Source organism: Streptomyces sp. NPDC107522, from assembly GCF_055657525.1.
Map to the genome: position 1 here is coordinate 115,344 of NZ_JBVKAU010000017.1, position 57,671 is coordinate 173,014.

The following is a 57,671-nucleotide window of genomic DNA, read 5'->3' on the forward strand; positions in this document are numbered from 1 at the left end:
TTCCGGGTTCTCGGACGAGGCCATAACTGCTCCCAGGTGCAGAGAAAGTGCGGGTAGGGCATCAGCGGCACGTTGTCCTGGCGCGGACAGCGCCCACGGCGCACGCCTCCTCACAACTCCCGGTGAATGCAAGGGCTTTCTCGTACTCCGTAGTAGCCAGCCGGGAAGTTACCGGGGGTTACAGTCGAGGGTCAAGGCGCTTGTGGAAAAAGAGTGTTGATTGTGTGTCGCCTGTGCTTCATGAGCTCCCCCGCAGCCGCCCGGAGCCGTCGACTCGACTTCAACTCCCTTACGAACGCTTGACGTTGACTGCCCCTCAGGTCTACAACTCTCCCTGGCTCCCCCCTGGATCCGTGGCGCCGGATCCGCCGCCGCGCGGCCTCCGCCCGCGTTCCCGGACCTGATGTCCTTCACATTTCCCTTTCGCGAGATCACTCCCTGGCGCCGTCACGGTCGCTTCCCCCCTCGGTCCGTGCCGGCCACCCCCCGCCCGGTCCGGCCGGAGCCCTCCCCAGGTCTCCGGCCGGCCACCGGCCGGGCTGCCGTTGCCGGTCCGTGCCGTACGGAGAAGGCGTCACGGACCGGCAACGGCACACGCCGACTCGCGCACCCCCACCGACTCGCGCACCCGCGCAGACTCCCCGCCCCCCACCGACTCCCCGAACCCCCTGGGCCCTCAGGCCGTCAGGGCACACCCCCGCAACGAAAGACGAGGTACACCCGCATGCGCGCACGCACCCTCCTCACCCTCGCCGGCACCGTCGCCGCCCTCACCCTCCCCCTGGCCGCCCCCGCGTCCGCGGCCGACGGCGCCGTCCTCACCACCGGCTCCGTCGGCGGTACGGCGGTCGCGGCCGGCGAGGTCCTCACCGCGCCGCTGGCGAGCGGCACCGCCGCCACGTTCTACTCCAGCGCGACCGGAACGAGCGGCATCTCCTGCACGTCGTCGCAGTTCACCGCCACCGTGACCGACAACCCCGGCGCGCCCGGGACCGCGACGGAGTCCGTCACCGCGCACACCTTCGACGCCGCGAGCTGCACCACCAATGTGGTCGGCGTGCTCGGCGTCACCAGCATCACGGTCAACAACCTGCCGTACAGCGCCGCCGTGTCCTCCGACGGCACCGTCACCGTCACCCCGGCCGAGGGCTCCACCATCCAGACGACGGTCGTGCTGCGGACCCTGCTGGGCAGCATCAACTGCGTCTACCAGGCCCCCAGCCTGTCCGGCACCGCGAGCAACGCCGACAACAGCATCAACTTCGCCGCCGCGCAGTTCACCAAGGTCTCCGGCTCGTCCCTCTGCTTCGCCAACGGCTACTTCACCGCCAAGTACGCCCCGGTGACCGGCGCCGGCCAGGCGGTGTACGTCAACTGACCCGCGCCACCCCGGAGTTCACCTCCGGCGCAACCGCAGCGCCAGGGCGGCGCCCCCGGTGAGCACCAGCACCGCGGCGGCGCCGCCCGCCAGCAGCGGCGTCGAGGGTCCCGCGCCGGCGGCCCCGCTGGACGCCACCGGCGTGCTGTCGTCCCCGGCGCGCGGGGTCTCGGCGCCGCTCGGCGAGGAGGCGGTGGGCGGGGCGGTCGTACGCGGCCCCGTTGCGCGCGACCCCTTCGTCGGCGAAGCACTGGCGGCCGTACGGCCGTTGTCGCGCTCCCCGTCCGCGGTGGCCGAAGTCGCGCTCCCGCCACCGCTCCCCTTGGCGCTCCCGTTCCCGTCCGCCGGGAACACCACGTCCGAGCACGAGTAGTACGTGTCCGGTGTGCTGCTGTTCTGCCAGACGGTGTACAGCACATGCCGCCCGGACCGGTCGGACGGCAGCTTCGCCCTGATCCGGTACGCCCCGTCCGTCAGCGCCGGGTCCGTCACTTCCGCGAACGGCTTGTCCGGCAGGTCGGACCAGGTGAGCGGCTTCGTCGGGTCGTAGCCGGGCTTGGTGAGGTAGAGCCGGAAGGTGCCGGTGTGCGGGATCGTCGAGACGTACCGCATGGTCAGGGTGGCGCCCGGCGTCAGCCGGGTCGACGGCCAGTCGGCGCGGGCGAGATCGAGGCCCCGGTAGGCGGGCAGCCCGCCGCTGCACAGCTGTCCGTCGGGGACGACCTGGCGGTCCCGGCCGTTCACGTTCGCGATGCGCAGGTTGTCCCAGGCGGTGAAGGGAGCGCCGTTCGAGGCGACCGCCGCCCGGCACGCCGCCGACCGCGACGCGCTGCCGCCGTCGGGGGAGCAGGCGTACACCCGGCTGACCGGATCGGTCGGCGCACCGTGCGCCAGCGCGGGCCCGGCCGCAAGGACACTCAGCAGCAGGGGACTCATGACGGCGGTCGCCAACGGCAGCGCGCCAAAGGGGCGCTGGGCTGTATTGAAGATGCGGCTTCCGCCGCCCGGGCGTGACCGGCCACGATGGCGCCGGAGCCGAACGACAGCCCATCGTGGCACTCCCATCGAAGCACTCAGGGCAGTGCGGTGTGCGGTCGTCCGGGACATCCGAAACCTCTCCTCGGCCGGCGCGGGAACGGTCTGCTCCTGTGGAATACGGGACAGCGGCTCGGCGCGTTCAGTGCGCGGCATTCACCGCAAATCGCGCCGTACCTGTTCAGCCGGCGGACGCCAAGGGTGGGTTTCCGGCCGGATCGAGGGTTTCCCCTGTATCCCTATGACCTGCTCTTTGCCTATCGTTCGACCACAGCCGACCCACAGGTAACCCCGAACGGGTCGTTGCTCGCGCCAGGCCGGCCGCCGCATCCCCGCAATGCACTTTCGACGTACCCCCCGCCGCTTCGACGACGAAGCGAATTCGACCGCCGCTCCGCGCTGCCCGGAGTACGGCCGGCCCCACGAAAGGCAAGCCCTTGCGTACCTCTGCACCCCTCAGACGGAAGCTGATATCCGTCGCCGCGGTCTCCGCCGCGCTGTTCACGGCCGCCACCACCACGGTCGCCGTGGCCCAGGAACCCGCTCCCCAGGAAGCCGCCGCACCGGCGGCGCAGACGGAGGCCGCCCCCGGCACCCCGGCCGAGCGCCTCATCGTCGGCTACAAGTCCGGCGCCGCCGAGGCCAAGTCGAACAAGGCCGCCGAGGCCGACGCCGCCGCCAAGGGCAAGGAGGCCGGCGAGGACCTCGACTTCCAGCGCCGCCTCGGCTCCGGCGCCGCCCTCGTCGACCTGGGCGAGCACCTCACCAAGGCGGACGTCGCCGACGTCGTCGCCGAGTACCAGGCCGACCCGCAGGTCGCCTACGTCGTACCGGACCGGCTGAACAAGCCGACGGCCACGCCCAACGACACCGAGTACAGCAAGCAGTGGGACCTGTTCGAGACCACCGCCGGCATGCGCGTCCCGGGCGCCTGGGACATCGCCACCGGCAGCGGGGTCACCGTCGCCGTCATCGACACCGGTTACGTCACCCACTCCGACCTCGGTGCCAACATCGTCGCGGGCTACGACTTCATCGGCGACACCGCGGTCTCCAACGACGGCAACGGCCGCGACAGCAACCCTGCCGACCCGGGCGACTGGACCACCGACGGCCAGTGCGCCAGTGACTGGACGGCCACCACGTCCTCCTGGCACGGCACCCACGTCGCCGGCACCATCGCCGCGGTCACCAACAACAGCAAGGGCGTCGCGGGCATCGCCTACGGCGCGAAGGTCTCCCCGCTGCGAGTCCTCGGCCAGTGCGGCGGCTACGACTCCGACATCATCGACGCCATCACCTGGGCGTCCGGCGGTACCGTCTCCGGTGTACCCGCCAACGCCAACGTCGCCAAGGTCATCAACATGAGCCTGGGCGGTGGCGGCGCCTGCACGGCCGCCACCCAGAGCGCCATCAACGCGGCCGTCAACCGCGGCACCACGGTGGTCGTCGCGGCGGGCAACGAGAACGACAACGCGGCCAACTACTCGCCGGCCAGCTGCAACAACGTCATCTCGGTGGCCGCGCTGGGCCGCTCCGGTTCCAAGGCCTACTACTCCAACTACGGCTCGACCGTGGACATCGCGGCCCCCGGCGGCGAGACCCGCACCACCACCGCCAACGGCATCCTGTCCACGCTGAACACCGGCACCCAGGGCCCGTCGAGCGAGACGTACAAGTACTACCAGGGCACCAGCATGGCCGCCCCGCACATCGCGGGCCTCGCCGCGCTGATGAAGTCGGCGAACTCCGCGCTGACCCCGGCCCAGATCGAGTCCGCGATCAAGACCAACTCGCGTGCTCTTCCCGGCACCTGCTCGGGCGGCTGCGGTGCGGGACTCGCGGACGCGGCCAAGACGGTGCAGGCGGTGAGCGGCTCCGGCGGCTCGACGGGGGGCACCACCTTCACCAGCACCTCCGCGGTCTCCATCCCGGACAACAGCTCCGCGATCGAGTCCCCGATCACCGTCAGCGGCCGCAGCGGCAGCGCGCCCTCGGCCCTTCAGGTCGGTGTGGACATCACGCACACCTACCGCGGTGACCTGGTGATCGACCTGGTCGCCCCGGACGGTACGAGCTACCGCCTGAAGTCCTCGAGCTCCTCGGACTCCGCGGACAACGTCAACACCACCTACACGGTGAACGCCTCGAGCGAGGTCGCCAACGGCACCTGGAAGCTGCGCGTCCAGGACGTGGCGGCCCAGGACACGGGCAGGCTCAACAGCTGGAAGCTGACCTTCTGAGCGGAGGCGGACGACGGCCGCGGGTGACAGCCCCGGCCGGCAACTGAACAGGCGCGCCGGACAGGCGCGTATCACAGGCGGGCGGGCCGGCCGGTGCGGATGGGGCATCGGCCGGCCCGTCGTTCATGACGTTCCGGGGCACCCACCGCCCGCCCGCGGCGCGCAACGACCGTCCGTGGCACCCCCGACCGGCCCGACGGAAACCGTCGCTCCGGTCGGTGTCGTTCACTCAATGTGCGGACAAGTCCATGGCGACGTCGTCGGCGTCCGCCGTGTCGAGGGTGGCCAGAACACGGGCTCCGCGGTCGGATTCCCAGTCGATGCCGGTCAGCAGAGCCGGCAGGGCGATGCTGGGCAGGAGGTGGCCCCACAGGACCGAGATCCGCTCCGCCAGATCGGCCCGGTCGGTCAGCGCCCGGGACATCAGCTGGATGCCGGCGAACGCCCCGACCAGCAGCTCCGCCGTCTGCGCGGGCTGCACGGTGGGCAGCAACTCACCCTGGTCACGGGCCTGTTCCAGGAGCACCACCAGGTGATCCGCCCACTGCCGGAACGGCCCTGAGTGGTCCACGCCGGGTGGTGCGCTCTGGTCCACCGCCAGCCGCACACTGCCCTTGAGCAGGGAGTTGCTGAGCAGCCGCTGCCCGAACACGTAGGTCATGTCGACCAGTTCCTGCAGCTTGCACGGCTGCGGCGGCACCGCTCCGAGCGACAACTGCTCGTCCAGCACTGCCTGGGCGAGGGATTCCTTGGAGGGGAAGTGGAAATACAGGGCGCCCTTGGTCACCTCTGCCCGCTCCAGGACCATCGAGATGGTGGTCGCGGCGTACCCGTGCTCGTCGAAGACCGCGCCCGCGGCCTCCACGATCACCCGCCGCGTTCTGATGGCGCGCTCCTGCCTCGCCATAACCGCCCCTCCATATATTCCGTCGCCTCCGGGCACTCCAGGCCGTGTGCCGAGGGCCCCTCGACACCGGCGCACCCTTGTGGCTGCGCCGAGTTGACCTGTGCGCCCGGGCGTGCGCCGGAGCGGATTCGGGCACGGCCGGGCGACCCGAGGCCGCATTGAAAACAAACCGGTCGCCTCGTACTCTAACGCTCGCGGCACGGGCACCTCGCCGTATGTCAACGCACACACGGGGGACCCACAGGAGGGGACATGCCTCATCCGCGGCAGCACGCCACGAACCCGCTCGCCGAGATCTCGGCGGTGCCGGAAGGCCTGACCGCCACCGTACCCCGCCAGCTCGTCCACCGTGCCTCGGTGGCCGAAACGCTGATCACCGGTGGGACCGGCACCGACACCGACCGGTTCACCGTCTTCGCCGAATGGCCTCGCGCTCATCAGTTACACGTGTCGCCGGACCGAAGGACGTACGATCCGCTGCTCGTCGCGGAGACCGTCCGCCAGGCCGGCACCCTCATAGCGCACACCGCCTACGAAGTCCCCCTGGGACACAAGTTCGTGCTGAAGGAAATGCGGCTAGCCTTCCGCCCCGAACATCTGGCCGTCGGTCCCGCACCCGCCGAACCGGCCCTGCACATCGCTGTCTCCGACGTCGACCACCGCGGCGGCCGCCCGGCCGGCTTCAGCTATGACGCGGACATGCGGCTCGGCGGTGAACGTGTGGCGACCGCGCACACCGCCGCCACCTGGACCAGCGAGGCCGTCTACCGAAGGCTGCGCGGCGGCCGTACCGAGGCCACCGTCTCCGCGCTGCCCGTCCCGCCCGGTCTGCCGCCTGCCGCCGTGGGCCGCGCCCTGCCCGCAGACGTCGTCCTCGCCCCGTCCGACCGCCCCGACCGCTGGCAGTTGCGAGTCGATACCGGTCATGCTGTTTTTTTCGACCATCCACTTGATCATGTGCCCGGCATGCTGTTGCTCGAGGCCGCCCGCCAGGCCGTCCGGGCCCGCGACGGCCGCCGAACACCCGTGTCGTTCCACATCGTCTTCCACCAGTACGCCGAACTCGACCGGCCCACCTGGATAGAGGCGCTCGACAAGCAGGGGGCGTACGGCGCCGACGTCCATGTCCTGGGGCGGCAGGGGGAGTCGACGGTCTTCGAATGCGCCGTCGGGACCGAGGAGGAGTGAGCTATCTTGTACGGTGAGTAAGAAACAAACGACATGTCCCGTTCTTTTCAGGCCAGGAGGATCCAGTCGATGGTGAGGCAGTTACGCGCCGAGCAGACCCGCACCACGATCCTCACAGCCGCCGCCGAGCTGTTCGACCGTCACGGCTACGAGTCGACCAGCCTGAGCGACATCGTCGAACACGCCCAAGTCACCAAGGGCGCCCTGTACTTCCACTTCGCGGCGAAGGAGGACCTCGCCCAGGCCATCATGGAGCTCCAGTCCAGGGCCTCCCGTCAGGTGGCGTGCGAAATGGACGCCCGGGGCCACTCCTCGCTGGAGGCCCTGATGCGCACGACATTCGGCATCACACGGCTGAGCGTCGAGGGCCCGATACCCCGCGCCGGCCTGCGCCTGGCCACCGGGGGAGTGGTGATCCGGCCGCCGCTGCGGCATCCCTTCACCGAACTGCTGGACATAGCCACCCGCAAACTCCACGCTGCCGCCAAGGAGTCCGACATCCACCCGGACGTCGACGTCGAGGCCGCGGCGCACTCCCTGGTCTGCTTCTTCGTCGGCACCCGAGTCGTCGGCCGCTCCCTCGAACCCGTCGCACGCCAGCCCCGCAGAGTGGCCGAGATGTGGCGCCTCGTGATCCGGGGCCTGGTCCCCGTACCCCGCCGGGCCCCCTACCTCGCGCTCACGACACAGCTGGAGCGGGAGATCAGAGCCGTATGACGCCCGCGATACGGTGAGGCGCATGCCCGACAGGTCCGACACCCCGCTCGCGCCGGTGCTCCTCGGCAACGAACCCGGCGCGTTCCCGCACAGCGTGCTCGCGGAACGGCATCCCGCGATCATCGAGCAGGTGCGGGACTCCTTCCCGTACGGCCCCGAGCAGCACCGCACGCTGGACGCGCTCCACGCGAGCTGCACCAAGGGCGTGATCGAACCGCTCCCCACCGACGCGCACGACCGCGACCGCTGGACGGCCTGGGGCGTCGACACATACACCGGCCGGTCCTGGTTCGACGTACCGTGGCTGTGGTCGGAGAGTTACTTCTACCGCCAACTCCTCGAAGCCGTCGGCTACTTCGCCCCGGGCCCCTGGCAGGGCATCGACCCGTTCCGCCCCTCCAAGCTGGCCGAACTCGACGCTCCGGAGACGGACGAGGAGCTGGCCGCCCTCGACGCCCTCGCGGACCGGCCCGCCGACGAGCAGGACCGGGCGTTGCTGCACGGCTCACTGTGGGGCAATCGCGCGGACCTCGGCTTCCGGCTGTCGGGCGGGCACGACGAGACCTCCTCGGACACTCCGCCCCTGGTGGCCGACGACAGCGCGGCGCTCTGGTCCCTGCTCCCGCCCACCGGCTCGGCCACCCTCTGCCTGATCGCCGACAACGCGGGCCGCGAACTCGTCCCCGACCTGCTCCTCATCGCCCACCTCCTCACCCAGGGGCGTGTCGAACGGGCCGTCCTCCACGTCAAGCCGTACCCCTACTACGTCTCCGACGCCACGCACGCCGACGTACTCGACGCCCTGCGCCGGCTGACGGCGGCACCGGGCGCGGCCGCGACGTACGGACGCACGCTCTGGTCGGCGATGGGGGACGGCCGCCTCACCGTCCGCGCCCACCCGTTCTCCAGCGCCCCACTCCCCTTCGCGGCGCTGCCCGGCGACCTCCGCGAGGAGCTGGCCTCGGCCACCCTCACCCTCGTCAAGGGCGACCTCAACTACCGCCGCCTCGTCGGCGACCGGCTCTGGCCGCCGACCACGCCGTTCACCGACGTCACCGCCCACTTCCCCGGACCGGTCGCCGCCCTGCGCACCCTGAAGTCCGACGTGATCACCGGCCTGGACGCCCGCACGGAGGCGACGCTGGACGAGGCGGAGGGGCAGAAGTGGCGGACCGGCGGGACGCATGCGCTGATCCAGGTACGGACGTGACCGTCACGCTCGACGGCCACGGTCGACCGCAACGGTTCATGTGATCTGTACGGGCAGCGATTTGAGACCGTTGATGAAGTTCGACACCAGCCGTCTCGGCGGCCCCGCCGTCCGCAGGACCGGCAGCAGGCGCAGGGTCTCCTGGTAGAGCACGCGCAACTGGAGCCGCGCGAAGTGCGCGCCCAGGCAGACGTGCGGACCGTCGCCGAAGGAGACGTGCGGGTTCGGGCTGCGGGACAGATCCAGCCGGTCAGGGTCGGTGAAGACCCGCTCGTCGCGGTTGGCGGAGGCGTGGAAGACGACCACCTTGTCGCCTGCGCGGATGCGACGGCCGGCCAGTTCGGTGTCCTGGGCGGCGGTGCGGCGGAAGGTGAGGACGGGCGGGTGCCAGCGGAGCAACTCGTCGACGGCCGAGGCGGGTTCGACGCGTCCGTGGCGCAGATGGTCGTACCCCTCGGGGTGTTCGGCGAGGGCGAGCAGACCGCCGGGTGCGGCGCTGCGGACGGTGTCGTTGCCCGCGACGGTGAGCAGGAAGAAGAACATCTCCAGCTCGGGCGCGGCGAGTTCGGCGTCGTGGGCGAGGGTGGTCATCACGTCGTCGTCGGGGAACCGTCGTTTGTGCGCGGCCAGTTGCTGGGCGTACCCGAACATGTCCCGCAGCAGCGCGGGCGAGCGCGGGTTGACCGGCCTGCCCGCCGCGTCCCGCACCGGCGGCCCTGACTCGTCCGGGTCCTGGTACCCGATCACCCGCTGCGTCCAGTGCAGCAACAGCCTGCGGTCGGCCTCGGGCACGCCGAGCAGGTCGGAGAGGTTGAGCAGGGCGTAGTCGTCGGTGACCGCGGTGACCAGGTCGACGGTGCCGTCCGCAGCGCGGGCCTCCTCCAGCGCGCGCGTGAGGAGCGTGCGGGCCCGGTCCTGTGCGACCTTGGCGAAGCGGTCGCTGCGTCCGGGTGTGAAGGCCCGGCTGACCAGCCGTCTCAGGCGGCCGTGCCCCGGCGGGTCCTGATTGAGCATCATGCGCCGGATGAACGGCAGGTCGGCCGGGTCCGGGTCGCGGATCTGGGTCGCGCCGATGTAGGAGGAGTACGTCGCCGAGTCCTTGAGTACGCGCACCACGTCCGCATGCCGGGTCACCGCCCAGAACCCGGGCCCGGCAGGCCAGCCCAGCACCTCGGGCTCCTCCTGCCGGGCAACCGGGTGGTGGTCGCGCAGGATGCGATAGGCGTCGTACGGGACGCCGGTGGCGTACCGCCGGGGGTCGAAGACGTCGGGGACGGGCGGAGCGTGGTGGACCGTCACGCCTGCCCGCTCTCGTCGGCGCGCAGGAAGTCCTCCACCACTCGGATCAGCTCCAGCGGGGTCTCGTCCATCGCGTAGTGGCCGGCTGCGGCCAGTTCGTGCAGCTCGGCGCGGGGATACCAGGTCATCCATGTCCCGCGGAGGAGGTCGGCGGACAGGGCCGGGTCGAGGGCGCCGGCCACGGCGAGCGCGGGCACCGGAGCGCCCTCGACCTGGGTGTGGAAGTCCTCCCCGGCCCAGGAGTCCAGCCAGGCACGGAACGCCTTCTGGTCGCTGACCGCGAGCGAACGGGTCACCATACGGTCGAGCCAGGCGGCCGGGCGGCGGCCACCCGTGGTGATGTCGATGATGGCGCGCCGGTTCTCCGGCTTGTGCGCCGCGTCCGCGAACAGCTCCCACTGCTCCGGCGGCAGCGCCAGCCCCGACGCGGGCACCGGCGAGACCCCGACCAGCCTGCGCAGCCGGTGCGGGGCCACGGCGAGGAGACGCTGGCCGACCGCGCCGCCCATCGAGTGCCCGACCACCGAGAAGCGCTCCCAGCCGAGCCGGTCGGCCAGTTCCACCAGGTCGAGGGCCGCTTCGGCCGTCGTGTACGCGCCTACGGCGTGCTTCGCGCCGCCGTAGCCGCGCAGATCGACGAGGGCGTAGGTGAACTCCGTGCGGTCGAGGTCGGGAAGGACGCCCGCGTAGGCGGAGCGATCGGCGAACCAGCCGTGCACGGCGAACACCTTGTGGGAGCCGTCGCCGTGCAGCTCGTGCGGGAGCGTGTAGGAGTTCATGTTGGAGGTCATGCGACCAAGGTGGCGCATTTCGGTGAAGGCCGACAGATTGCCACAGCGGCGTTCATCTGCTCCCGGCGACTCCATGGCGTGATCGGTGCGCTGACCAAGGCACTGATCGCTGTGGTGATCATGACAATTTCTTGGTAGTCATGTCGACATGCCGTTACGCCAATTGCGCACGGGAACGGGGAGAGTCGCGGCCGCCACGGTCACCTTCATGCTGGTGGCACTCACGGCCTGCGGCGACGACGGGGACTCCACGTCTTCGGCGGACGGGCGCGACACGGTCACCGTGGCTGCCCTGCCCCTGATCGACTGCGCCGCCCTCTACATCGCGCGGGACCGCGGCCTGTTCGAGAAGGAGGGCCTCGACGTCCGCATCCAGCAGGTCCAGCAGAGCCTCCAGGCGCTGCCGGCCCTCGCCAAGGGGCAGATCGACATGGTCGCGAGCGCGAACTACGTCACCTATCTGCAGGCCCATGAGCAGGGCACGCTCGACATCCGGATCGTCGCCGAGGCGATCAGGGCCGCGCCGCGCATGATGGAGGTCCTGGTGCCCGAGGACTCGGACATCAAGACCGTCGCCGACCTCGAGGGCAAGAAGCTCGCGGTCAACACCCTGAACAACGTCCAGTCGCTCACCTTCGACGAGATCCTGGCGAAACAGGGCATCGGCCGCCCCGTCTACCGGGCGATCCCCTTCCCGCAGATGGGTGCGGCTCTGGACAAGGGGCAGGTCGACGCCGTGCACGCGGTCGAGCCCTACGACACGTCCATCCAGGACGAGTTGAAGGCGAGGGTCCTCGTCGACGGCTCGTCCGCACCGGTGGAGGCCATCCCCCTCAGCGGATACATCAGCACGAGCGAGTACGCCGACAGGAACGCCAAGACGCTGACGGCCTTCCAGCGGGCCATCAGGGCGGCCGTGCGGATCGCCGAGAAGGACCCGTCCGTCGTGCGCGACACCCTGCCGACGTACACCAAGGTCACCGAGAAGCAGGCCGAGTCCATCGACCTGCCGGTCTTTCCGCCCACGATGGACGCCGCGCAGCTCACCCGGCTCACCGACCTCATGGAGAAGCAGGGGATGCTGAAGAAGCCGATCGACCCGGCGCCGCTGATGGTCAAGTGACGTGACGGGCCGTCGGGAGCAGCTGCTGCTGGGCGCCTTGGGCGTGGTGCTGGCGTTCGGGGCCTGCGAGGCCGTCTCCCGGGCCGGTCTCGTGCGGCGCAGCTATCTGCCGCCCGCCTCCGAAGTCCTGGCCCGAGCAGTCGAGTTGGCGGGCGATGCGGCCTTCCTGGACGGCATCGGGGCCACCCTGCGGGCGTGGGCGCTCGGGCTCGGGCTCGCCTGTGCCATCGCGGTGCCGGTCGGGCTGGTGCTGGGCAGTGTGCCGGTCGTCGACGCCGCCGTACGCGCGATCATCGAGTTCCTGCGTCCGCTGCCGTCCGTCGCGCTGATCCCGCTGGTCTCCCTCCTCCTCGGTTCGGGCACCGAGACCAAGGTCGCGCTGGTGACGTACGCGTCGGTCTGGCCGATCCTCTTCAACACCGTCTACGGCCTCGGCGAGACCGACCCCCTGGCCAAGGACACCCTCCGCGCCTTCGGCTTCGGCCGCCTCGCCGTCCTCCTCCGCGTCGAACTACCGGGCACGGCCCCCTTCATCGCCGCCGGCATCCGCATCTCGGCCGCGGTCGCCCTCATCCTGGCCGTCGCCACGGAGATCCTCTCCGGCTTCGGCGAAGGCCTCGGCATGTTCATCGCCCAGGCGGGACTGGCGACGGACGGGACGCGGGATGTGCTGGCGGGGGTTGTGTGGGCGGGTGTTCTGGGGCTGGTCATCAATGGCGTGCTGGTGTGGGGGGAGCGGCGGTTGTTTCCCTGGACGCCGGGGTGGCGGGATGAGGGGTGACGAGCTGGTGAGGGCGTGGAGCGTGGCCGTGGGTGGGCCGTCCCGCACGGCACGCCGCGGACTCACGTCATGGGCCCCACTCAGCCCCGCACGACCCACCCCCAGCCCCACTCCCACTCCCACTCCCACCCCGACGCCCGCACCCACCTCCGCAGCCGTGCCGTCGGCCCGATCACGCCGCGGTGAGCGCTGATGGACCGCCCCCGCAGCACCGCATCGGAGCCCGCCGGGACTCGTGGCCGGTCGCCGGCCGATGTACGTCGTGTCCGGCGCCGTGCGCCCGTACGACACGCCCCCGCCTCCGCCGCCGTACGTCACGCCCTGCTCCGTTGGCTCGTCCTGGTGCTCACCGTGGCCGTCTGGCAGGTGGTCGCCCGGGCGCACGGCAGTGTCTACTTCCCGCCGCCCGCGGAGATCGTGCGGCACGCTCGCGACCTGTGGTTCTCGGGGCCCGTCCGGCACGTCTTCCTCACCGAGGACGCCGTCGCCGACGTACTGCCCAGCCTCGGCCGGATGGCCGCCGGGTTCGCGCTCGCCGCCGTCGCCGGGATCGCAATCGGCGTCGCGGTCGGCCGCTCGCGACGCGCTTACGCCCTCTGCAACCCCGTCCTGCAGTTCGCCCGCGCCGTGCCGCCGCCTGCCCTGGTCCCCGTCTTCGTCGTGGTCTTCGACTTCGGTACGCCGATGCAGATCGCCTCGATCGTCTTCAGCGCCGTGTGGCCGGTGCTGATCAACACGGCGGAAGGCGCACGCAACACCGACCCGCTGCGCCTCGAGGTCGCCGCAGTGCTGCGTCTGACCCCTGCCGAACGGCTCCGCTTTCTGATCCTGCCCTCCGCCCTGCCCCGCATCTTCGCCGGCCTGCGCCTGAGCCTTTCGCTGTCCCTCATCCTCATGGTGTTCTCGGAACTCCTCCCGGGCACCGCCAACGGCATCGGCTTCACGCTCACCGACGCCCAGTCCCGCTCCGACCTGCTCACCGTCTGGGCGGCGCTGGTCCTCCTCGGCGCCCTCGGCTACCTCCTCAACACCGGCCTGCTGGCGGTCGAGAAGCGGATCGTCGGCATAGGGAGGACGGCGACCGTATGACCCTCACCCCCCACCACCTCTGCGCAGGGACAGCCATGCTCCGATTGGACGCGGTCGGCCAGCACTACGGCGACCACCAGGTCCTGCACGACATCACCCTCACCGTGCCCGACGGCCAACTCCTCTGCGTCGTGGGCCCGTCCGGCTGCGGCAAGTCCACCCTTCTGCGCACCGTCGCGGGCCTGCTGCCGGCGTACGACGGCACGATCACACTCGACGGCACGCCCGTGCGGGGCGTCCCCGACAACCTGGCCGTGGTCTTCCAGGACTATGCCCGCTCCCTCTACCCCTGGCTCACGGTCCGCGAGAACGTGGCGCTCCCGCTGCGCCGCCGGGGCCTGTCGAGAGCGGAACGCCGGGCCGAGGCCGACCGCATCCTGGCCCGGGTCGGCCTCACCGACACGGCCCGGCGCCACCCCTGGCAGCTCTCCGGCGGCATGCAGCAACGCGTGGCGATCGCCCGCGCCCTGGTCTGCCGGCCCTCCCTGCTCCTCATGGACGAACCCTTCGGCTCCCTGGACGCCCAGACCCGCGAGGACCTGGAGGACCTCCTCCTGGAGGTCCACCGCACGGACGGCACGACGATCGTCTTCGTCACCCACGACATCGACGAGAGCGTGTACCTGGGCGACCGCGTCGTCGTCCTCTCCCCGGGACCCGGCGCCAAGATCGTCCTGGACCTACCGGTCGAACTCCCCGACCCCCGCGACCAGATCACGACCCGGGGCCTCGCAGAGTTCGTCGCCCTGAGGTCGGAGGTGGGGCGGGCGGTGCGCAACAGATAGCGCCGGTCACTTACTCGTGCCGGTCGCCTCACTTTCTGCGTCCGGCGTCTGAGGACCTCTTGACGCCGGTCCAGGCATTCCAGCCGGTCTGGCGTTTGAGGACGAGGCGCTGCCGTCCCGATCCTCCGCCCACCCGCAGGGGGCTCCGCTTCTTGACGCCGGTCCAGGCATTCCAGCCGGTCTGGCGTTTGAGGACGAGGCGCTGCCGTCCCGATCCCCCGCCCGCCCGCAGGTGGCCGCACTTCTCGACGCCGGCCTGCATCTTTCAGCCCGTCCGGCGTTTGAGGACGAGGCCCTTTCGGGGCCGACGGGGGTCCAGGGGGCGGAGCCCCCTGGCGGGGTGGAAGGGGCGGAGCCCCTTCAAGGATGGGACGGGTAGGGGCGGCGGGGGCGAGAATCCCCCCCGCCCAATCGCCGTCGCCCCGCCGCTCACCCCAGCCGCACGTCCTGCCACACCAGCCGGTGGTCCGACGTCGGCACCGTCTTCCCGTCCCCCACCAGCCGGTACAACGGATCGTCGGACGTCGGCCAGAAGACACCGTTCGCGCCAGGTATCAGCCCCTTGGACGGCAGGACGTAGTCGACCCGCAGGTTCCCGGGAGCGGCGTCACCGAAGTCGGCGGTGTCGCACGCCGGGTCGCCGATGTGCGAGGCATTGGCGCCGCCCTGCACCTTCGCGGCCTCCACACCCCCCGCGCTGGCCGGCGGCGTGGCCGGAAGATTCACCGCCGGATGGTCGAGCAACTGCCGTATCGCGTGGTCGTAACTGTCACCGTCGTACGGATCGGCGTTGTTGTCGCCGGCGATCACGAATCGCGCGCCGGACCGCAGCCCGCCGCGCACACCCTTGTCGTCGTAGAGATAGGAGCCGCGCCCGCGCCCACCGACGTAGTCCGCCCACAGGCGGATCTCGTCGTGGTTGCGCCGCCCGTTGCGGTCCTCGGCCCCGTCGAAGGTGGGCGGCGTCGGGTGCGAGACCAGGAAATGCACCGTGGAACGCCCGATGCACACCGGCACGTCCCAGTGGCTCTTCGACGACAGCCGGAGGATCGCGCGGGCCTCGTCGCTGTAGTAGCCCGGGGGCATGAGGTGACCGGGCATGTCCTTCCACAGGAAGTGCTGGAAGGTCCGCACCGCGCGCGTGTCGATCGGGTACTTCGACAGCACGACCATGCCGTACTGCCCCGGGAACCAGCCGTAGCCGTACGCGTCCTGCCCGTACGCGTCCGAACCGGGTGTCGTGACCGCGCCGTTCTTCCCGTCGAGGTCCACCCCGGTGGCGACGCCGGTGTTGACCGGGCCGGTGAAGCGGTACGGGAAGCGGATCGGCTTCGCCCCGCTCTGGCCGACGGAGAGGTAGTTGCGCAGGAACAGGCGGACCGCCGTGCCCTGCTCGTCGTAGTCGAACTCGTTGATCAGCAGGACGTCGGGGTCGACCCGCTGGATGGTCTCGGCGGCATTGCGCGCCTGGGCGTTGTCCGGCGTGGACAGGTCGCTGATCAGCGCGCCCTGGGCCGAACGGTTCAGGGAGGCGTTGAAGGTGGCGAACCGTACCGACCGGCGGCCGTGCCGCTCGGCCGCCGAGGCCGGGAACGCCGCGGTCGTGGCCAACGCCGCCCCGGCCAGGGAGGCGAGCGCGGTGCGGCGGGAGAGAGATCCGGTGTGGTTCATCGCGACTCCGGTGAGGGAGGAGGACACAGGGAGACAGAGGGACACATGAAGCTCGAAAAGTCTGCGCGCGTAGAGATGAACGCCACAAGGCCCGGTGAGAACTCCCGGGTTCACCGGTGATTCACGCGATGGTGTGATCATGTCCCCTGGCTCGGATGCCTGTTGGGCCCGGGGGGTAGGGCCGGGCCATGACGCAGCAGCCCTTCGAACTCCCGCACTTCTACATGCCGTATCCCGCGCGGCTGAACCCGCACGTCGACGAGGCCCGTGCCCATTCGACCCAGTGGGCGCGCGAGATGGGGATGCTGGAGGGGTCCGGGATCTGGGAGCAGGCCGACCTGGACGCGCACGACTACGGCCTGCTCTGCGCCTACACCCACCCCGACTGCGACGGCCCGGCCCTCTCCCTCATCACGGACTGGTACGTGTGGGTCTTCTTCTTCGACGACCACTTCCTGGAGATCTTCAAGCGCACCCAGGACCGCGCCGGCGGCAAGGCATATCTGGACCGGCTGCCGCTGTTCATGCCGATGGACCTGTCGACCCCGATGCCCGAGCCGCAGAACCCGGTCGAGGCCGGGCTCGCCGACCTGTGGACCCGCACGGTGCCCTCGATGTCGGTCGACTGGCGCCGCCGGTTCGCTCTCGCCACCGAGCACCTCCTCAACGAGTCCTTGTGGGAGCTGTCCAACATCAACGAGGGGCGCATCGCCAACCCGGTCGAGTACATCGAGATGCGCCGCAAGGTGGGCGGCGCCCCCTGGTCGTCGGGCCTCGTGGAGTACGCGACGGCCGAAGTACCGGCGTCCGTCGCGGAGTCGAGGCCGCTCAGGGTCCTGATGGAGACGTTCTCGGACGCCGTGCACCTGCGCAACGACCTGTTCTCCTACCAGCGCGAGGTCGAGGACGAGGGCGAGCTCAGCAACGGCGTCCTGGTGCTGGAGAAGTTCTTCGGCTGCACCACCCAGGAGGCCGCCGACACGGTCAACGACGTCCTCACCTCACGGCTCCACCAGTTCGAGCACACCGCCCTCACCGAAGTCCCCGCCGTGGCGCTGGAGAACGGGCTCACGCCGCAGGAGACCGCCGCGGTCGCCGCGTACACCAAGGGCCTGCAGGACTGGCAGTCGGGCGGCCACGAATGGCACATGCGCTCCAGCCGCTACATGAACGAGCGCGCGCAGTCCACGGCGCCGTGGCAGACGCTCACCGGACCGGGCACCTCCGCGGCCGACGTCGGCGCGCTGCTCGCCGCGGCCGGCGCCGAACGCCTGCGCGCGTACACCCATGTGCCCTTCCAGAAGGTGGGTCCGTCCCGGCTGCCCGACTTCTACATGCCGTTCGCGGTGGAGCTCAGCCCGCACCTGCCCGGCGCCCGCACCCGTCTCACCGAGTGGATGCACCGCATGGGCATGCTCCGGGAGGGTGTCTGGGACGAGGACAAGCTCGCCGCCTACGACCTCGCCCTGTGCTCCGCCGGCCTCGACCCGGACGCCACGCCCGCAGCCCTCGATTTCAGCGCGCAATGGCTCGCCTGGGGAACGTACGGCGACGACTACTACCCGCTTGTCTTCGGCCACCGCCGCGACCTGGCCGCCGCGCGCCTGACCACCCGGCGTCTGTCGGACTGCATGCCCCTCGAGGGCGAGGCGGCCGTCACCCCGCTGGGCGGCATGGAGTGCGGCCTCGTCGACCTCTGGACGCGGACGACGGCCGGGATGACCGCGGCCCAGCGGCGCTCCCTGAAGGACGCGATCAACAAGATGACCGAGAGCTGGGTGTGGGAGCTGGCCAACCAGCTCCAGAACCGCATCCCCGACCCGGTCGACTACCTGGAGATGCGGCGCGCCACCTTCGGCGCCGACCTCACGCTCAACCTGTGCCGCACCGGCTGCGGTCCCGCCGTCCCGCCGGAGGTCTACCGCAGCGGGCCCGTGCGCTCTCTGGAGAACGCCGCCGTCGACTACTCCATGCTCATCAACGACGTGTTCTCCTACCAGAAGGAGATCGAGTACGAGGGCGAGGTCCACAACGCGATCCTCGTCGTGCAGAACTTCTTCGGGATCGACTACCCGACCGCGCTCGGAGTCGTCCACGACCTGATGACCCAGCGGATGCGCCAGTTCGAGCACGTGGCCGCGCACGAACTGCCGGTCGTGTACGAGGACTTCGGCCTCTCGGACGAGGCGCGCAAGGCCATGGGGGACTATGTGGACGACCTGCGGAACTACATGGCTGCCATCCTGAACTGGCATCGGTCGGTCGACCGTTACAAGCCCGACTTCCTGGCCCGCCGCGCCCACGGCTTCCTGCCGGGCCGTCCGCCGGCCGTGCCCGTCCTCAGCTGACCTCCCGCACGCGCGCGGCGGCCTCCTCGGCTAGCTCTCGTACGCCCTTCGCGGCGTTCTCCGAGAGCTCGCCGAGTATCGCGTCTGCGGCCGTGAGGAGCGCGCGGGCCTCCTCCGGTTGGCCCGCGTCGGCCAGGGCGTGGGTCAGCCTGTAGTGCTCTTTGGCCATGAAGCGGCCGAGGCTCGCGCATCGCCAGTGACGCAGCGAGTCGTCCTCGGGGGCAGCGAGGGTTTCGCGCAGGAACGCCAAGGTCCTGGCAGCCTGCGGCAGTTGGCCGACGGCACGCTCCAGGCGGGCCTGGTCGAGGCGGGCCAGCACCCGGTCCCACGGCCCCTCACGCAACGCGGCGAGCAAGCGCTGGGCGCGCAGCGCCTGGAGGCGGTCGCCGAGCTGTTCGAAGTCGTGCGCCAGCGCCCGCAGCGGGGCCGTGGTCAACTCCCGCGGGGCGTCGGGCCGACGGAGTCTGCTCTGATCCATGACGATCTCGTCGAGACGGCGGATCAGCGCGATCCGGGCGAGCTCGGTCATGCCCTGGTCGCGGGCCAGGTCGGTCCAGGTGCCCACCGGCTCGTCCGCGGGATCCGTACCGAACAGTGACTCGTCCAGCTCCTGCGCCCACGCGCGCAACTCCTGAGCGCTCGCCCCGGGTTCCGGCATGCCGCCGAGCCCGCACCTGGTGTCGTAGGTCGTCTCACGCACCTCGTGCAGCAGCGGCAGGTCCCCGGTGTCTCCGTGCAGGCCCACCAGCACGGCGGCGAGCCGCAGTTCGTCCGTCATCGAGGACCTCGCCTCGTGCCGCAGCAGATGGCGCAGGAACCCGAGATCGCCCACGGCGCGGTCGAACTGCGCGGCCCGCAGGGCGAGTCGGCGGCGTACGGGATCGTCGGCCACGGCGTCCCACACCGCGCGGTCGCCCGCACGCAGGAGGGCCAGATCGGCGCGGCCGCTCGCGAGCACCGGCTCCCACAAGGGCGGGCGCGGATGCGCGTCGAGCAGCTGGTAGGCGTTGTCCTCGGTCGCGTTCAGCAGCACGAAGTCGGGCTCGGTGCGCAGGAGCGCGGCCTGCAGCATGGCTTCGAGCTCCGCGGGGGAGCGCTCCGCAAAGCCCAGCGCGCCGCGCAGTTCGGCCCGCGCCTCTTCCAGGCCATGGCCCTGCTGAGCCTCGTCCGCGTCGTCCTCGTCGTCCCTGTCGTCCTCTTCGGCTTCCGCCAGACCGATCATGATCTCGAGCGCCTCGTCGACGCTGGAGCCGATGATCCCGGCCGAGCCCTCCGAGTCGGCGTACAGCACCGAGCCGTCCGCGCACACGAAGTACGTACCGCCGGTGTCGTCCCCCGCGACCATGTCGAGCGGTCCGCCCGAGGCGAGGCGGACCTCCTCGACGTGACCATGGGCCGCACGGTCGATGTCGAAGCCGAAGGGGAAGGCCGCCAGTCCGGCCAGCCGGGGGTTCTCTCGGAGCAGCCGCAGGGCGCGATCGGTCACGTCACAGAACGTAACAGCCGCCACCGACAACGGACTTCCGGCCTCCGGACGCGGTCTTCGAAACTTTTCGGCCGGAACGGGATATTCCTGGAACTTCGCCGATGCGCCGGGAGTCTTCCGGGATGAAGGGGAACAGACGACAAGAACACACGGGGGTGTTCGACCTTGACCGACATCATCGAGAGGTTCACGGACAGCGACACGGAGACCGAAAGGGCGGAGCAGCCGCTCGACACCGGCGAGCTCACGCCGTACGCGGCGCCCCTGCCCGTCCCTCCCGTCCTGCGGCCCGCGTCCGAAGACGTCCTGCGCGAGACCGAGATCGCCCTGCGCCCGACCTGGGTGCGCCTGCACCCGCAGCTGCCGCCGACCCTGATGTGGGGGTACGACGGCCAGGTGCCGGGCCCCACCATCGAGGTGCGGCGCGGACAGCGCGTGCGTATCGCCTGGACCAACCGCATCCCCAAGGACAGCGAGTACCCGGTCACTTCGGTGGAGGTACCGCTGCGCACGGACGGCCGCCCACAGGCCACCACCGAGCCCGGCCGTGAGGGCGTCGAGCCCAACAAGGACGTCGCCGCCCTGCCCGCCTGGTCGGTGACCCATCTGCACGGCGCCCAGACGGGCGGCGGCAACGACGGCTGGGCGGACAACGCGGTCGGCCACGGCGACGCCCAGCTGTCGGAGTATCCGAACGACCACCAGGCGGTGCAGTGGTGGTACCACGACCACGCCATGAACATCACGCGGTGGAACGTGATGACCGGCCTGTACGGCACCTACCTCGTCCGTGACGACGAGGAGGACGCCCTCCATCTCCCCTGCGGGGAGCGGGAGATCCCGCTACTGCTCGCCGACCGCAACCTCGACACCGACGAGGACGGCCGGCTCAACGGCCGGCTGCTGCACAAGACGGTGATCGTCCAGCAGAAGAACCCGGAGACGGGCAAGCCGGTCTCCATCCCGTTCACCGGCCCGTACACCACGGTCAACGGCCGCATCTGGCCGTACACCGAGGTGGACGACGCCTGGTACCGCTTCCGGCTGGTCAACGCGTCCAACGCGCGCATCTACAACCTCGTCCTGGTCGACGAGGACGACAACCCGGTCCCGGGCGTCGTGCACCAGATCGGCAGCGACGGCGGACTGCTGCCGCGCCCGGTGCCGATCGACTTCGACGGTGCGCTGCCCACGCTGACCGCGGCGCCGGCCGAGCGCTTCGACCTGCTCGTCGACTTCCGCGGCCTCGCGGGCAGGACGCTCCGCCTGGTCAACAAGGGCCGCAACCAGCCGCCCGGCGTACCCGACCCGGCCGGTGACGTGCGCTATCCGGCGGTCATGGAGTTCCGGGTCCGGGAGACCTGCGAGACGGACGGCTTCGAACTGCCCGAGGTGCTCTCCGGCTCCTTCCGCCGGCTCACGCACGACATCGAGCACGGCCACCGCCTGATCGTGCTCACCCCGCCCGCCACCAAGGGCGCCGGCGGTCACCCCGAGATCTGGGAGATGGCGGAGGTGAAGGACCCGGGCGACATCCGGGTACCCACCGAGGGCGTCATCCAGGTCACCGGCCCGGACGGGAAGACGCGGACGTACCGGCGTACGGCCCGGACGTTCAACGACGGCCTGGGCTTCACCATCGCCGAGGGCAGCCACGAGCAGTGGAGCTTCCTCAACCTCGCGCCGATCGTCCACCCCATGCACATCCACCTGGCCGACTTCCAGCTGTTGGGCCGGGACGCCTACGACGTCTCCGGATTCGACCCCGTGGTGGGCGGCACCCGCAGCCCGATCCGGTACGACGCCGGCACCCGGATCCCGCTGGCGCCCAACGAACTCGGCTACAAGGACGTGTTCCAGGTGCCGGGGAACCAGATGCTGCGCGTCATGGGCAGGTTCGACGGCGCCTACGGCCGGTTCATGTACCACTGCCACCTCCTCGAACACGAGGACATGGGCATGATGCGGCCCTTCGTCGTCATGCCCGCGGAGGCGCTGAAGTTCGACCACGGCGGAGCGCACGGCGGTCACGGGGAGGGACACACGGGCTGACGCACGCGCGCGTGCCGCGTCGGGCGCGCGCGGCACGTCACGCGTGCGTGGGAACCTTCCGCGCGGCGTGCTCGACCGCGGCTCGCGCCAGCGCCCGGACCATCGGGTGCGGGCGCGAGCCGTCGCCGGACAGCTCCGGCTGGAACAGGGACGCGAGGAAGAAGGGGTGGCCCGGCAGTTCGGCCATCCGGACCTGCCCCTGAGCGTCCTGTCCGCTGAAGCGCAGCCCGTGTTCCCGCAGCGTGTCCAGATGGCGGGAGGGGCCGTAGTGGCAGGAGTAGCGCTCCACGGTCCGCTCGGCACCGATCACCGACTGGGCGAGCGACCCCTCTTCCAGTACGACGGTGTCCTCGTGGCCGGCCAGTGAGCAGGCCAGCGGTTCGATGAGGAAGTCCTCCGCATCGGGGTCGTTCTCTGCGTGCGCCACCTTCGGCAGCCCACAGGCGCCCCGGGCGAACTCCAGCAGCGCGTGCTGGAAGCCGCCGCAGGTGCCGAGGAACGGGATGCCCTCCGTGCGCGCGGTGCGGATCGCGGCGAGCACACCCGCCTCGCTGCGGTACGGGCTGCCCGGCACCACCCACACCGCGTCGAAGCCGCGCACCGCGCCCTCGGCCTCGGCGTCCTCGGACTGGATCCAGTAGGCGTCCAGGACGAGCCGGTCATGTGCGGCGAGCGCGTCCAGCAGCTGGGGGATACGGGTGTGCGAGACGACGTTGGGGGACCGGTCGCCGACGAGGGCGACCTTCGCGACGGGCATCGTGGTGTGGGTCATGGCCTCATCCTGGGCGCGCGGCGTGGTTCAGGTCCAACGATGATTACTGCACCTCCGATAAGCAGAGCTGATGCTGTAGGGGATGCTGTCCGGCATGGACCCGCACCTGCTGCGCACCTACGTCACCGTCGCCCGCCTCGCCTCGTTCTCCGAGGCCGCCCGCGAACTGGGCTACACCCAGTCGGCGGTGTCCCAGCACATCGCCGCGCTCGAACAGGACCTCGGCGCCCCGCTGCTCACCCGCCGCCCCGTCGCGCCCACCGCGGCCGGCGAGCGGCTCCTCGAACACACGGGACCGCTGCTGCTGCGCCTGGAGGCGGCCCGCGCCGACGTCGTACGCATGGTGGCCGCGCCCGACCACGGGCTGACGCTCGCGACCGCGCCGACCGCACTCGGGCCGCGCGTCCTCGCCGCGCTTCCGGCCTCCGGAGTGACCCTGCGCGTGCTGCCGCGCGACGAGGTCCCCGCGGCCGTCGCCACGGGTACGGCGGATCTCGGCCTCGTGGACGGCCTGGCCGCCCCCAGCGACCCGTTGCGACTGCCCGACGTGGCCCCGCTGACCACGTACGGCGTGGGGGAGGAGCCGGTCTGTGTCCTCCTGCCCGACACCCACCCGCTCGCCCGGCGCGCGGCGTTGCGCCTCGGCGACCTGGCCGACGCCCGCTGGCTGGACGCCCCCGACGCCAGCCTGCCGCTCGCCCAGCTGCGCGCGGCGAACGGCGGCCACGGCTTCCGCCGCGCCCTGCGCTACGAGGGCACCGACGTCCGCACCCTGACCGCCCTGGCCGCGGCGGGTCACGGCCTGACCCTGCTGCCACGCCCGGCAGTCACCGGTGTCCCCGGCACGGTCGCCGTACCGGTCACGGAACCGCGGGTCGTGCACCGGACGGAACTGGTGCACGCCGGAGCGCTGCGGGGGGCCGCGGCAGCGGTCGCGGCGGTGCTGTCCGAACGGACGTGAGGCGGCAGCCCGCCCTTGCGCCACCGTCCCTGACGTCCCGTTTCTTGCCGTGACGCCTATGACTTCCCGTTCTTGACCACCGGTCAGTCTCACTCGATCGTGGCTCGTTGTGCGCCGGTGCGCAGGGTAGTCACCAGGCGGAGGCGATCGATGGACCAGACTGCGTTGCGACCCAAGCCCATGCCAGGTCAGGGATCCGGCGGTGGCGCCGAACCCGGCCCCGGCGCACGGCGCCCGCACGCCGCGCCCCGCCGATGCGGCCGACGGCTCACGACGCTCCTGGCCGCCCTGCTCGTCGGGATGGTGCTGGTCCTGTCCGGGGTCGGACTCGGCGCGATGGGCGCCACGGTGATCGGCATGGGCAAGCTCGCCGAACTGCAACGGCGCGCAGGACAGGGCGCCCCCGCAAGCCCGGCCCCCTCCGCACACCCCCGTTCCCCGTCGCCGACCTCCTCTCCGGCTCCCGCCGCAGTGGCCACCCTCGGCGTGGAAGCGGTGGACGCCGAGACGCCGGGCGCCCTGGTCGTCGGCGTTCACGTGCCCGGCCCGGGATACGCGGCCGGCCTGATCCGCGGCGATGTGATCCTCGCGTTCGACAAGACCCGCATCGACTCGGCCGCCGACCTCGCGCGGGCCGTCGCCGCGTCCCGCCCGGGGAGCGGGGCCGTCCTGACGGTGCGCCACCGCAGCGGCGGCTTCCAGCAGCTGACGGTCGTCCCGGGCGTCGTCACCTGACGGCCGCCTCCGTCGCAGAAGCAGTCGAAAACCACTGGTCACCCTTCGCCGACAGGGCCACGATGACTCCATGCCGACCACCCTCATCGCGTTCCTGGGGGCCTGTACCCTCGTCGCCGCCTCGCCCGGGCCCAGCACCGTCCTGATCATCAAGCAGTCCCTGCACAGCAGACGCTCCGGCTTCCTGACCGTGCTCGGCAACGAGACCGGCGTCTTCATCTGGGGCGTCGTCGCCGCGTTCGGTCTGACCGCGCTGCTGACGGCCTCCGAGGTGGCGTACGACGTGATGCGGATCGTCGGCGCGGTCGTCCTCGTCGGCTTCGGCGTCCAGGCGCTGCGGCAGGCGCGCCGCGGCAAGGGCGCGGAGGAAGGCACCTGGGAGGCCACCCACAAGAGCGGCTGGGCCTCCTACCGCGGCGGGCTGCTGCTCAACCTCGCCAACCCCAAGGCGGCCGTCTTCGCCCTGTCCTTCCTCCCGCAGTTCGTGCCGGAGGGCACCCCGCACCTGCCGGCCATGGTCGGCCTGGCCGCGCTCTGGGCGGTGTACGAGGTCGGCTACTACGGCCTGTACGTGTGGTTCGTCGGCCGGATGAAGAGCGTGCTGTCCCGCGCGGGCGTGCGCCGGCGCCTGGAACAGGTCTCCGGGGGCGTCCTGCTGCTCCTCGGCGTCCGCATGGCACTGGACGGCTGACGCCATGCCCGACCGGCCGTACGGAAGACCTGCCGAAAGACCCGCCGACCGGCTCGCGCCGCCCCTTCCCTGCGGGCAGGATGCTGCCCGTAGTCCTTATCAGCGCCCAGGGAGGCCCGGATGACCGGCACCGCACCCGCGCCCTTCACCGCCGACGACTACCGGGCCCGGATGGAGCGTGCCGCGCGGACGGCCGCGGACGCCGGACTGGCCGGGCTGCTGGTCGCTCCCGGCCCGGACCTGGTGTGGCTCACCGGCTACGCGCCCCCCGCGGAGACCGAGCGGCTCACCCTGCTGGTCCTCGTCCCCGGCCGGGATCCCGTCCTCGTCGTCCCCGCACTGGAGGCCCCGGACGCCGCGAAGGCCTCCGGCGCGCCCGGTCTGACCCTGCGCGACTGGACCGACGGCCAGGACCCCTACGCCGCCACCGCCGCCCTCCTCGACGCGAGCGGCCGGTTCGGCATCAGCGACAATGCGTGGGCGATGCATCTGCTGGCCCTGCAGCGGGTGCTTCCCGGCACCTCCTACGCCCCCCTCACCGACGCCCTGCCGATGCTGCGGGCCGTCAAGGACGCCGCCGAGGTGAAGCTGTTGGCGGCCGCGGGTGCGGCCGCAGACGCAACGTTCGAGGAGATCCGGAAGGTTCCCTTCGGCGGCCGCCGCGAGTCCGACGTCGCCGCCGACCTCGCCGACCTGCTGCGAGGGGCCGGCCACTCCCAGGTCGACTTCACGATCGTCGCCTCGGGCCCCAACGGCGCCAACCCGCACCACGAGGCGGGCGACCGCGTGATCGAGAGCGGCGACATGGTCGTCCTCGACTTCGGCGGCCTGAAGGACGGCTACGGCTCCGACACCTCCCGCACCGTCCACGTCGGGGAACCCACCGACGAGGAACGCCGCGTCCACGACCTGGTGCGCGCGGCCCAGGAAGCGGGCTTCCGTGCCGTGCGGCCCGGCGTCGCCTGCCAGGAGGTCGACCGGGCCGCCCGCGCGGTCATCGCGGACGCCGGATACGGCGCGTACTTCATCCACCGCACCGGGCACGGTATCGGCGTCACCACGCACGAGCCGCCGTACATGATCGAGGGCGAGGAACAGCCCCTGGTGCCCGGCATGTGCTTCTCCGTGGAGCCCGGCGTCTACCTGCCCGGCCGCTTCGGGGTGCGCATCGAGGACATCGTGACGGTCACCGAGGACGGCGGCCGACGCCTCAACGACACGACCCGCGAGATGGTCATAGTGGACTGACCCGGCGACTCGATCCCGGAGCAAGGAGCCCCCGTAGACCCCCGAGCGACAACGGCGCGACCATGACCCAGGCACCGACACCCACCGCGGACACCGTCCGCCGACTGGTCCGTTCCCTGCTCAAGGAGGGCGTGGACGACTCGGCCGGGCCGGAGGTCCGCCCCGCCGCCCCGGGCGCCGAACCCGCGACCTGGCTGGTCGGCACCCGCCATGTGCTGCGCCTCGCCCCCGACCGTGACGCAGCCGCCCGCCAGCGCCGCGAACTGCGCCTGCGCGACCTCGTCCGCCCGCACGTTCCGGTCGCGGTGCCGACGAGCGTCGCGTACGGGGAGTGGGCGCCCGGGCTGACCTACACGCTGGACACCAAGGTGCCCGGCGGGTCGGGCGCGCAGCACGACGTGTCCGCCGTCGGCGAGGCCGACCTGGCCGGGCTGCTCACGGGGCTCCGGGAAGTTCCCGTACGGCAGGCCGAGACGCTCGGAGTGCCGCGCGCCGCCCCGCGCTCCCTGGAGGCCCTGCGCCGGTCCGCCGAACGCGGCGCCGCCCGCCTCGCCGACGCCGACGAGTTCGACGCCACCCGCCTGCGCCAGCTCACCCAGCCGGCCGCCGTGCAGCTCGCGGCCCAGCCCGGCACGGCCGTCCTCGTCCACCACGCCCTCACCGGCGACCACCTCGTCGTCAGCGCCGACGGCCGGGTGCGCGGCGTCCTCGGCTGGGCCGACACCGTCCTCGGCGACCCCGCCGAGGACATCGCCGGCCTCGCCCTCGCCGTCGGCTCCCCGGCCGCCGTGCGCGCAGCCACCCTCGCCGGCTACGGCGCCCGCCCCTGCCTGCGCGGCCTCTGGCTCGCCCGCTGCGACGCGGTCCTCCACCTCGCGGCCCGCCTCGACGGCAACGGCGAGACACCCCTCCCGCTGCTGAGGACACAGCTCCGTCACGCGTGGGAGGCGATCCTGCTGGAGCGCGTGACGGAACTGCGGGAGGACGACGGCGACGAGGAGCCCTAGTAGGCGTTGCCCTGTGAGCCCCGCGACGGGCCGCAGACGGCGAGCAGACCGGCAGGACTGCCCCCGTCACCGCCGCCGCGAGGAACGCGACCGCCGGGCGACCGCCGACGCGGCCACCGCCGGAGCCCGCCGCCGTGCGCAGCCCCGTCTCGGCACATCAGCGCCGATCGCGAAACGGCCCGCCCGACGCCCCGCTCACCCCTGCAACAGCACCACACCCGACTCCCCGGGCACATGCAGCACCCCGTCCGCGCCGGGCGCCTCCACGGGCTCCCAGGCCGCCAATACGACCGCCTGACGGGGTCCCAGGGGAATCGCCGCCGGATCCTTGGCGAAGTTGACGGCCACCCGTACGTCACCCCGACGGAAGGCGAGCCAGCGCCCCTGCTCGTCGTAGGCCACCTTGGTGTCGGCGAGGTCGGGATCCGTGAGGTCGGGCTGCTCGTGGCGCAGGGCGATCAGGCGGCGGTACCAGGCCAGCACGCGCGCGTGGGGCTCGCGGTCCGGTTCGGACCAGTCGAGGCAGGAGCGGTCCCGGGTCGCCGGGTCCTGCGGGTCGGGCACGTCCTCCTCGGCCCAGCCGTGCGCCGCGAACTCGCGCCGTCTGCCCCGCCGTACGGCCTCGGCGAGCTCCGGGTCGGTGTGGTCGGTGAAGAACTGCCAGGGGGTGCCCGCGGCCCACTCCTCGCCCATGAACAGCATCGGCGTGAACGGCGCGGTCAGCGTCAGCGTGGCCGCGCAGGCCAGCAGGCCGGGGGAGAGCAGGGCAGCGAGCCGGTCGCCCTGGGCCCTGTTGCCGACCTGGTCGTGGGTCTGGCTGTAGCCGAGCAGGCGGTGCGCCGCCACGCGCGTGCGGTCCAGGGGGCGCCCGTGGCGCCGGCCCCGGAAGCTCGAGTAGGTGCCGTCGTGGAAGTAGCCGCCGGTGAGGGTCTTGGCGAGGCCCGCCATGGGAGCTCGGGCGAAGTCGGCGTAGTAGCCCTGGGACTCGCCGGTCAGCGCGGTGTGCAGGGTGTGGTGGAAGTCGTCGTTCCACTGCGCGTGCACACCGAGACCACCCTCTTCGCGCGCGGTGATGAGCCGAGGGTCGTTGAGGTCGGACTCGGCGATCAGGTACAGCGGCCGGCCGAGGTCGGCGGAGAGGGCGTCGACGGCCGTCGACAGCTCCTCCAGGAAGTGGCACGCGCGCGTGTCCACCAGCGCGTGCACCGCGTCCAGACGCAGCCCGTCGATCCGGTAGTCCCGCAGCCAGGCCAGCGAGCTCTCCACGAGAAACGCGCGCACCTCGTCCGAACCGGGCGCGTCCAGGTTGACGGCGGAACCCCAGGGGGTGTGGTGCGTGTCCGTGAGGTAGGGGCCGAAGGCGGGCAGATAGTTGCCGGACGGGCCGAAGTGGTTGTGCACGACGTCGAGGACCACGCCCAGGCCCAGATCGTGGGCCCGGTCGACGAAGCGTTTCAGCGCCTCGGGCCCGCCGTACGGCTCGTGGACGGCCCACAGCGAGACACCCTCATAGCCCCAGCCGTGCCGCCCGGGGAAGGGACACAGAGGCATCAACTCGACGTGGGTGACGCCCAGTTCCGCGAGATGCCCGAGCCGCTCGGCGGCCGAGTCCAGCGTGCCCTCGCGCGTGTACGTGCCCACATGCAGCTCGTACAGCACCGCACCGGGCAGTGGCTTGCCCGCCCACTCGGTACGCCACTCGTACCGGCCGTGGTCCACGACCGCGCTCAGCCCGTCCGGGCCGTCCGGCTGCCGCCGGGAGCGCGGGTCGGGCAGCACGGGACCGTCGTCCAGCGCGAAGCCGTACCGCGTCCCGTCCCGCGCCTCCGCCTCCCCCCACCACCATCCCGCGCGATCCGGATCGCGCTCCAACGCGCGTGTGACGCCCTCGCAATGAAGCGTCACACGGTCGGCCTGCGGTGCCCACACCTCGAACTGCACGGACGGTTCCCCTTCGTCTGCTCACCGTGATGTAGCCCGTCCATGGTGCTTCAAACGAGATCAATCCGCTTTTGAATCTTCCCTTTTGCGGCGGGTGTCGCGGCCGGCCTCGCCGGGCACGCGCGCGTGGCCGCCGTTTCCGCGTTTTCTGGACACCGGGGGTTCACTGACCGACAATCAGCACCGTGACGTCGTCCTTCGAGTTCAACACGTACCCCGCGCGGCTCTCCGACGCGGAGCGCGACAAGGCGCTGAAGGTGCTCCGTGACGGCGTCGCCATGGGCCGGCTGTCGCACGACACGTTCGTGCGGCGCATGGAGCTCGCCCTCGCCGCCCGCCGCGCGGACGAGCTCGCCGTGCTCACCGCCGACCTGCCCGTCGAGAGCCGTGTGTCGCGCCTGGTGTTCGGCACCGTCGAGGCGATCTCCGGCTTCACCGTACGGCTGCGCCGGGCATGGCAGGCCGAGCGGCTGCCCAAGCTGCTGCTGCCCCACCCCGCGGCCGGTCATCCGCTGCGCATAGGGCGCGACCCCGCCAACGGGCTGCGGCTGACCCACGAGACGGTGTCCCGGGTGCACGCCGAGCTGAGCCACCAGGCCGGCCTGTGGGTCCTGCGCGACCTCGGCTCCACCAACGGCACCACGGTGAACGGCCGACGCGTCATCGGTGCCGTCGTGGTCCGCGAGGGCGACCAGGTCGGCTTCGGCCGGATGTCGTTCCGGCTCGCCGCGAACTGAGCCGAACCTTAGCTCTGGCCTTGCGTTTACGTGATGCGTTGATCACCCGCGCAGTGAAATCCCTTTGCGCTCTACGGTGTTGACGTACCCGTCAACTCGTGACTGACTGTGCGTACACCATGCACACCAGGTGAACCGACGGCACCACATTGTGGAGGTGTGCCCTGCCGCCACTCCTCCGCTACCCGACCGTCGACGAGCTGGGCGCCCGGGCGGCCGCGCTCGTCGCCCGCCGCCCCCGTGACGCCCGGCTGCGCCGTGTGGGGACGTCCCGCGCGGGCACACCCCTGTGGCTGCTGTCCGTCGGCCACGGCAGCCGTCAGGCCCTCGTCGTGGCCGGACCACACGCCAACGAGCCGGTGGGCGGCGCGACCGTACTGCGGCTGGCCGAACGGGTGCTCGCCGACCCCCGGCTGCACGAGGGCGCCGACGCCACCTGGAACCTGCTGCTGTGCCTGGACCCCGACGGCCTGCGCCGGAACGAGGGCTGGCTGCACGGCCCGTACGCCCTCGGCGGCTACTTCCGGCACTTCTTCCGGCCCGGCTTCCTGGAACAGCCCGAATGGCTGCCCGACGGCGCGGACGCCGCCACGCTGCCGGAGACCCGCGCCCTGCTCCACCTCCAGGACGAACTGCGGCCCTTCCTGCAGTGCTCCCTGCACGGCGTCGACGTCGGCGGCGGCTTCGTGGAGCTGACCCACGACCTGCCCGGCCTCGCCCAGCGCGTCGCGCACTCCGCCGCCCGCCTGGGCATCCCGCGCGAGCTGGGCCCCTACGACACCCTGTACTGGCCCGAACTGGGACCCGCGGTCTACCGGATCCCACGGCCGCGCCGGGGCGATCTGGCCGCCGCGATCACCGAGGCGGCCGTCGAGTCGACGTGGTTCCATCCACACCGGCACGGCACGGTCACGGCGGTCGTCGAGGCCCCGATGTGGGGTGTGGCGGCGGTGGAGGACGGCACTCCGCCCCCCGATGAGGAAACGGTCCTGCGCATGGTGAGCCACACCCTGCGCCACGACACCCGGGTCCTGGAGCGGCTGCTGGAGCGCCTGCGGCCCCACCTCCCCGCCGGACCGGAGACGGCCCGGCTGCTGGCCCCGGTGGACGACTATTTACTGGTCTGCCCCGGGCTCGCCGACACCTGGGACCCCGATGTCCCGGCCCCAGGCGGCGCCCGCCCCCTCCCGCCGCTCAGCACCGCCCATCTGGCCGCCCTGCGCATCGCCGGGCGGCGCCTCGCCCTGCGCACGGCCGGGCTGCTGCACCAGCTCGTGACGGCCGCCGGGCGCGACCCGGCGGCCGTCATGCCGGAACTGGACCGGCTCCTCGACGAGTGGTGCGACGACTACCGCGACGGCTGCGGGGCGCGCTGGATACCGGTCGCGCGCCAGGTGGAGTACCAGTCACGGGTGGTGCTCGCCACGTTCGAACTCGCCGGCCGGTACGCGCCCGCGTGCTCCCGTTCGGGTGAGTCGGGGTGGAATGCCGGTGCCGCCGTGCCGATGCATCGGGAATGACGCAATCCCTCACGAGGCGCTGCCTCACTGAACACCCGCGCGCGGCGAAAGCGGTACGGACCGGCCTGTCGGCGGCTGCCGCGCTCCTCGTCCTCGGCACCGTTCAGGCTCCCGCGGCGGCTCAGGAACCGCTCCTGGAGCCGCTTGTGGAACCAGGGCCGACCAACTGGCTCTTCCTCACGCTCACCCCCGGCGACGGCGGGCGTGGCGACGTGCGGGGGGACGGGGGACACGACGGCACGCACGGCGACGGCGGGCACAGCCGCGGCATCCTCCTCAGCTGCGACCCGCCCCAGGGCCATGGACGTGCGGTCGAGGCCTGCGCGCAGCTGGAGAAGGTGGGCGGCGACATCAGCCGACTCGCCCGGCTCCAGCCCGACAACACCTTCTGCCCGATGATCTACGCGCCGGTCACCGCCCACGCGCGCGGGACGTGGGGCGGACGATCCGTCGAGTACCAGGAGACCTTCTCCAACTCCTGTGCGCTGGCCGCGCGGACGGGCTCGGTGTTCACCATGGACGGCTGACACGGCCGCTGCAACAGCCGTACAGCCACGGCGAGCCGCACGCGCGCGTGGGGGACGCCCCCGCGCGCGTGGCGTCGTCCTGCCGCACCGCGCCGCGTGACTCATACGGCACGGTCCCGTGCGTGCAGCGCCGCCGCGACAACCGTGCGGGACTGGTGCTCGACCTGGTGCTCCAGGGGCACCCAGCGGGCGCGGAAGCGTGCGGCGAAGGCGTCGCTCCAGGTCGCCACGAGATGTTCCAGGCGCGGTGCCGCGCGGTCGTCGGCCTCCTGCAGGACGCGCAGCAGCATGGCCGCCGCCCGCAGCGGCAGCCGGCGCCCGAAGGCGTCCACACTCCCGACGTACGCCATGGTGTCGTCGGCGGGCGGCGTGTGCATCCAGTCGGCGGCCAGTCCCGGCACCAGCTCCAGTGCCCACTTCGCGGCCCGCAACAGGGGTCCGTCGACGCCGTCCAGGCGGGGGAGCGCCTCGGCCAGCACCCGCTCCACCTCCAGCCCGTCCCGCCGCAGCCGGGCCCCCAGCCGCCGCATCGCCCTGGCCGGGTCCGGATGCGGCGCCGGATCGTCCACCAGGTCGCTCGCCCACATGGGCACCTCGACGACCGCGGTGAGGCCGCCGTACCGGTGCACGTGGTACCAGGTGCTGCTGCGCGCGTCGTCCGGCATGCTCGGGTACGCCGCGCCCGCGCCCGGCGCCGGCATCACATGCACCCCGGGTCCGGCCGCGGGCCAGCCCGCCGCGTCCGACGCGCCGGTCTCCACCGGAATGTGCAGCTCCGCCGCGGACTTCGCGAACGGCTCGGCGAGCCCCGGGACGTCCTTCGTCAACTGCACCCAGCTGCCGCCCAGATCGGTGCCGTGCAGGGTCACCTGGAGGTAGGGGCGCAGTTCGTCGATGACCCGGGTCAGCGCGCGTGTCTCCGGCGGCAGCCGGTCGGGCGGCAGCGTGGCCGGTGCCCACTCGGGCTGCTCGGTGGCCGCGGGCCGGTAGAAGCCGAGGTGGTAGTCGAACAGGCTGCGGGGCGCCGGGGTGACGTGCAGGCTCGCCCCGTCGGGGTCCGCGCACAGCAGGAAGTGCCAGGAGGTGTCGGCCCGCAGGCCCGGCTCGTGCAGGACGCGTTCGGCGATCGCGAGGAGGGCGGGGCCGCCCGTCGGTTCGTTGGAGTGTGCGCCCGCGACCACGAGGACGGCACGTCGGGCGTGGCCGATCGACAGCAGGTGGAGGGGTCTGCCCGCTCGGGAGGCCCCCACCTGTCTGAGGGCGCACAGGTCGGGTCGGTGGGCGACCAAGGCGTGGGCGGACAGGATCAGTTCGGTAAGGGTGGGGTAGCGCAGCTCCGGCAGGAGACTCACCCCCGTCACGTCCGCCCGGCTTCGCAATCCGCAGTACCCCATGGTCTGGTTTAGGTGTCAAGGACTTCACGGGGGAGGCTCCAGGGGGCGCCCAGTTGCATTTGCCTACGGCAGACGAGGGCCGTCGACGGCCGCGGGCGTGGAGGTCCGCCCTGCCGCTCCACGAGGGCGAGCCACGCGCCTCAGGAGTGCCGGAACGAGACGTACGCCACGTCGATCACCCCCCACCGGCCACCAGAGGCCGCCGGAAGCCCGGGCGTGCAGCGCGCGTCGCCGCCCCGCACCACGCGCCGGTCATCGGGACCGAGCCCCGGGAGCGTGCGCGGGTACGAGCCGGTCGTCGACAGGACACCACGGCGCGCGGTGCAGCCGTACGCGCCGGGCGAGCGCTTCCTCGGCTACGGCGACGGGGGGCCGACCCGCTCCAGCAACGCCACCGGCAGCCGCTCGAAGAGCTCCTCCACGCGCGCGTGCCCGGTGAACTCCCGCTCCGGTGCCAGCACATCGGCCCACCGCCCCGGCGGCAGCGGCAACAGCGTGTCCCGCCAGCCGCCTTCCTGGGCCAGCCGCAGCGACAGACGCGTCACGGCGGTGAGCACCTCTCCGGAGCGCACGAAGGCCACACAGTGGGCGGCCGCCGGGCCCTCGGCGGCCAAAGGCGCGTACGACGCCGAGTCACCGAAAACCTCGGGGCGCCGCCCGCGCAGCCGCAGAGCGGCCGCCGTCACCGCACCCTTGTCGCCCGGCTCCTCGTGCGGGAACCGCACGGCCCGCCGGTTGTCCGGGTCCACCAGCGCCAGGTACTCGCCCTCCGTGCCCTGGTAGACGTCCGGGACGCCCGGCATCGTCAGCTGGACCAGGGCCGTGCCCAGCATGTTCGCCCGGATGTGCGGCTCCAGGCCGCTCCGGAAGGCCGCCACGCGTTCGCCCGGCGCCCCGCAGGGCCCCGCCGCGACGAACGCCGCCACCGCCTCCTCGTAGGGCGGCTCCTGCTCGGTCCAGCTGGTGAACAGCCCGGCCTCGCGCACATGCTTCAGCAGGGCCCCCTGAACGCGCTCCACGGCCGCCTCGCCCAGCCCGAACACCGTCTGCCAGGCGGCCCACGCCAGTTGCGCGTCCGGGACGCCCTCGCCGTCGCGGGTCACCTCGGTCAGGACATCCGCCCAGCGCTCCGGGCACTCGGTGAGCACGGCGAGCGCGGCTCGTACGTCGGCACTGCGCTTGGTGTCGTGCGTCGAGGCGACCGTCCCGGTCAGGGGCCAGTCGCGCTGCACGCGCGCGCAGTAGGCGTGGAACTCGTCGGGCGAGACCGCGGGGCTCCCCGGGTTCCCGCCCACCTCGGTCGCCGACAGCAGCGGCACATAGCGGTAGAACGCCGTGTCCTCCACGGACTTGGCCCGCAGCGCCGACGCCGTCTGCGCGAACCTCGTCCGGAACTCCGTGTGCTCCGGCCCGTCACCGGCCCGCCCGAGCACCAGGTCGCGCACGACGTCGACCGCGCCGGCCTCCTCGGGCACGACGAAGGCGAGCCGGGCCTCGGCCGCGGCCTCCTCGGTGACCACCCGGGCCGCGTCACCGGAGGCGTACGGCCGGTAGACCTCCAGCCGCACGAGGAGCTCCTGCAGCGCGGTGCGCAGCGCCCAGGGCGCGCGGTCGCGCAGCGCGGGCTCCGGGGACGCGGCACACACCCGGTGCGCCACGCGCGTCAGCCGGTCGATCTCCGTCGCCAGCTCGTGCGTGAGCACCTTGTACGCCGCCCGCCGTACCGTCGCCTCCCAGTCGCCGCCCCGGTCCGTCTGCGGGGCCGCGAACCGCCGGTACTGGCCCAGGAGTTCCCCGAACCCCGCCGGGTCGGTGAAGAGGCCGTCGATGTGGCGCAGGGCGTCGTAGCCGGTGGTGCCCGCGACAGGCCAGGAAGCCGGCAGGTGCTCCCCGTCCGAGAGGATCTTCTCCACCACCGTCCAGCGCCCGCCGGTCGCCTCGTGGAGGCGCGCGAGATACGTGTCGGGGTCCGCGAGGCCGTCGGGGTGGTCGATGCGCAGCCCGTCGATCACGCCCTCGTGGAGCAGCTGGAGGATCTTTGCGTGGGTGGCCTCGAACACCTCCGGGTCCTCGACCCGTACGCCGATCAGCTCCGAGATGCTGAAGAACCGCCGGTAGTTGAGCTCCGTCCGGGCCAGCCGCCACCACACCGGGCGGTACCACTGGGCGTCCAGGAGCTGCGGCAGGGGCAGGTCCTCGGTGCCCTCGCGCAGCGGGAACACATGGTCGTAGTAGCGCAGGACGTCGCCGTCGACCTGCAGGCTGCCGAGCTCGTCGCCCAGCGGGTGCCCCAGCACCGGCAGCAGCACCTGGCCGCCCTGCGCCTCCCAGTCGATGTCGAACCAGCGCGCGTACGGCGACTTGGGGCCCTCGCGCAACACCTCCCACAGCGCGCGGTTGTGGCGGGGGGCCATGGCCATGTGGTTCGGGACGATGTCCAGCACGAGGCCCAGACCGTGCTCGCGCGCGGTACGCGCCAGCGCGCGCAGCCCCTCCTCGCCGCCCAGTTCCTCGCGCACGCGCGCGTGGTCCACGACGTCATAGCCGTGCCCCGACCCCGGAACCGCCTCCAGGACGGGGGACAGGTGCAGATGCGAGACGCCGAGCGAGGCCACGTACGGCACGGCCGCCGCCGCGGCCTCGAACGGGAACGCGGGCTGCAGCTGCAGCCGGTAGGTGGCGGTCGGCACCATCGGGTCAGGTCGCTCAGGTGTCATGGAAAGCTACGTACCCGCCCCGCCGCGCTTCGTGTCATCGTCCCCTCCACGTGGGCCCACGCGCGTGCCTAGCGTCGAGCGATGGGAACGACGGGGACGACCGGACGACGCGGCACGCTGGAGACCTACCGCCATGTGATCGGCCTGACCGGGCCGCTGCTGCCGGTCATGTCCTTCCTGGCGCGGCTGCCGACCGCGACCATCCAGTTCGGCAGTGTGCTGCTGGTCGCCCGGACGAGCGGCTCCCTGGCGGCCGCGGGACTGACCGGGGGTGCGCTCGCCGTCGGGCAGGTGGTCTGCGGCCCGCTGGTGGGCCGACTGGCCGACCGGCACGGCCAGCGGACGGTCGTGCTCGCCTTCTCCCTCGCCAACGCCCTCGCGATCGCTGCTCTGGTCGTCGGAGCGCTCGGCGGGCTGCCGACGCCGGTGCTGGCCGTGCTCGGGGCGTCGGCCGGCGCCACCGTGCCGCAGATCGGTCCCATGGCCCGGGCGCGGCTGGTCGCGCTCGCCCGCCGGGCCGGGGCCCGTGACACCACGGTGGGCGCCGCGCTCTCCTTCGAGAGCACCCTGGACGAGATCTCCTTCGTCCTGGGACCGGCCCTGGTCGGTCTGGCGGCGGTCACGGCACATCCGGGGTACGCGGTGGGTGGCGCCGCGATGCTGGTCGCCGCATGCGGCAGCGGCTTCGCGCTGCACCGGACGGCGGCAGTGACACGACCCGGGCTCGTCGTCACACCGGCGGAACGACGGTCCGGTGCCGTCCCCACGCCCCCGATGCGAAGCCCCAGTCCCGCCCCCACCCCTGTCCCCCGCTCCATCCACGCCCTCCGAGCCGCCCTGGCCCTCCAAGGCGCCATGTTCGGCGCCTGTCAGGCCGGTATCACCGCCCTCACCCAGCGACTCGCCCAACCGGACCAGGCAGGGCTCGTATACGCCGCCATGGGAGTGATGAGCGCTGTCGCGGGGCTCTCCATGGCCGCGCTGCCCGCCCGCATCGCACTCGTGACACGCTGGCGCACAGCCACCGCGGCCGCGTGCGCGCTGTCCCTGCCCCTGCTGTGGACGGAGAGCCTCCCGGCCCTCTACGTCACCGTCACCGTCCTCGGCATCGCCTACGCCCCGCACCTCATCACGGTGTTCGGGCTCACCGAGCGCGTGGTACCGCCCGCGCGGCTCTCCGAGGCGATGGCCTTCGCGACGAGTGCCCTCGTCGGCGGGCAGGCGCTCGCGGTCGCCGTCACCGGCCGCCTGGCCGAGTCGTACGGCCCCCGGGCGGCCTTCGCGGCGGCGAGCCTGGCCGCCGCACTCGCCTGCGCGATCGCACTGACGGCGCGCCCGGCCTCGTACACCGGACGCACCGCCGAAAGCGACCTCCACGCGCGCGTGCCCGACGGGGACGAGCCCGGGACGGAGGCCGGGCGGACACGCACCGACACGCCGTCCTAGACCGGCCGCTGCAACACCGTCAGGCTCCGGTCCACCAACGTCAACCGGTCCCCGGCCTGCACCTTCGCTCCCGTCCCCGGCGGCACCCCGTCCGTACGGGCCGTGTCGACGACGACCTGCCACTGGCGGCCGTGGTTGACCGGCACGACGAAGTCGAGGGTCTTGGGGGAGGCGTTGAACATCAGCAGGAACGAGTCGTCGGTGATGCGTTCCCCGCGCGGGCCCGGTTCCGAGATCGCGTTGCCGTTGAGGAACACCGTCAGCGCCGACGCCTGCGACCGGTCCCAGTCCCGCTGGGTCATCTCCTTGCCCTGCGGTGTGAACCAGGCGATGTCCGACAGGTCGTCGTGGGTGCCGTGCACCGGCCGCCCGTGGAAGAAGCGCCGCCTGCGGAAGACCGGATGGTCCCGCCGCAGCCACACCATCGCGCGCGTGAAGGCGAGCAGTTCCCGTGGCAGGCCGCCGTCCTCCTCGTCCTCCGGCCACTCGACCCACGCCAGATCGCTGTCCTGGCAGTACGCGTTGTTGTTGCCGCGCTGCGTGCGGGCGAACTCGTCGCCGTGGCTGATCATCGGCACGCCCTGGGACAGCATCAGCGTGGCGATGAAGTTGCGCATCTGGCGCGAGCGCAGCTCCAGGACGGCCGGGTCGTCCGTGTCGCCCTCCGCCCCGCAGTTCCAGGACCGGTTGTGGCTCTCGCCGTCCCGGTTGTCCTCACCGTTGGCGTGGTTGTGCTTCTCGTTGTACGACACCAGGTCGTGCAGGGTGAACCCGTCGTGGCAGGTCACGAAGTTGATGGAGGCCAGCGGGCGCCGTCCGTCGTCCTGGTACAGGTCGGAGGAGCCGGTCAGCCGGGAGGCGAACTCCGCCAGCGTGCGCGGCTCGCCGCGCCACAGGTCCCTTACGGTGTCGCGGTACTTGCCGTTCCACTCGGTCCACAGGGGCGGGAAGTTGCCCACCTGATAGCCGCCCTCGCCGACGTCCCACGGCTCTGCGATCAGCTTCACCTGGGAGACGACCGGGTCCTGCTGCACCAGGTCGAAGAATGACGACAGCCGGTCCACCTCGTGGAACTGCCGCGCCAGGGTGGCAGCGAGGTCGAAACGGAAGCCGTCGACATGCATCTCGGTGACCCAGTAGCGCAGCGAGTCCATGATCAGCTGCAGGACGTGCGGGGACCGCATGAGCAGGGAGTTGCCGGTGCCCGTGGTGTCCATGTAGTAGCGCGGGTCGTCCGTGAGGCGGTAGTAGCGCGGGTTGTCCAGGCCCCGGAAGGACAGCGTGGGGCCCAGGTGGTTGCCCTCCGCCGTGTGGTTGTAGACCACGTCGAGGATGACCTCGATACCGGCCTCGTGCAGCGCCCGCACGGCCGACTTGAACTCCAGGACCTGCTGGCCGCGGTCGCCCCAGGAGGCGTACGCGTTGTGCGGGGCGAAGAAGCCGATCGTGTTGTAGCCCCAGTAGTTGTTCAGGCCCATGTCGACCAGACGGTGGTCGTTCACGAACTGGTGTACGGGCATCACCTCCAACGCCGTCACGCCCAGCTCCGTGAGGTGCTCGATGACCGCCGGGTGCGCGAGGGCGGCGTAGGTGCCGCGCAGTTCCTCGGGCAGCCCCGGGTGCCGCATCGTGAGGCCCTTCACATGGGCCTCGTAGATCACCGTGTGGTGGTACTCGGTGCGCGGCGGCCGGTCGTCGCCCCAGTCGAAGTACGGGTTCACCACGACCGACGACATCATGTGCGGCGCCGAGTCCAGGTCGTTGCGTTTGTCCGGTTTGTCGAAGTGGTAGCCGTACACCTCCTCGCCCCAGCGGATCGCGCCGCTGATCGCCTTGGCGTACGGGTCGAGCAGCAGCTTCGCGGAGTTGCAGCGCAGGCCGCGCTCGGGGGCGTACGGACCGTGCACCCGGAAGCCGTACCGCTGCCCCGGCATGACGCCCGGCACGTACGCGTGCCGCACGAACGCGTCGCTCTCCCGCAGTTCCACCGCCGTCTCCGAGCCGTCGTCGTGCAGCAGACACAGCTCTACTCGGTCCGCGGCCTCCGTGAAGACCGCGAAGTTGGTGCCGGCGCCGTCGTAGGTGGCACCGAGTGGATATGCCTCTCCAGGCCAGACCTGCATGGATACGACTCTTTCAGCTCGAGCGCGCCGTCGGGGGAGCCTTGGCGTCGAGTCTCCCCGAAAGTGATGGAACCACCTATGACTTACGTCCCTCTTATCGATCGACCAGTGCATACGACGTATGCCGAACCAGTGGGGCCGACACGTACTCCCGGGGACGTACGGGGAGTAGGGGGAAGATGTGCGCAAGATAGTGCACCGCCATCTGGGCAAGGTGGTGGCAGGTGCGGCCATCGCGGTGGCCGGAACGGCCGTGATGGTCGGGATCACGCTGCCGGGGACGGCGGGGGCCGACGACACGGGAGGAACCAGCAGCGGTCAGTCCGCCCAGCAGGCGGCCCAGGGACAGGGGGCCGGCGCGGTGCCGCCGGGCGTCGTCGAGCAGGCCCCGAGCGAGGGTGACAAGGGCACCGGCAACGACCCGCTGACCGACGACGAGATGGAACGGGCCGCCAAGCTCGCGGCGAGCCCGCAGCTGCGCAGCGCCGGCGAGAACGTCGAAGGCGACCGCGGCCCGCAGCGCGTCGGCGTCGACCTCGCCGAGCCGGAGGCCGGCGAACTGGACGACCCGAGCGCACCGCGCCGGGCCGAGGTGACGTTCTACGACTACAAGGCCGACGCGCTCGTCACCAGGACGGTCAACCTCGAGACCGGGAAGGTCGAGCAGACCACCACCGAGCACGGCGTCCAGCCGCCGCTGAGCCGCGACGAGTACGCCGAGGCGGCCAAGCTCCTGATCGCCGACCCGCTGGGCGCGGGCATGAAGGCGGACTACAAGGACGCCACCGGCAAGGAGCTCACCTCGCCGGACCAGCTGCTGCTCAACGGCGCCGTGTACCGGGCCACCCCGGGCGCCCAGCCCGCCGTACTCGACAAGTGCGGTGAGCACCGGTGCGTACGGCTGTTCCCGAAGGTCAAGAACGGGCCCTGGATCGACGCTCGGTCCTTCGTCGTCGACCTGAGCGCCCGCAAGGTCGGCAAGCTCGACATCGGCTGAGCGGTCGTCCGTTCGCTTTTCCAACCCACACCCGTGTACATGCACCTCCCGTAAGAGGAGTCACTTCTTCATGCGCGTGAACAGATTGAGCCGTGCCCGCAAGGGCGCCGCCGTGGGCCTGTCCGTGGCCGCGCTGGCCGCCGGTGCGACGACCGGCGCGGGACCCGCCTCCGCCCAGCCCAGGACCGCCGCCGCGGCGGCCGCCGAGTGCAGCGCCAACTACCGCATCGAGCAGAAGCTCACCGGCGGCACGACCTGGCGGATGTGCTGGCGCTACGACGGCAAGGCCGGGCTCGTCCTGGAGAACATCTCCTACCAGCCCAAGGGCGAGACGAAGCCGATCAAGGTCCTCAACAGCGCTAGGCTCGGCCAGATCCACGTCCCGTACGACGACGGAAGCGTCGAGTACGACGACCTGACGGGCTTCGGCTTCGCCCAGGGCCTGATGAACCTCGACCCCGGCGAGTGCCCCGGCGGCACCATCAAGACCGTCAAGGTCCCGGAGGCCTGGCAGGACCCGGACGTCAAGGGCCTGTGCACCACCACCCGCGCGCGCGGTCACGCGTACCGCATGCAGGGCGACACCGCGAACAAGGTCTACCAGGCCCAGAGCAAGGACCTGCTCGTCTACACGGTCAACCAGGTCGGCTGGTACGAGTACATGACCGAGTGGCGCTTCCAGGACGACGGCACGGTCACCATGAACGTCGGCGCGACCGGCAGCCTCTCCTTCGACGACTACGACGCCGGTGACGGCCGTGGCTGGCCCATCGGCAAGGGCGACGCGGCCAAGGCCACCAGCCACAGCCACAACGTCTTCTGGCGGCTCGACTTCGGCCTCGACGGTTCCACCAAGAACCGGATCGAGCAGTACGACTCCGCCGTGACCGCGCCCTCCGCCGGCGCCCCCGCCCCGAAGACCAAGACCACCCGCACCAAGGTCACCAAGGAACTCGCGGGCGACGCCAAGGCCTACCGCTGGTGGCGCGCGGTCAGCGCCACCGGCAAGAACAAGGACAACCACGCACGCTCGTACGAGATCGTCCCCGGCGCCACCACCAAGTACCCGGGCCGCAGCTTCACCAAGCACGACATGTACGTCACCGAGTACAACAAGTGCGAGAAGTTCGCCACGAACAACCCCGGTTGCGGCAACGGCCACCCCAATTCCGTCGACAAGTGGGTCGGAGGCCAGAACCTCACACACCCGATCGTGTGGATGAACGTGGGCTTCCACCACATCGCCCGGGACGAGGACCAGCAGCCCATGCCGGTCCACTGGCAGGGATTCTCCATCGTTCCGCGGGATGTCACGGCTATGAATCCGCTCACTCCGAGCGAGCTCGCCTGGCAGAACGGGCACTGGCGGCCCCGTAGTTGAGAAACGACCCTGTCCATCCGGCTGCACCGTCGACCGCTCCCGGAGTACCCTTCCTTGATCGTTGAGACGGGGAGTGCTCGGGGGAGCGGAAGGCGGTGCGCGGGTGGGCTCGGGAGGGCTGGAGTTGCCCCCTGGTGACGAGGGTCACGAGGGGAACTCCACAGACGTCCCACCCGGCGCGGTGTCCCTGGCCCGGCCGATGGAGACCAACTCCATCGGTCCGGAGCTCGACTGGGGCACCGACGCCTGGCGCGAGGTGCGTACGCGCGCCCAGCGAGCCGGCCGGGCCTACATCTGGCTGAACCTCGTCGAACAGCGGCTGCGTGCCGTCGTGGCCGCCGTTCTGCGCCCCATCTACGAACCCGTCCACGGCGACGAGTGGGTCGTGGCAGCGGCCGGACCCGCCGGGCAGGAGTGGGTGCAGCGCGCGGTCGCCGTCCGCGAAGTCAGCCGCCGCAAGGGCTACTTGCTCGACCCGGCCGACGACAACGTCCTCAGCTTCCTCACCCTGCCGCAGCTGCGCGAGCTGATGGTGCAGCACTGGCCGTGCTTCGAGCCGTACGTCGACGACCGCCGGGACGTCGAACTCGCCCTGGACGAGCTCGAAGTCACCCGGAACGTCGTCTCGCGCAACCGGGCCCTGTCCGAGGCGGTCCTCAACCAGGCCGAGCGGGCCTCCGCGCGCCTGCTGGAGATCCTCGGCGCGGGCGGCGACGTGCCGTCCGCGCGCCGGCTCCCCATCGACGCGGTCGAGGACCTGGTGGGCGACCGGTACGCCGACGTGGTCGCCGTGCACCCCGACCGGGTACGGCTGCTGCGCCAGTTCCCGGCCGAGGACATCTTCGGCGGCGCGCGCAGGCTCGACGCCATCGGCATCGGCCTCAATCTGCTCGTGCAGAACTTCTCCGGGCGTCGCCTGGTGCGGCTCGCCGAGTCCGGCTGCCGGGTGCGGCTGCTGTTCCTGAACCCGGCTTCCAGCGCGGTCAAGCGGCGTGAGCGCGAACTGGGCATCAAGCGCGGTGAGCTGAGCCGTGCGGTCGAGATGAACATCCTGCACATGCGCCGGGTCCGCTCCCGGCTGCGCGACCCGGGTGCCTTCGAGATCCAGGTCTTCGACGAGACGCCCCGCTTCACGGCGTACCTCGTCGACGGCGACGGCTCCGACGGCATCGCGGTCGTGCAGTCCTATCTGCGACGGACGCGCGGCCTGGAGGCGCCGGTCCTGGTGCTGCGCAACGGCAGCAGGGTGGTCAAGTCGGACGAGATCGACGAAGGCGGGCTTTTCCCCACGTATCGCGAGGAGTTCGAGCTCATGTGGGCGGATTCGCGGCCGGTGTCCTGAACTGTCCCACCGTGGAGGCGCTGTCCGGCCCGTGAAGACACTGCCGGGCCGGGTAAGCGGAATGCGGGCCTCGGATTGTCAGTGGCGCATGGGAAGGTGGAGACCACTGGGGGAACGCACCACCAAGAAGGGGGACCGCCCATGGGCTGGCACCGGGAGCTGCTGATCGGTTTCGACCTGGAGACGACCGGGACGGATCCGCGCGAGGCGCGCATCGTCACGGGGGCCGTGATCGAGGTCAGGGACGGGCAGCCCATGGGGCACAAGGAGTGGCTGGCGGATCCGGGCGTGGAGATCCCGGCGGACGCGGTCGCGGTGCACGGGATCAGTAATGAGCGCGCGGCCGCCGAGGGCCGCCCGGCCGACCAGGTGGCCGATGCCATCGCGGACGTCCTCGTCGTGTACTGGAAGACGGGCGTGCCGGTCGTCGCCTACAACGCCGCCTTCGACCTCAGCCTGCTCTCCGCCGAACTGCGGCGGCACGGACTGCCGTCCCTGCGTGACCGCCTGGGCGGCATCGCCCCCGCCCCGGTCATCGACCCGTACACCATCGACCGCTGGGCCGACCGCTACCGCCGCGGCAAGCGCAACCTCGAAGCGGTCTGCCGGGAGTACGGCATCTCACTCGACTCCGCGCACGACGCCTCCGCCGACGCCCTCGCCGCGGCCCGCCTGGCCTGCGCGATAGCCGACCGCCACCCCAAGATCGCGACCCTCGGTCCGGCGGAGCTGCACCGCCGCCAGATCGAGTGGTACGCCGAGTGGGCGGCGGACTTCCAGAAGTTCCTGCGACGCAAGGGCGACGCGACGGCGGTGGTCGACGGGACGTGGCCGTTGCGGGAGCCTGCCGACGAGAGGGTGTGACGGCGGGCGGGACATGCGCCGGCGGGAGGTGGGGCCCGTGCAGGCCGCCATGCGGTCTCGCCGGGCTGTCCGGTCCACGTGGTCTCGCCGGGCTGTCCGGTCCACGTGGTCTCGCCGGGTGGTCCGGCCCATGTGGTCTCGCCGGGAGTCCGCAGGCAGCCAGGGCCTGGGCGCTCGCATCCGAGTCCCGCCGGGCCTCACGTCGTCGCAGGACTCGCGATGCGCTCCACGCGCGGTTTGGCCAGCCGCTCGTAGTCGGCGCCCGAGATGCACAACGAGCGGTCCAGCCGGGCCGCGTTGAAGTACAGCCTGGGCTGGGCCACGACGTCCGGGTCGGCGACCAGTTCCAGGTCGGGATCGAAGCTGAACGGCAGGACGGTGCCGGGGACGGCGCGGGCCAGCCGCTCGGCGGTCTCCGGGTCGCTGAAGCCGACATAGCGCGCGGCGAACAGCGCCCGGACGGCGTCCAGGTCCACCCGTCGGTCCCCGGGGACGACCGCGAGGACGTGACGTGTCGTGCGCCGGTCCACCTTGACCCGCAGCACGATGCACTTCGCGGCCTCGGAGGCCGGGTGCCCGCGCAGCGCGCAGACGGCCTCGGTGGCGCCCTCGGGCTCGTGGTCGACGAGGCGGTAGTCGACGGAGGAGGAGTCGAGCAGGGAGATCAGGTGGTCGTAAGTGTCGTAGAGGGTTCGCTCGGGCATGCGGGGTCCTTGTCGAGTGGGTGGGACGAGGGAAGCCGGGGCTCCGGTGCGCCGCGGTGCGCCCGTTCCACCGCCTGCCCCCAGTACGTGCCGGCGACCATCAGGGCCGCCCCGAGGCCGGTGAGCGGTGTGAGGTGGTCGCCGCCGAGGGCCGTGCCCACCGCGACGGCCCAGACCGGCTCGGTGCCCAGCAGCAGGCTGGCCCGGCTCGCGGAGGTGCGCTGCACCGCCCAGGTCTGCGCCAGGAAGGCGAACACACTGCAGAACAGGGCGAGATAGGCCAGCTGGGCCCAGGTCGCCGGGTCCGCGCGGACCAGCGTCGGCAGGTCGTGGGCCGTGACCGGCAGGAACAGGGCCGTGCCGACGAGGGTCTGCACCGTCGTCAGCTGCAGCGGGCGGACCGGCCGCCCCGTCGTGAACCGGCCGACGAGCGCGACATGCCCGGCCCGGATCAGCGCGGCGCCGAGCATCAGCAGGTCGCCGAGGCGCGGCGTGTGGAAACCGTTGCCGGACATCAGCAGCGCGACGGCGAGGACGCACACGCCGGTCGCGGCGAAGAAGGAGCCGGGCAGCGCGCCGCGGTGGCCGCCGCGGTCGAGGAGCGGGGTGAGGACGATTGTCAGGCTGATGATGAGCCCGGCGTTGGCGGCGCTGGTGTGGGCGACGCCGTACGTCTCCACGAGCAGCACCGCCGCCTGGGTCACGCCCAGGGGCACACCGGCCCGTAGTTCGTCCCGCGTCCACCGGCGCGACCCGCGCGGCCGTGAGGCGACGACGCCGAGGCAGGTGAGCGCGGACAGGGCGTAGCGGGCGAACAGCACCAGCAGGACGGGGAGCGCGGCCGTGGCCGTCTGGGCGGACAGATAGCTGGATCCCCAGACGAGCGCGACCAGGAGGAGTACCGCATCGGTACGGCGGACATCGGACACGCGCCAACCGTGCCCCGACCAGGTCCCTGAAGCCCAGTACCAATTTCTAAAACGATCATTTAGAAGCTCTACATCGTCTCTAGACTGAGGCAATGGACGAACGGCAGCTGAGGATCCTGCGGGAGCTCGGCGAACTGGGCAGCGTCACGGCGGTCGCCGAGGCGCTGCTGGTGACGCCGTCGGCGATCTCCCAGCAGCTACGGCTCCTGCAGCGCGCGATCCCGGTACCGCTCACCGAGCGTCAGGGGCGCCGCCTGGTGCTCACCGACGCCGGACAGGCGCTGGCGGGCGCCGCCGTCGAGGTGGAGACGGCGCTCGCGCGGGCGCGGCACACGGTCGAGGAGTTCGTCGGGCGGCCGGACGGCGAGGTGTCGGTGGCGGCGTTCCACAGCGCGGGTACGGCGTTCTTCCCGCTTCTGCTGCGCGCGCTGGCCGGTCCGGGCAGGCCGGTGCCGAGGCTGGTGGACGAGGACGTACCGCAGGAGGACTTCCCCCGACTGACCCGGGACTACGACATCGTCCTGGCCCACCGCCTGGACCATGCCCCGCCCTGGCCGGACACCGTGTCCACCACGACCCTGCTGCGCGAACCGCTGGACGTGGCCATGCCCGCCGACCACCCCCTGGCCGCCAAGCGCCGCGTCACCCCACGCGACGTGGCCGACGAGCCATGGATCACCGTGCACGACGGCTTCCCGGTCCTCGCGGTCATCGAGGCCATCGCCGCAGCGGCCGGCCGCCGCCTCCACCTGGCCCACCGCATCAACGAGTTCGCGGTGGTGGCCGAGGTGGTGGCGGCCGGAGGCGGCATCGCCCTGATGCCCCGCTGGACGATGCGTCCGCATCCGGCCCTGGCCCTCAGACCCCTCAGCGGCGTCCAGGCCAGGCGCCACATCGACGCCCTCTACCGCCCCGAACGCACGGCTCGTCAGGCAGTCCGCACGGTCCTCACCGAGCTGCGCCGAGCGGCACACAGCATCCAGAACAGCCATCTTGACGGTGAGGAAACGCGCCCCAAAGGGGCGCGGGGAACGGCGCGACCAGCCCCATAGGACCCGCAGTCGCCGACAACGAAAAGTCCCCAATCAGCAGGCGCATCAGAACGAATACCACCGCACCGTCTCATCGCCCTCCCGCAAAGACGCCACTCGCCGCCGGAACTCAACCAACGCCTTCGGATTGCTCGGCGCATGCTGAGCCACCCACGCGCAACTGGCCGTCTCCCGCGCCCCCCGCAGCACCGAACACCCCTCCCACTCACGCACATCCCAGCCGTACGCCTCGACGAAGGATTTGTAAGCCTCGGCCGGGAGGCCATACCGGTCCCGGGACAGCGCCATCACCACCAGATCGTGCTCCCGCAGGTCCGACGAGAAGGTCTCCAGGTCGACCAGCACAGGCCCCTCGGGACCGACATGCACATTGCGCGGCAAGGCATCCCCATGAATCGGCCCCGGCGCCAGATGCGGCGTCAACGCACCCGCGGCCGCAGCGAACCCGTCCCGTCGCTCCCGCAGATACGCCGCGTCCGCCGCATCGATCGCGTCCCCCGCCAGCCGCAGCCACCGCTCCACACCCCCCAGCAACTCCCGCGGAGGCAACGCGAAAGGGGGCGCCGGCAGCGCGTGGACCACCCGTAGCAGTTCGGCCAAATCCCGCGGCTCGGCAGGCCGTACCGGATCGGGCAGCCGGTGCCACACGGTGACCGGATGCCCCTCGACGAGCAACGCCTCGGCGGCAGCCGCCCGCACCGCCGGTACGCCTGCCTCGGCGAGCCACACGGCGATGCCGAGTTCGCGCCGCGCCCGGTCGAGGAGTTCCGCGTCGCGGCCGACCTTGACGACCAGGTCACCGGCGGCGAACACCGCGTTCTCCCCCAGGGCGAGCAGCCGCGCGATCCGCGCCGGACCCGGCAGTACTCCCGCAGCGGCCAGTACGTTCCGCGCCCGTGCCTCGTCCATCGCCCGCCTCCGTGTGGTCGTACGCCCGCGTGAACGGCGTCGGATTCCCGCCATCCGCGCTCAGTCTCGCATTTCCACAGGTCGGACCGCGTGCGCGCGGTCTTGACGGGGTACGGCGCCTTCACGACCATGACGGGGCCCATCCGAGCCGCGCAAAGGGGCTGATTCCGTGACATCGGTGACCGAGGCGGAGAGGCCGGTGAGCCGCGCGCCGGGCAGCAGAGGACTCAAGGGCCAGCGGCGCGTCGCAGAGCACGGCGCCTGGTTCCTCGTACTCCCCGCGCTGATCCCCATTCTCGTCCTGAGTGTCGGACCGCTGCTCTACGGAATCCTGCTGGCCTTCACCGACGCCCAGTCCGCACGGACCGAGCCCACGCAGTGGATCGGCGCCCTCAACTTCCGGGACCTGCTGCAGGACACATTGTTCTGGGAGTCGTTCCGGATCGGCCTGGTCTGGGCGGTCGGCGTCACCGTGCCGCAGTTTCTGCTGGCCCTCGGTCTCGCCCTCCTCCTCAACCAGGACTTACGGCTGCGGTGGCTGGCCCGCGCCCTCGCGATCGTCCCCTGGGCCATGCCCGAGGTCGTCGTCGGCGTCATGTGGCGGCTGGTCTACAACCCCGACGCGGGCATCCTCAACGAGACACTGCGCGACCTGGGCCTCGGCGACGGCCGCGACTGGCTCAGCGGGCTCGGCACCGCCCTGCCCGCCGTCATCGTCGTGGGCATCTGGGCGGGCATGCCGACCACGACGGTCGCCCTGCTCGCCGGTCTGCAGAACACCCCGCGAGAACTGCACGAGGCGGCGGCCGTGGACGGCGCCGGCGCCTGGCGCCGCTTCCGCACGGTCACCTGGCCCGCGATCAGGCCCGTCGCCCTCTCCATCACGGCCCTCAACCTGATCTGGAACTTCAACTCCTTCGCCCTGGTCTACGTGCTCACCAGCGGCGGCCCCGGCGGCCGCACCCGGCTGCCCATGCTGTTCGCCTACGAAGAGGCCTTCCGCTACGGCCAGTTCGGCTATGCGGCGGCGATGGGATGCGTGATGGTCGCGGCGATCTCGATACTCCTCGCCGTCTTCCTGGCGGGCCGCCTGAAGGGAGGTGACGAGTCGTGAGGACCAGCACCACCGGCCGCATCGGCCAGTACGCCGCCCTGCTCGCCTACCTCCTCTTCCTCGCCTTCCCTTTCCTCTGGCTGGTCTCCACCGCCTTCAAACCGCCCCGCGAGCTCGGCAGCCTGCACCCCACCTGGATCCCGAAGGACCCCACCCTCGCCAACTTCCGCCAGGCCTTCGACGAACAGCCCCTGCTGCACGCCGCACTCAACTCCCTGATCGCCGCGCTCGGCGCCGCCCTGATCGCCGTACTGCTCGCGACCCCGATGGCCTACGTCATGGCCCGCCGGCGCACCCGGCTCGCGCGCGCGGCGACCGGCTGGGTGGTCGTCAGCCAGGCGTTCCCGCTCGTACTGGTGATCATCCCGCTGTTCCTGGTGCTGAAGAACCTGCGGCTGATCAACTCGGTGCCGGGGCTGATCATGGTGTACGTGGTGTGGGCGCTGCCGTTCGCGCTGTGGATGCTCGTCGGGTACGTCCGCGCGGTGCCGCCCGAGCTGGAGGAGGCGGCGGCGGTCGACGGGGCCGGGCGGGTGCGCACCCTCGTCTCGGTGACCGCGCCGCTGCTGGCGCCGGGGATCGTGGCGACGGCGCTGTTCGCGTTCGTCACGGCGTGGAACGAGTTCTTCTTCGCGCTCGTTCTGCTGAAGAGCCCGGAGAAACAGACCCTGCCGGTCGTCCTCACCCACTTCATCGGCGCGGAAGGCGTCGCGGACCTCGGACCGCTGGCCGCCGCCGCGTTCCTCGCGACGCTGCCCTCGCTGGTCGTGTTCGGGGTCATCCAGCGGCGGATCACGGGCGGCATGCTCGCCGGGGCGGTGAAGAGCTGATGCGTACGAAACTGCTCGTGGGTCTCGTCCTGGCGGCCCTGCTGCTCGCCGGATGCAGCGGCGACGACGGCGGCTCGAGCGGCCGTATCACCCTGCGCTTCCAGTCCCTGGCCTGGCAGGAGGAGTCCGTCGCGGTCAACAAGGAGCTGGTGAAGGAGTGGAACGCCGCCCACCCGGACGTCAAGGTCGAGTACGTCCAGGGCAGTTGGGACAGCGTCCACGACCAGCTGCTCACCTCCTTCGAGGGCGGTGAGGCCCCGGACATCATCCACGACGCCTCGGACGACCTCGCGGACTTCGCGTACGGGGGTTACCTCGCCGATCTGACCGATCTGCTGCCGCAGCGGCTCAAGTCCGACATCCCGCGGCGCAGTTGGGACACGGCGACCTTCGAGGACGGTGTCTACGGCGTGCCGTTCCTCCAGGAGCCACGGGTGATCATCGCCAACGCCAAGTGGCTGAAGGAGGCGGGCGTACGCATCCCCACCCCCGAACAGCCGTGGAGCTGGCCCGAGTTCCGGAAGATCACCGAGCAGCTGAGCGGGAACGGCAAGTACGGCGTCGCCTGGCCGCTCAAGGAACCCGTCTCCGCCACGCTCAACCTGTCCCTGTCGGCGGGCGGACAGCTGTTCCACCGGGGCGCCGACGGCAAGGTGACGATCAGATTCGAGACGGGCGACCAGATCGTCCCGCGCACGATCCACGACCAGGCGAACACCGACCACAGCGCCTCGCCCACGACCCTGGGCAGCGGCGGCTCCGACACCCTGCCCGGCTTCTTCGGCGGCAGATACGCGATGGTCCCGCTCGGCTTCTCCTACCGGCAGCAGATCGTGCAGCAGGCACCGAAGGGCTTCGACTGGCAGGTGCTGCCCGCTCCGGCGGGCGCCGACGGGCTCACCCAGGGCGTCAGCCCGCAGACGCTGTCCGTCGCCGAGGACAGCCCGCACAAGCGGGAGGCGGCGGAGTTCATCGACTTCCTGCTGCGACCCGAGAACATGGTTCGGCTCGCGCTGGGGGACTGGATGCTGCCGACCGGCACCGAGGCGCTGAAGGACCCGGCCCTGCACACGGCCGAGAACGACTGGGCCACCGGCACGGCCCTCGCCGGGCAGCTGCGCCCGGCGCCCGCACAGTCGGTGCGCGGTTACCCGGAGTGGAAGGACAAAGTCGCCACGCCCGCCTTCCAGGAGTACTACAGCGGCGCCATCGGCCTCGCCGAACTGCGCGAACGGCTGGAGGAGGACGGGAACCTGGTCCTGGCCCGCTACCAGCGGTGAGCCGGGGCCGACGTAATTCGGTTGTACGCGATGCCCGGCCGCACCTAACGTGCGGTCCGTGGCAGCGAACAACGCGATCATCAACACCGGTCACGGCCGGGGCACCGCGCACTCCGTACGGAGGCGCCGCGGCCCCGGAGCCCTGACCGGCCCGGGGAACCACGCCCGCTGATCCTTCGCGGACCCGCTTCTCCCGCTGCTTCCTCCTGTCTTCCGGTCAGGGCCTTCGTCTGCCCTTTTCCCTCTCCACGGAAGACAAGGACCGCAGGCCATGGCCCGCCCCACCCGCGTATCCCGCGCGCTCTCCCAGAACTTCCTCGCCGACCGAGCCGCCGCGGAACGCATCGCCCGGCTCGCCGTACCGAACCGGCGGCACACCCCTTTGCTCCTCGAAGTCGGCGCGGGAAAAGGCGCGTTGACGCAACAGCTGGCGCCGCGCTGCCGGGAGCTGATCGCGTACGAGATCGACCCCCGCCTCGTGCCCGGGCTGCGCGCCCGCTTCTCCGGCACGCCCCAAGTCCGCGTGGCCGCCGGTGACTTCCTCGCCGCACGCCCCCCGCACACTCCCTTCGCCGTCGTCGGCAACGTGCCCTTCTCCCGCACCGCCGCCATCGTCGACTGGTGCCTGCGCGCACCCGCCCTCACCGACGCCACGCTCCTCACCCAGCTCGAGTACGCCCGCAAACGCACCGGCGACTACGGCAGCTGGAGCAGGCTGACGGTCCTGACCTGGCCCCGCCACGAGTGGCGGCTGGTCGGCCGGGTCGGGCGGCGCAGCTTCCGGCCCGTGCCGCGCGTGGACGCCGGGGTCGTACGGATCGAGCGGCGCCGCACCCCGCTGCTCGACGCCGGCGCGTACGACAGCTGGCGGCGCCTGGTCGACCTCGGCTTCTCCGGAGTCGGCGGCTCGCTGCACGCCTCTCTGCGGCGGGCGCATCCCAGGCGGCGCGTCGACGCGGCGTTCCGCGTGGCCGGCCTCGACGCGCGGGTCCTTGTCGGCGAGGTGCCGCCGGGGGCGTGGCTGAGGCTGCATGAGGTGCTGGCTCCATGAAAGAAGGTTGCACGAGACGTATCGTCTCGTCTACGGTCGTCGACATGACCAGTCCCGCTCGCACAACCCGCCCCGCCCACATCGCCATGTTCTCCATCGCCGCCCACGGCCACGTGAACCCCAGCCTGGAGGTGATCCGTGAACTCGTCGCCCGCGGCCATCGGGTGACGTACGCGATTCCGCCCGCGTTCGCCGAGAAGGTCGCCGAGACCGGCGCCGAGCCCCGGCTCTGGAACTCGACGCTGCCCGGGCCCGACGCCGACCCGGAGGCCTGGGGCAGCACGCTGCTGGACAACGTCGAGCCGTTCCTGGACGACGCGATCCAGGCGCTGCCCCAGCTGATCGAGGCGTACGAGGGGGACGAACCGGACCTCGTCCTGCACGACATCACCTCGTACCCGGCCCGCGTCCTCGGCCACCGCTGGGGCGTGCCCGTGGTCTCGCTCTCGCCGAACCTCGTCGCCTGGGAGGGCTACGAGGAGGAGGTGGCCGAGCCGATGTGGGCGGAGCCGAAGAAGACCGAGCGAGGGCGTGCCTACTACGCCAAGTTCCAGACCTGGCTCACCGAGAACGGGATCAGCCGGCACCCGGATCCCTTCGCGGGCCGCCCCGACCGCTCGCTCGTCCTGATCCCGAAGGCGCTCCAGCCGCACGCCGACCGCGTCGACGAGTCCGTGTACACCTTCGTCGGCGCCTGCCAGGGCGATCGTGCCGCCGAGGGCGAGTGGCAGCGGCCCGCGCGTGCCGAGAAGGTCGTCCTGGTGTCGCTGGGCTCCGCCTTCACCAAGCAGCCGGCGTTCTACCGCGAGTGCGTGCGCGCCTTCGGTGACCTGCCCGGCTGGCACCTGGTGCTGCAGATCGGCAGGCATGTCGACCCCGCAGAGCTCGGGGACGTACCGGCGAACGTCGAAGTTCGCTCCTGGGTCCCGCAGTTGGCGATCCTGCACCAGGCCGACCTGTTCGTCACACACGCCGGCGCGGGCGGTAGCCAGGAGGGGCTGTCGACCGCCACCCCCATGATCGCCGTACCGCAGGCGGTGGACCAGTTCGGCAACGCGGACATGCTCCAGGCCCTGGGGGTCGCCCGCCACCTGCCGACCGAGGAGGCGACCGCCGAGGCCCTGCGCGCCGCGGCCCTCGCGCTGGTCGACGACCCCGAGGTCGCCCGGCGCCTGAAGGACATCCAGGCGGAGATGGCGAAGGAGGGCGGTACGCGGCGGGCGGCCGACCTCATCGAGGCGGAGCTTCCGCACAAGTGAGCACGAGAGGGCCCGTCGGCTCCCCGGTAGCCGACGGGCCCTCCGCTCAGGGGTGAGGTCAGACCCTCACCGGCTCACCCTCGTCATCGCGCACCGCGCCCTTCGTCACGGCCTCCGGCGCCTCGTCGTGCGTCAGGTCCGGCAGCCGGTTCAGCCACTTCGGCAGATACCAGTTGCGCTCGCCCAGCAGCGCCATCACCGCCGGGAGCAGCACGCCCCGGATGATCGTCGCGTCGATGAGCACCGCGGCCGCGAGGCCCACGCCCATCTGCTTCATGGACTGCATGGACAGCGTGCCGAAGATCGCGAACACGGCGACCATGATGACCGCGGCGCTGGTGACGACTCCGGCCGTGGTGACCACACCGTGCTGGATCGCGTCCTTCGTGCTGCGGCCCCGCAGGCGCGCCTCGCGGATCCTCGAGACCACGAACACGTGGTAGTCCATCGACAGGCCGAACAGGATCACGAACAGGAACAGCGGCAGCCAGGTGATGATGGCGCCGACGCCCTCCGCGCCCACCAGGGACGCGCCCCAGCCGTGCTGGAAGACCGCGACGAGGATGCCGTACGCCGCGCCCACCGACAGCAGGTTCAGCACGATCGACGTGACGGCGATCGTCAGCGAGCGGAAGGACAGCAGCATCAGCCCGAAGGCGAAGACCACGACGAACGCGAAGACCGGGACGACCGCTCCGGCCACCTGGTCGTTGAAGTCCTTCGAGCCCGCGACCTGTCCGGTGATCGGCGCCTCGACACCGTCGACCTTGCCGAGCGTGGCCGGACGCACCTCGTCGCGCAGCTTGTCCAGGCTCGCACCCGCCTTGTCGAGATCGGAGCCGCCGACCAGCGGGACGTACACGAAGGCGACGTTCTGCTCGTCGTGCAGCTTGATCTCCACCGGGCCGCGCGAGGCACCCGAAGTGACTGCCCGCTCACGGAAGTCGGCGAGCGCGGACTTCACCTCGGGCGCGTTGATGTCGGCAGCTTTGACGACCACCTCGGCGGGCTCGGAACCGCCCGGGAAGGCCTCGTTGACCCGGTTGTACGTCTGCACGATGGGCAGCGAGTCGCCGAACTCCTGGTCCAGCGTGAGGTTCTGCGTCTTCATGCCGACCGCGGGAGCCGTGATGGCGAGCAGCGCGCCGCCCGCGACCACGACCGAGACGACGGGCTTCGCGAGCACGCCCTTCAGTACGGCCGTCCAGAACCGGCTCTCGCGGTTGCCGCGCCCGCGGTTGCGACGGAGCTTGCTCTCCGGGTGCAGGAAGGGGATCTTGCCCTTCTCGACCCGCGCGCCCAGCAGCGACAGCAGCGCCGGCAGCACCGTCACCGAGCCGACCATGGCGACCGCCACGACCATCAGCGAGGCCAGACCCATCCCCTGGAAGGTGACGAGCCCGGTGAACAGCATGCCCGCCATCGCCACGCACACCGTGATGCCGGAGACGATGATCGCGCGGCCACTGGTGGCGGCGGCGACCCTGAGGGCGGTCTGCGCGTCCCGGCCGGCCTCGCGCTCCTCGCGCTCGCGGCGCAGGTAGAACAGGCAGTAGTCGACGCCGACGGCCAGGCCGACCAGCAGCATCACGGAGTTGGCGGTGTCGCTCATCGGCATCACATGGCTGACGAGGCCCATCAGGCCCATCGTGGCCATGATCGCGGTGATCGCCAGCAGCACCGGCAGCAGTGCCGCCACCAGCGCGCCGAAGGCGATGAGCAGAATGCCGAGGGCCACCGGCACCGCGGAGTACTCGGCCTTCTGGAAGTCGTCCCCGAACGCGTCGTCGAACGTCTTCATCATGCTCGCGCCGCCGATCTCCTCGATCCGCAGCGACTCATGGTCCTTCTGGACGTCCTCCACGGCCTTCAGCACGGGCTCCACGCGCTCACCCGCAGTGTCCGAGTCGCCGCGCATGTCGAACTGCACCAGCGCGCTGCGGCCGTCCTTCGAGATCGTCCGGGTGTCGTACGGCGACGTCACGTCCGTGACCTTGCCGGTGCCCTCGACCGCCTTCACGACCGCGGTGACGGCGGCCCTGAAGTCACTGTCGGTGGCCTTGAGAGAACCGTCCTTGGCCTGGATCAGGACGGTCTCACCGGCCGGCTCTGCGATCCCCGCATCCTCGATGATCTTGGCTGCGGTGTGCGTCTCGCCCTTGAGCTGGTCGCTCTCCTTGACGTCGACCCGGCCCGCCGCCGAACCGAGCCCCATCGCCAGCACGACGAACAGCACCCATATGCCGACCGCCGCCCATCGGTGCCGGGCGCTCCAGCCGCCGGCCCGGGCGGCGAGCCCCCGCACCCGCGAATCTCCGTTCCCCATGACGGGCTTGCCCCCTTGATCGCGGTCGCGGCCCCCTGCCGCCACCTTTCGTTTCGAAGGTATGAGCCGGATAAAGACATCTCGTCGTGCTGCCCGGTGAAGTACGGCGGCCGGAACTCATCCCCTCGGCCCCCGGGCCCTCCCCACTGGGTAGGACGGTGGCCCCTTACATCTATCCGGCCGGGTCGGGGAGGGTGATCAGGGAGACGGAGCTTGTGCCGCATGCTGACCGGTAAGTAAGTTGCGGGGTCCGGGCGGTCGTCGTGCCCACCCCCCACGGGGCACGACGACCGCCCCCGGTCTGCGGGATCGCCGTAAGGTGGCCGGATGACGACGACGTATGCGGCACTCCTGCGCGGAATCAACGTGGGCGGCAGCAGGAAAGTCCCGATGGCCGACCTGCGCACCCTGATGACCGGTCTCGGCCACGGCGGCGTACGCACTTACCTGCAGAGCGGCCAGGCGGTCTTCACCGCCGACCACGGTGACGAGGAGTCCCTGGCCGGGGAGCTCGCGTCGGCGATCGAGAAGCAGTTCGGCTTCGCCGTGGACGTGATCGTGCGCGACCACGCCTACCTCAAGGCGATCGCCGACAACTGCCCCTTCCCTGCAGCCGAGTTGGAGCCCAAACAGCTCCATGTCACCTACTTCTCCGCCCCTGTCGACGCCGGGCGCTTCGCGGAGATCGACCAGGCCGCCTACCTCCCGGAGGAGTTCCGCCTCGGTGACCGGGCGCTGTACCTGTACGTCCCGAACGGCCTGGGCCGCTCCAAGCTCGCCGAAATTCTGTCGAGACCACGGATCAACAAGGGTTTGATTGCCACGAGCCGTAACTGGAACACCGTGGTGAAACTCGTGGAGATGACTGGTGACTGAGCACGATCCCGCCGTGAAGGCCGCCATCGAGCGTGAGCTGAGACTGATGGACCCCGAAGTCCGCCGCTCGCCCGACCTGCTCGGCTCGCTGTTGCATCCCGAGTTCCACGAGTTCGGTGCCTCGGGACGGCGCTGGGACAAGGCGTCGGCCGTGGCCGACCTGCCCGGGACCACCGACCCCGACCGGTATGCCGTCACCTCCGAGATGCAGGGCGTCCGGCTCGCGCCCGGACTCGTCCACCTCACCTTCGACACGGAGTACAACGGCAGCCGCGCACACCGCAGTTCACTGTGGCGGCTGACGGACGACGGGTGGCAGATGTACTTCCACCAGGCGACGCCTTTCAGCGTGGAGGGTGAGTGACCTTGCGCTACATCATCATCGGGGCAGGAGCGGTCGGCGGCGTCGTCGGCGGGCGGCTCGCGGGCTCGGGGCACGAGGTCGTTCTGGTCGCGCGGGGCGCGCACCACGAGGCGCTGCGGGACCGCGGGCTGCGGCTCAGGGTGCCGGAGGGCGAGCTGATCCACCGGCTGCCGGTCGTCGACGGGCCGGCCGCGCTCGGGGAGCTGCGGTCCGACGACGTCCTCGTCCTCGCCGTCAAGACGCAGGACAGCGTGGCCGCGCTGCAGACCTGGGCCCCCGTGCCGGTCGCGGGCGGCGGGACGGCCGCCGAGCGCCTTCCCCTGTTCTGCGCGCAGAACGGCGTCGAGAGCCAGCGGCTCGCCCTGCGGCTCTTCCGACGGGTGTACGGCGTCTGCGTCTGGCTGCCGTCGACGTACGTCGAACCCGGCGTCGTCTCCGCGGCCGGCAGCCCCCTCACCGGCATCCTGCACC

Annotated in this window: 48 protein-coding genes and 1 pseudogene (2 of these 49 cut by a window edge); 33 read left to right on the forward strand and 16 right to left on the reverse strand. The window is 71.6% G+C overall.

Translation table 11 applies throughout. From position 1 onward, the window contains the following. On the reverse strand, positions 1–24 hold the 5' end (the start) of the coding sequence (locus ACZ7L6_RS35810) for a DUF6230 family protein (protein ID WP_471931331.1). It extends 636 nt beyond the left edge of the window; only the first 24 of its 660 coding nucleotides appear in the window; its start codon is at positions 22–24; its stop codon lies off the left edge, out of view. Positions 25–724: 700 nt separating this feature from the next. On the opposite strand from ACZ7L6_RS35810, the gene ACZ7L6_RS35815 reads away from it, so the two are divergent. After that, entirely contained in the window at positions 725–1,378 is a 654-nt protein-coding gene (locus ACZ7L6_RS35815) for a Tat pathway signal sequence domain protein (RefSeq protein ID WP_471931333.1), read from the forward strand. 18 nt (positions 1,379–1,396) lie between these two features. On the opposite strand, the gene ACZ7L6_RS35820 is transcribed toward ACZ7L6_RS35815, so the two are convergent. Beyond that, a complete protein-coding gene (locus ACZ7L6_RS35820; RefSeq protein ID WP_471931335.1) occupies positions 1,397–2,314 on the reverse strand; it encodes a lytic polysaccharide monooxygenase auxiliary activity family 9 protein in 918 nt (305 codons plus the stop codon). A gap of 536 nt (positions 2,315–2,850) precedes the next feature. Here ACZ7L6_RS35820 and ACZ7L6_RS35825 point away from each other — a divergent pair. Then, positions 2,851–4,656: a S8 family peptidase gene (locus ACZ7L6_RS35825; protein WP_471931337.1), complete on the forward strand. Its 1,806-nt coding sequence runs from the start codon at positions 2,851–2,853 to the stop codon at positions 4,654–4,656. Between the two features lie 229 nt (positions 4,657–4,885). Here ACZ7L6_RS35825 and ACZ7L6_RS35830 read toward each other — a convergent pair whose 3' ends face one another. After that, positions 4,886–5,563, reverse strand: coding sequence for a ScbR family autoregulator-binding transcription factor (locus ACZ7L6_RS35830; protein WP_471931339.1), 678 nt, complete (start codon positions 5,561–5,563; stop codon positions 4,886–4,888). Positions 5,564–5,815: 252 nt separating this feature from the next. On the opposite strand from ACZ7L6_RS35830, the gene ACZ7L6_RS35835 reads away from it, so the two are divergent. The 3 genes from ACZ7L6_RS35835 to ACZ7L6_RS35845 all read left to right on the forward strand — a co-directional run bounded on the left by ACZ7L6_RS35835 (position 5,816) and on the right by ACZ7L6_RS35845 (position 8,678). Further along, a complete protein-coding gene (locus tag ACZ7L6_RS35835; RefSeq protein ID WP_471931341.1) occupies positions 5,816–6,751 on the forward strand; it encodes a ScbA/BarX family gamma-butyrolactone biosynthesis protein in 936 nt (311 codons plus the stop codon). A 69-nt stretch (positions 6,752–6,820) separates the two neighbouring features. Further along, positions 6,821–7,468: a ScbR family autoregulator-binding transcription factor gene (locus ACZ7L6_RS35840; RefSeq protein ID WP_471931343.1), complete on the forward strand. Its 648-nt coding sequence runs from the start codon at positions 6,821–6,823 to the stop codon at positions 7,466–7,468. A gap of 22 nt (positions 7,469–7,490) precedes the next feature. Further along, entirely contained in the window at positions 7,491–8,678 is a 1,188-nt protein-coding gene (locus ACZ7L6_RS35845) for a damage-control phosphatase ARMT1 family protein (protein ID WP_471931345.1), read from the forward strand. Between the two features lie 36 nt (positions 8,679–8,714). On the opposite strand, the gene ACZ7L6_RS35850 is transcribed toward ACZ7L6_RS35845, so the two are convergent. After that, entirely contained in the window at positions 8,715–9,977 is a 1,263-nt protein-coding gene (locus tag ACZ7L6_RS35850; RefSeq protein ID WP_471931347.1) for a cytochrome P450, read from the reverse strand. Further along, positions 9,974–10,756 (reverse strand): alpha/beta fold hydrolase, encoded by a 783-nt coding sequence (locus tag ACZ7L6_RS35855; RefSeq protein ID WP_471931447.1) that lies wholly within the window; start codon positions 10,754–10,756, stop codon positions 9,974–9,976. Before ACZ7L6_RS35855 ends, ACZ7L6_RS35850 begins: the two co-directional genes overlap by 4 nt. Positions 10,757–10,976: 220 nt before the next feature. Here ACZ7L6_RS35855 and ACZ7L6_RS35860 point away from each other — a divergent pair, with 220 nt between their 5' ends. The 4 genes from ACZ7L6_RS35860 (at position 10,977) to ACZ7L6_RS35875 (ending at position 14,546) form a co-directional block, all read left to right on the forward strand. Next, a complete protein-coding gene (locus tag ACZ7L6_RS35860; protein ID WP_471931349.1) occupies positions 10,977–11,891 on the forward strand; it encodes an ABC transporter substrate-binding protein in 915 nt (304 codons plus the stop codon). A gap of 1 nt (position 11,892) precedes the next feature. Beyond that, a complete protein-coding gene (locus ACZ7L6_RS35865; protein ID WP_471931351.1) occupies positions 11,893–12,672 on the forward strand; it encodes an ABC transporter permease in 780 nt (259 codons plus the stop codon). A gap of 192 nt (positions 12,673–12,864) precedes the next feature. After that, positions 12,865–13,761 carry an ABC transporter permease gene (locus ACZ7L6_RS35870; protein WP_471931353.1) on the forward strand — a complete coding sequence of 299 codons (897 nt, stop codon included), beginning with the start codon at positions 12,865–12,867 and terminating at the stop codon, positions 13,759–13,761. Positions 13,762–13,796: 35 nt separating this feature from the next. Continuing rightward, positions 13,797–14,546: an ABC transporter ATP-binding protein gene (locus ACZ7L6_RS35875; protein WP_471931355.1), complete on the forward strand. Its 750-nt coding sequence runs from the start codon at positions 13,797–13,799 to the stop codon at positions 14,544–14,546. Positions 14,547–14,975: 429 nt separating this feature from the next. Here ACZ7L6_RS35875 and ACZ7L6_RS35880 read toward each other — a convergent pair whose 3' ends face one another. Next, on the reverse strand, positions 14,976–16,217 hold the full coding sequence (locus ACZ7L6_RS35880; RefSeq protein WP_471931357.1) for an endonuclease/exonuclease/phosphatase family protein: 1,242 nt from the start codon (positions 16,215–16,217) through the stop codon (positions 14,976–14,978). A 188-nt stretch (positions 16,218–16,405) separates the two neighbouring features. On the opposite strand from ACZ7L6_RS35880, the gene cyc2 reads away from it, so the two are divergent. Further along, positions 16,406–18,565: a germacradienol/geosmin synthase Cyc2 gene (gene cyc2 / locus ACZ7L6_RS35885; RefSeq protein ID WP_471931359.1), complete on the forward strand. Its 2,160-nt coding sequence runs from the start codon at positions 16,406–16,408 to the stop codon at positions 18,563–18,565. On the opposite strand, the gene ACZ7L6_RS35890 is transcribed toward cyc2, so the two are convergent. Continuing rightward, positions 18,558–20,051, reverse strand: coding sequence for a hypothetical protein (locus tag ACZ7L6_RS35890; protein ID WP_471931361.1), 1,494 nt, complete (start codon positions 20,049–20,051; stop codon positions 18,558–18,560). The genes cyc2 and ACZ7L6_RS35890 overlap by 8 nt on opposite strands. Positions 20,052–20,216: 165 nt before the next feature. Between ACZ7L6_RS35890 and phsA the strand changes: the two genes are divergently transcribed. Continuing rightward, complete coding sequence (gene phsA / locus ACZ7L6_RS35895; protein WP_471931363.1) at positions 20,217–22,103, forward strand: O-aminophenol oxidase PhsA; 1,887 nt, start codon at positions 20,217–20,219, stop codon at positions 22,101–22,103. Positions 22,104–22,140: 37 nt separating this feature from the next. Here the strand turns inward: phsA and ACZ7L6_RS35900 are convergent, their stop codons facing one another. Further along, positions 22,141–22,860, reverse strand: coding sequence for a CTP synthase C-terminal region-related (seleno)protein (locus tag ACZ7L6_RS35900; protein WP_471931449.1), 720 nt, complete (start codon positions 22,858–22,860; stop codon positions 22,141–22,143). 109 nt (positions 22,861–22,969) lie between these two features. Between ACZ7L6_RS35900 and ACZ7L6_RS35905 the strand changes: the two genes are divergently transcribed. The 5 genes from ACZ7L6_RS35905 to ACZ7L6_RS35925 all read left to right on the forward strand — a co-directional run bounded on the left by ACZ7L6_RS35905 (position 22,970) and on the right by ACZ7L6_RS35925 (position 27,517). After that, on the forward strand, positions 22,970–23,836 hold the full coding sequence (locus tag ACZ7L6_RS35905; RefSeq protein ID WP_471931365.1) for a LysR family transcriptional regulator: 867 nt from the start codon (positions 22,970–22,972) through the stop codon (positions 23,834–23,836). 150 nt (positions 23,837–23,986) lie between these two features. After that, a complete protein-coding gene (locus tag ACZ7L6_RS35910) occupies positions 23,987–24,571 on the forward strand; it encodes a PDZ domain-containing protein (protein WP_471931367.1) in 585 nt (194 codons plus the stop codon). Between the two features lie 70 nt (positions 24,572–24,641). After that, positions 24,642–25,262 (forward strand): LysE family translocator, encoded by a 621-nt coding sequence (locus ACZ7L6_RS35915; RefSeq protein WP_471931369.1) that lies wholly within the window; start codon positions 24,642–24,644, stop codon positions 25,260–25,262. A 120-nt stretch (positions 25,263–25,382) separates the two neighbouring features. Continuing rightward, a complete protein-coding gene (locus ACZ7L6_RS35920) occupies positions 25,383–26,510 on the forward strand; it encodes an aminopeptidase P family protein (RefSeq protein WP_471931371.1) in 1,128 nt (375 codons plus the stop codon). Positions 26,511–26,572: 62 nt separating this feature from the next. Continuing rightward, the gene (locus ACZ7L6_RS35925) at positions 26,573–27,517 is read left to right on the forward strand and encodes an aminoglycoside phosphotransferase family protein (RefSeq protein WP_471931373.1); all 945 of its coding nucleotides are present in this window, start codon (positions 26,573–26,575) and stop codon (positions 27,515–27,517) included. Between the two features lie 195 nt (positions 27,518–27,712). Here ACZ7L6_RS35925 and treZ read toward each other — a convergent pair whose 3' ends face one another. Continuing rightward, positions 27,713–29,458, reverse strand: a complete 1,746-nt coding sequence (treZ, locus tag ACZ7L6_RS35930; protein WP_471931375.1) for a malto-oligosyltrehalose trehalohydrolase — start codon at positions 29,456–29,458, stop codon at positions 27,713–27,715. Between the two features lie 185 nt (positions 29,459–29,643). Here treZ and ACZ7L6_RS35935 point away from each other — a divergent pair, with 185 nt between their 5' ends. From ACZ7L6_RS35935 to ACZ7L6_RS35945, 3 genes are all read left to right on the forward strand, one after another. After that, on the forward strand, positions 29,644–30,195 hold the full coding sequence (locus ACZ7L6_RS35935; RefSeq protein ID WP_471931377.1) for an FHA domain-containing protein: 552 nt from the start codon (positions 29,644–29,646) through the stop codon (positions 30,193–30,195). Between the two features lie 149 nt (positions 30,196–30,344). Then, a complete protein-coding gene (locus ACZ7L6_RS35940; protein ID WP_471931379.1) occupies positions 30,345–31,715 on the forward strand; it encodes a M14 family zinc carboxypeptidase in 1,371 nt (456 codons plus the stop codon). Beyond that, the gene (locus ACZ7L6_RS35945) at positions 31,712–32,242 is read left to right on the forward strand and encodes an SSI family serine proteinase inhibitor (protein WP_471931381.1); all 531 of its coding nucleotides are present in this window, start codon (positions 31,712–31,714) and stop codon (positions 32,240–32,242) included. The genes ACZ7L6_RS35940 and ACZ7L6_RS35945 overlap by 4 nt, the downstream gene beginning before the upstream one ends. A 101-nt stretch (positions 32,243–32,343) precedes the next feature. Here ACZ7L6_RS35945 and ACZ7L6_RS35950 read toward each other — a convergent pair whose 3' ends face one another. Both ACZ7L6_RS35950 and treY read right to left on the reverse strand, forming a co-directional pair. Continuing rightward, entirely contained in the window at positions 32,344–33,594 is a 1,251-nt protein-coding gene (locus tag ACZ7L6_RS35950) for a M14 family zinc carboxypeptidase (RefSeq protein ID WP_471931383.1), read from the reverse strand. Positions 33,595–33,992: 398 nt separating this feature from the next. Then, positions 33,993–36,353 (reverse strand): malto-oligosyltrehalose synthase, encoded by a 2,361-nt coding sequence (gene treY / locus ACZ7L6_RS35955; protein WP_471931385.1) that lies wholly within the window; start codon positions 36,351–36,353, stop codon positions 33,993–33,995. 81 nt (positions 36,354–36,434) lie between these two features. On the opposite strand from treY, the gene ACZ7L6_RS35960 reads away from it, so the two are divergent. Beyond that, a complete protein-coding gene (locus tag ACZ7L6_RS35960; protein ID WP_471931387.1) occupies positions 36,435–37,799 on the forward strand; it encodes an MFS transporter in 1,365 nt (454 codons plus the stop codon). Here the strand turns inward: ACZ7L6_RS35960 and glgX are convergent. After that, positions 37,796–39,922: a glycogen debranching protein GlgX gene (gene glgX, locus ACZ7L6_RS35965; protein WP_471931389.1), complete on the reverse strand. Its 2,127-nt coding sequence runs from the start codon at positions 39,920–39,922 to the stop codon at positions 37,796–37,798. The genes ACZ7L6_RS35960 and glgX overlap by 4 nt on opposite strands. Positions 39,923–40,103: 181 nt before the next feature. Between glgX and ACZ7L6_RS35970 the strand changes: the two genes are divergently transcribed. From ACZ7L6_RS35970 to ACZ7L6_RS35985, 4 genes are all read left to right on the forward strand, one after another. Beyond that, on the forward strand, positions 40,104–40,919 hold the full coding sequence (locus ACZ7L6_RS35970) for a Tat pathway signal sequence domain protein (protein ID WP_471931391.1): 816 nt from the start codon (positions 40,104–40,106) through the stop codon (positions 40,917–40,919). Positions 40,920–40,989: 70 nt separating this feature from the next. Further along, entirely contained in the window at positions 40,990–42,300 is a 1,311-nt protein-coding gene (locus ACZ7L6_RS35975; RefSeq protein ID WP_471931393.1) for a copper amine oxidase, read from the forward strand. 73 nt (positions 42,301–42,373) lie between these two features. Further along, positions 42,374–43,642 (forward strand): SAV2148 family HEPN domain-containing protein, encoded by a 1,269-nt coding sequence (locus ACZ7L6_RS35980; protein ID WP_471931451.1) that lies wholly within the window; start codon positions 42,374–42,376, stop codon positions 43,640–43,642. A gap of 141 nt (positions 43,643–43,783) precedes the next feature. Beyond that, positions 43,784–44,506: an exonuclease domain-containing protein gene (locus ACZ7L6_RS35985; protein ID WP_471931395.1), complete on the forward strand. Its 723-nt coding sequence runs from the start codon at positions 43,784–43,786 to the stop codon at positions 44,504–44,506. A 197-nt stretch (positions 44,507–44,703) separates the two neighbouring features. Here ACZ7L6_RS35985 and ACZ7L6_RS35990 read toward each other — a convergent pair whose 3' ends face one another. Next, entirely contained in the window at positions 44,704–45,210 is a 507-nt protein-coding gene (locus tag ACZ7L6_RS35990; RefSeq protein WP_471931397.1) for a YbaK/EbsC family protein, read from the reverse strand. After that, complete coding sequence (locus ACZ7L6_RS35995) at positions 45,171–46,139, reverse strand: DMT family transporter (protein WP_471931399.1); 969 nt, start codon at positions 46,137–46,139, stop codon at positions 45,171–45,173. Before ACZ7L6_RS35995 ends, ACZ7L6_RS35990 begins: the two co-directional genes overlap by 40 nt. A gap of 92 nt (positions 46,140–46,231) precedes the next feature. Here ACZ7L6_RS35995 and ACZ7L6_RS36000 point away from each other — a divergent pair, with 92 nt between their 5' ends. Next, positions 46,232–47,191 (forward strand): LysR family transcriptional regulator, encoded by a 960-nt coding sequence (locus tag ACZ7L6_RS36000; protein ID WP_471931401.1) that lies wholly within the window; start codon positions 46,232–46,234, stop codon positions 47,189–47,191. Positions 47,192–47,236: 45 nt separating this feature from the next. On the opposite strand, the gene ACZ7L6_RS36005 is transcribed toward ACZ7L6_RS36000, so the two are convergent. Further along, positions 47,237–48,100 carry a phosphotransferase gene (locus ACZ7L6_RS36005; protein ID WP_471931403.1) on the reverse strand — a complete coding sequence of 288 codons (864 nt, stop codon included), beginning with the start codon at positions 48,098–48,100 and terminating at the stop codon, positions 47,237–47,239. Positions 48,101–48,269: 169 nt separating this feature from the next. Here ACZ7L6_RS36005 and ACZ7L6_RS36010 point away from each other — a divergent pair, with 169 nt between their 5' ends. The 5 genes and pseudogenes from ACZ7L6_RS36010 (at position 48,270) to mgt (ending at position 53,634) form a co-directional block, all read left to right on the forward strand. After that, positions 48,270–49,214 carry a carbohydrate ABC transporter permease gene (locus ACZ7L6_RS36010; protein ID WP_471931405.1) on the forward strand — a complete coding sequence of 315 codons (945 nt, stop codon included), beginning with the start codon at positions 48,270–48,272 and terminating at the stop codon, positions 49,212–49,214. After that, the gene (locus ACZ7L6_RS36015) at positions 49,211–50,044 is read left to right on the forward strand and encodes a carbohydrate ABC transporter permease (protein WP_471931407.1); all 834 of its coding nucleotides are present in this window, start codon (positions 49,211–49,213) and stop codon (positions 50,042–50,044) included. Before ACZ7L6_RS36010 ends, ACZ7L6_RS36015 begins: the two co-directional genes overlap by 4 nt. After that, complete coding sequence (locus ACZ7L6_RS36020; protein WP_471931409.1) at positions 50,044–51,324, forward strand: ABC transporter substrate-binding protein; 1,281 nt, start codon at positions 50,044–50,046, stop codon at positions 51,322–51,324. Before ACZ7L6_RS36015 ends, ACZ7L6_RS36020 begins: the two co-directional genes overlap by 1 nt. A gap of 271 nt (positions 51,325–51,595) precedes the next feature. Further along, a complete protein-coding gene (erm, locus tag ACZ7L6_RS36025; protein ID WP_471931411.1) occupies positions 51,596–52,375 on the forward strand; it encodes an ErmE/ErmH/ErmO/ErmR family 23S rRNA (adenine(2058)-N(6))-methyltransferase in 780 nt (259 codons plus the stop codon). Further along, positions 52,356–53,634, forward strand: a pseudogene (mgt, locus tag ACZ7L6_RS36030) (macrolide-inactivating glycosyltransferase). Before erm ends, mgt begins: the two are co-directional and overlap by 20 nt. A gap of 58 nt (positions 53,635–53,692) precedes the next feature. On the opposite strand, the gene ACZ7L6_RS36035 reads toward mgt, so the two are convergent. Continuing rightward, on the reverse strand, positions 53,693–55,960 hold the full coding sequence (locus ACZ7L6_RS36035) for an MMPL family transporter (RefSeq protein WP_471931413.1): 2,268 nt from the start codon (positions 55,958–55,960) through the stop codon (positions 53,693–53,695). A 327-nt stretch (positions 55,961–56,287) separates the two neighbouring features. On the opposite strand from ACZ7L6_RS36035, the gene ACZ7L6_RS36040 reads away from it, so the two are divergent. The 3 genes in view from ACZ7L6_RS36040 to ACZ7L6_RS36050 are tightly spaced (at most 2 nt apart) and all read left to right on the forward strand, a layout consistent with a single transcriptional unit that may run on beyond the window. Beyond that, positions 56,288–56,836 (forward strand): DUF1697 domain-containing protein, encoded by a 549-nt coding sequence (locus ACZ7L6_RS36040; RefSeq protein ID WP_471931415.1) that lies wholly within the window; start codon positions 56,288–56,290, stop codon positions 56,834–56,836. Further along, positions 56,829–57,200 (forward strand): nuclear transport factor 2 family protein, encoded by a 372-nt coding sequence (locus ACZ7L6_RS36045; RefSeq protein WP_471931417.1) that lies wholly within the window; start codon positions 56,829–56,831, stop codon positions 57,198–57,200. Before ACZ7L6_RS36040 ends, ACZ7L6_RS36045 begins: the two co-directional genes overlap by 8 nt. A 2-nt stretch (positions 57,201–57,202) precedes the next feature. Next, positions 57,203–57,671, forward strand: the 5' end (the start) of a protein-coding gene (locus ACZ7L6_RS36050) for a ketopantoate reductase family protein (protein WP_471931453.1). It continues 569 nt past the right edge of the window; the window shows 469 of its 1,038 coding nt (coding positions 1–469); the start codon lies at positions 57,203–57,205; its stop codon lies off the right edge, out of view.

Coding starts and splice junctions, on each gene's coding strand:
- ACZ7L6_RS35855 (WP_471931447.1), bottom strand. CDS start 10,756: ATGAACTCCTACACGCTCCCGCACGAGCTGCACGGCGACGGCTCCCAC.
- ACZ7L6_RS35990 (WP_471931397.1), bottom strand. CDS start 45,210: ATGCCCGAGCGAACCCTCTACGACACTTACGACCACCTGATCTCCCTG.
- glgX (WP_471931389.1), bottom strand. CDS start 39,922: ATGCAGGTCTGGCCTGGAGAGGCATATCCACTCGGTGCCACCTACGAC.
- ACZ7L6_RS35975 (WP_471931393.1), top strand. CDS start 40,990: ATGCGCGTGAACAGATTGAGCCGTGCCCGCAAGGGCGCCGCCGTGGGC.
- ACZ7L6_RS35910 (WP_471931367.1), top strand. CDS start 23,987: ATGGACCAGACTGCGTTGCGACCCAAGCCCATGCCAGGTCAGGGATCC.
- ACZ7L6_RS35815 (WP_471931333.1), top strand. CDS start 725: ATGCGCGCACGCACCCTCCTCACCCTCGCCGGCACCGTCGCCGCCCTC.
- ACZ7L6_RS36005 (WP_471931403.1), bottom strand. CDS start 48,100: ATGGACGAGGCACGGGCGCGGAACGTACTGGCCGCTGCGGGAGTACTG.
- ACZ7L6_RS35915 (WP_471931369.1), top strand. CDS start 24,642: ATGCCGACCACCCTCATCGCGTTCCTGGGGGCCTGTACCCTCGTCGCC.
- ACZ7L6_RS35875 (WP_471931355.1), top strand. CDS start 13,797: ATGCTCCGATTGGACGCGGTCGGCCAGCACTACGGCGACCACCAGGTC.
- ACZ7L6_RS35945 (WP_471931381.1), top strand. CDS start 31,712: ATGACGCAATCCCTCACGAGGCGCTGCCTCACTGAACACCCGCGCGCG.
- erm (WP_471931411.1), top strand. CDS start 51,596: ATGGCCCGCCCCACCCGCGTATCCCGCGCGCTCTCCCAGAACTTCCTC.
- ACZ7L6_RS36035 (WP_471931413.1), bottom strand. CDS start 55,960: ATGGGGAACGGAGATTCGCGGGTGCGGGGGCTCGCCGCCCGGGCCGGC.
- ACZ7L6_RS35960 (WP_471931387.1), top strand. CDS start 36,435: ATGGGAACGACGGGGACGACCGGACGACGCGGCACGCTGGAGACCTAC.
- ACZ7L6_RS35845 (WP_471931345.1), top strand. CDS start 7,491: ATGCCCGACAGGTCCGACACCCCGCTCGCGCCGGTGCTCCTCGGCAAC.
- ACZ7L6_RS36020 (WP_471931409.1), top strand. CDS start 50,044: ATGCGTACGAAACTGCTCGTGGGTCTCGTCCTGGCGGCCCTGCTGCTC.
- cyc2 (WP_471931359.1), top strand. CDS start 16,406: ATGACGCAGCAGCCCTTCGAACTCCCGCACTTCTACATGCCGTATCCC.
- ACZ7L6_RS36000 (WP_471931401.1), top strand. CDS start 46,232: ATGGACGAACGGCAGCTGAGGATCCTGCGGGAGCTCGGCGAACTGGGC.
- ACZ7L6_RS36040 (WP_471931415.1), top strand. CDS start 56,288: ATGACGACGACGTATGCGGCACTCCTGCGCGGAATCAACGTGGGCGGC.
- treY (WP_471931385.1), bottom strand. CDS start 36,353: ATGACACCTGAGCGACCTGACCCGATGGTGCCGACCGCCACCTACCGG.
- ACZ7L6_RS35840 (WP_471931343.1), top strand. CDS start 6,821: ATGGTGAGGCAGTTACGCGCCGAGCAGACCCGCACCACGATCCTCACA.
- ACZ7L6_RS35880 (WP_471931357.1), bottom strand. CDS start 16,217: ATGAACCACACCGGATCTCTCTCCCGCCGCACCGCGCTCGCCTCCCTG.
- ACZ7L6_RS35870 (WP_471931353.1), top strand. CDS start 12,865: ATGGACCGCCCCCGCAGCACCGCATCGGAGCCCGCCGGGACTCGTGGC.
- ACZ7L6_RS35905 (WP_471931365.1), top strand. CDS start 22,970: ATGGACCCGCACCTGCTGCGCACCTACGTCACCGTCGCCCGCCTCGCC.
- ACZ7L6_RS35830 (WP_471931339.1), bottom strand. CDS start 5,563: ATGGCGAGGCAGGAGCGCGCCATCAGAACGCGGCGGGTGATCGTGGAG.
- ACZ7L6_RS35900 (WP_471931449.1), bottom strand. CDS start 22,860: ATGCCCGTCGCGAAGGTCGCCCTCGTCGGCGACCGGTCCCCCAACGTC.
- ACZ7L6_RS35835 (WP_471931341.1), top strand. CDS start 5,816: ATGCCTCATCCGCGGCAGCACGCCACGAACCCGCTCGCCGAGATCTCG.
- ACZ7L6_RS35860 (WP_471931349.1), top strand. CDS start 10,977: ATGCTGGTGGCACTCACGGCCTGCGGCGACGACGGGGACTCCACGTCT.
- ACZ7L6_RS35985 (WP_471931395.1), top strand. CDS start 43,784: ATGGGCTGGCACCGGGAGCTGCTGATCGGTTTCGACCTGGAGACGACC.
- ACZ7L6_RS35820 (WP_471931335.1), bottom strand. CDS start 2,314: ATGAGTCCCCTGCTGCTGAGTGTCCTTGCGGCCGGGCCCGCGCTGGCG.
- ACZ7L6_RS35920 (WP_471931371.1), top strand. CDS start 25,383: ATGACCGGCACCGCACCCGCGCCCTTCACCGCCGACGACTACCGGGCC.
- ACZ7L6_RS35925 (WP_471931373.1), top strand. CDS start 26,573: ATGACCCAGGCACCGACACCCACCGCGGACACCGTCCGCCGACTGGTC.